This window comes from Plantactinospora sp. B24E8 (assembly GCF_039871735.1).
GTDB lineage: Bacteria > Actinomycetota > Actinomycetes > Mycobacteriales > Micromonosporaceae > Plantactinospora.
This window is the reverse complement of the sequence record NZ_JBDPMH010000008.1, coordinates 1-56402: the sequence shown is the minus strand read 5'-3', so window position 1 is coordinate 56402 and position 56402 is coordinate 1. Positions and strand designations below refer to the sequence as shown.

Sequence of the window (56402 nt, the reverse complement as noted above, 5' to 3'; positions counted from 1 at the left end):
GGCGGATAACCGGCCACCCGCACCAGATTGGTTGGCCAGTCAGACAAGCAAGATCCGACAAAGAGCCACGGCGAGCACACGCAGGGAGATATGTCAGTTACTTGCCGTGTATCAATCATCTCGACTTTACAACATCATCGTTAGTAAGACCTGAAAGGTGTTCTCGTACCACCGCAATCGATAAGGTCTGGCGCTGTGCCGGCTGCGGTTTGCCGGCCTGAGACGTCGGAGGGCGGTTTTTCGCAGGGTCGCGCGCCATTACCGACGCCCCTCTCACCGCCCCTTTCACGTCTTGTCGTGACGCCCTATCCCTCAGGAGCACGCGTGATCCGTCCAAAGTCCCCGATGCGGCGCGCCATCGCCATCGCCGCCGGCGCACTGATCGGTGCCGCCGGCGTCATGGCGTTCGCTGCCCCGGCGAGTGCCCACCACCCCGAGATCTACGGCAAGTACTGCCTGGTCAAGGGAAGCAACAACTACGAGTTCACCTGGACGGTCTACAACAGCGAAACGATCCCGGGCACCATTACCAAGGTGCTGCCCGGAGCCGTCGGCGCGATCCAGGTCGGTGCCACCCTCCCGGCGAAGGGTGACCCCAGCGCCCCGCTCAGCGGCACCGAAACCCGCACCGCGGCCAACAGCCAGGCGCTCGCCAAGAACCTGACGGTCGAGGCGCAGTGGAAGCGCGACAAGCGGATCATCACCGAAGAGCGCACGGTGAAGGCGGTCGACAAGGGCTTCTGCAAGAAGACCCCGCCGACCACCCCGCCGACGACCGCCCCGCCGACGACCCCGCCGGCCACGGAGCCGCCGACCACGCCGCCGACGACCGCCCCGCCGACGACCCCGCCGGCCACCCAGACCCCGGAGCCGACCCCGTCGGCGACGCCCGAGCCGGTGGAGCCGGTCGGCACCTACGAGTTCACCTGTGACGAGGTGATCATCACGGTGGAGAACCCGACCGACGAGACGGTCAGCATCGTCCTCACCCCCAACGAGGGTGAGGCTCAGACCCTCACCGTCGAGCCGGGCAAGACCGGCAGCGTCACCTTCCCGGCTAAGGAAGGCCTGGTCATCACCCCGAGCGGTGACGGCATCGACGGCGACCCGCTCGCCTACGAGAAGCCCGAGGACTGCACGCCGGGTGGTGGCGGTGGCGAGGGTGACCTGCCGCTGACCGGTGCCGCCGCCGGTGGCATCGCGGCTGGCGCCGTGCTGCTGCTCGGTGCCGGTGTGGTGCTCTACATCGTGGCCCGTCGTCGCCGGGTGACCTTCACCGCCTGATCGGCAACAGTCACGACAACTGAACAAAGCGTCTGAGGGCGCGTCGACCGAAACGGTCGGCGCGCCCTCAGCGTTCGTACCGGCAATCGCAGCCGGAGACGCCGCAGGGATTGCACCGGAACAGGTGGCGACAGGTTTGTTTACGTCGGTTCGAAGCGCAGGATCCGACAGGTCTCACTGCTTCTGTAGGGTCGCCGTGAACAACAGGGTCCCTGGCGGTACCCACAGCCCGTCGTCGCTTCCGGACCGGATCTCGACCTTTAGCGCGGACTGCTCGGTCCGATGAAGCCAGACGGTGAGATCGCTTGGGCAGCCGACCGGCTCCCCAGGATGGTCCTTTGCGCCGACAAAACGGCTGTGTTCGACGTACAGCTCCAGTGCGTCGTCGCCAGCTCGCTTGAGGACCCAGGACGATTCGCACAGCGCACTCTCACCCGCGCTGGACCGGCTGGTCACCACCGGCGCGTCCACCTGTCCGCGGCGGATCGTCAGGGTCAGCTGGTACTCCGACCGCACGCAGGCAAAATGGCAGGTTTCGGTGCCGGTCCACTCGCCGAAATAGTCGCCGGGCACGTCGTTGCAGCCAGGCGGGCGGTGACCGGTCAAGTCACAGACCAGGTCCAGTGGTTCCGGGACCACCCAGGCCCCGACAGCCACCAGCAACGCCACGGCGCCACCGGCGACCGCCCCGATCCGCTGCCAGTTCAGCCCCCGCCGGCGGCCATCGGTTGGTTGGGCTTGGTTTTGGTCGTCGGACATAACGCCACCAGCCCTTCCAGAGGCACGACCGTACCGACGTCGAGCCACAAGGCCTAGACAGAGATCTATCTTAGGAGCTTTCCGCAACCGGCGGGTACCCCCGACCGCGCCGCCGCCGGTCACCCGGAGGCCGGAACCGCAGCTCGCCACAGCCTTCGGCTTCAGCCCTTTTCGAGGTATTCGGCACGATCCTCGTCGACCAGTGCGGCCACCGAGGCGGCCAGCGCCGGATGGCGGTCCAGCTCCGGGTCCTCGCCGACCAGGGCGAGCGCCTCGACCCGGGCGTCCCGGATCAGCTCGGCGTCACGCAGCAACGACAACAGCCGCAGGTGTGAGCGGCGCCCGGACTGGGTCGCCCCGAGCACGTCACCCTCCCGCCGCTGCTCCAGGTCGAGTTCGGCGAGCCGGAAGCCGTCGGTGGTGGAGGCGACCGCGTCCAGACGTTCCCGGGCGGGCGTACCCTCGACCGCCTCGGTGACCAGCAGGCAGAGGCCGGCCGCCGAACCCCGGCCCACCCGGCCACGCAACTGGTGCAGCTGCGAGACGCCGAACCGGTCCGCGTCGAGCACGATCATCACGGTGGCGTTCGGTACGTCGACCCCGACCTCGATCACCGTGGTCGCCACCAGCACGTCGAGCTGCCCTGCGGCGAAGGTCCGCATCACGGTGTCCTTCTCGTCGGCCGGCAGCCGCCCGTGCAGCACCCCGATCCGCAGCCCGTGCAGCGGCCCGTCCGCGAGCAGCGGAGCGATCTCGGTCACCGCCAGCGGTGGGCGCCGGCCGTCCTCACCCGGTTCCCCGGAGCCGGCCACCTCCTCGGCGGTCGCCGCCTGGTCGCCGATCCGGGGACAGACGACGTACGCCTGGTGGCCGGCCGCGACCTCCTCGCGCAGCCGGCGCCAGGCCCGGTCCAGGAAGGCCGGCTTCTCCGCCACCGGTACGACGTGCGAGGCGATCGGCGAGCGCCCCCGGGGCAACTGCGACAGGGTGGAGATCTCCAGGTCGCCGTAGACGGTCATCGCGACCGTACGCGGAATCGGGGTCGCGGTCATCACCAGCGTGTGCGGCGGCTGCTCGGCCTTGGCCCGCAACGCGTCCCGCTGCTCGACCCCGAACCGGTGCTGCTCGTCGACGACGACCAGACCGAGGTCGGCGAAGTCGACCCCCTCGTAGAGCAGGGCGTGGGTGCCGACGACGATGCCGGCCTCGCCGGCGGCGACCGTCTCCAGGGTCCGGCGGCGGGTCGCCGCGCCGAGTGAGCCGGTGACCAGGGCGAGCCGGGTGCCGTTCGGGTCGCCGTCGAGTTCGCCGGCCCGGCCGAGCGGGCCAAGCAGGTCGAGCATGCCCCGGTAGTGCTGCGCGGCCAGCACCTCGGTCGGGGCGAGCAACGCCGCCTGCCCGCCCGCGTCGACCACCTGGAGCATCGCCCGCAGCGCGCAGACCGTCTTGCCGGAACCGACCTCGCCCTGGAGCAGCCGGTGCATCGGATGCGGGGTGCCGAGGTCGGCGGCGATCTCCTCACCGACCTCCCGCTGCCCGGCGGTCAGCTCGTACGGCAGCCGGCTGTCGAAGGCGGCGAGCAGCCCGTCGTCCCGGCGGGGGCGGGGGCGGGCGGGCCAGTCCGCCGCCCGGCGCTTCCGTTGTGCCAGGGTCAGCTGTACGGCGAACGCCTCGTCCCACTTCAGCCGGCGCCGGGCCCGGAACAGCTCCTCCTTCGTCGCCGGCCGGTGGATGTCCCGGAGGGCGGCACCGAGCCCGATCAGGTTGCGGGTGGCCCGGACCGTCGCCGGCAGCGGGTCCTCCGGCGCCTCGACGGTGTCCAGCACCACCCGGACACACCGGGCGAGCACCCAGGTCGGTACCGCCGCGGCGGCCGGGTAGACCGGGATCAGCGCACCGGCGAACTCCTCGATCTCGTCACCGGTGACCGGGCCGGCGGCGCTCTCCGCAGCCCGGCCCGCCCCGCCCTCCCCACCGGCGCCGTCGGCACCGTCGGCGGAAGACGGATCGGCGAGCAGGACGTACTCCGGGCCGTTGAGCTGGCGTTTGCCCCGGAACTCGGTGACCTTGCCGGCGAACAGTCCCCACCGGCCGGGTCGCAGGTCACGCTCCCGCCACGCCTGGTTGCCGAAGAAGGTGAGGGTGAGCAGCCCGCCGGAGTCGTCGCCGACGGTCACCTCCAGCAGGTTGCCGCGGCGTTGCCGCATCGGACGTACCGTCGTCTTGCGCACCTGGCCGAGGACGGTGACCTGCTCGCCGACCTCCAGGGAACGGATGTCGGTGTGCTGGCCACGCTCGTCGTACCGGCGCGGGAAGTGGTAGAGCAGGTCACCGGCGGTGTGCAGGTCGAGGTGGCTGGCCAGGGCCTTCGCCGTCTTGTCGCCGATCAGCTTCCGCAGCGGGGTGTCCACCCCGACCGGATCCGTCGCCCCTGTCATCCCGCCCCTCCCACGCCGCACCCGTCCCGAACCACGCTGTGCCGAACCACGCTGTACCCGACTGCGCCGTCACTCGACCCCCACCAGCAAGGGGTAGAACGGTTGACCGCCCGAGTAGTGGTGCACCTCGACGAACGGCCACCGCTGGGCCAGGTGGGCCCGGAGCACGTCGGCCAGGTCGGTCGGCGCGTCCGCGCCGAGCAGCAGGGTCACCAGCTCGCCGCCGCCGCCGAGCATCCGGTCGAGCAGCCCCGCGCAGGTCGACACCAGCTCGGCACCGATCACGTGCACCTCGCCGTCCACCAGCCCGAGCACGTCGCCCGGCTGGCACCGTCCGGCGACGGTCAGCGCCTCCCGGCCGGCGTGGCAGACCTCGCCGTACCGGCAGGCGCCGGCGGCCTCGGCCATCGCGATCACGTCGTCGTCGAACCGCCGGGCCGGGTCCCGGACCGCCAGGGCGGCGAGCGCCTGCACCGGGGAGCGGGTCGGCACCACGCTGACCCGTACCCCAGGTCCGGCCGCGCCCGCCTCGGCCTCCTCGGCGGCGAGTCCCGCCACCGCCTGGGTGTTCGGGTCGTTCGGCAGCACCACCACCTGCCGGGCACCGGTGCGCCGGATCGCGTCCAGCAGATCCCCGGCGGACGGGTTCCCGTCGACCACGGTGACGCCCTCGGCGGCGAGGATCGCGGCCAGGCCGGGGCCGGACGCCACCACCACGGCCGCCCGCTCGGGACGGCCGGCCGGCACCGGCGGCACGGGCTCCGGCCCGGCCGGTTGGTCCGCGAACCGGGTCACCCGGATCTGGTACGGCCGGCCGGCCACCACGCCCGCCTCGATCGCCGCCCCGACGTCGTTGACGTGCACGTGCACGTTCCAGGTGGCGGTCTCCCCCGGCCCGGCCCCGTCGCCGACCACCACCAGTGAGTCGCCGAGCCGGTCCAGCTCCGTGCGGAGCCGGTCCACCGCCGCCGGTTCGGCGTCGAGCAGGTACTGCACCTCGTAGCCGAAGTCCGCCGAGCCGGTCTCCCGGACGGTCGGGGCGGGCGGACCCGGCCGGGGCGCCCGGCCGGGGGTCGCCGGCTCGTCGGCCGGTGCCACGGACGGGTCACCGGTGATCACCTCGACGAGGGCGTGCAGCAGCAGGCAGAGGCCGCGTCCGCCGGCGTCGACGACGCCGGCGGAGGCCAGCGCCGGCAACTGCTCCGGGGTACGCGCCAACGCCTGGTCGGCGGCGGTGGCGGCAGCCCGGGCCACCACCGGCAGGTCGTCGGTGTCCGCCCGCTCGGCACCGGTCGCCGCCGCGGCCGCGACGGTGAGCAGCGTCCCCTCCACCGGTCGGGCCACCGCCGCGTACGCCGCCGCGCTGGCCGTCCGCAGTGCCGCCGCGAGGGCCCGTCCCCGGACCACCGGCACGTCACAGAGCGCGTCGGCGAGGCCGCGTAGCAACTGCGAGACGATCACGCCGGAGTTGCCCCGGGCGCCGAGCAGGGCGCCCCGCGCCAGCCGCCGCAGCACCCGGCCGTGTGCCGACCCGGTGGCGCCGGACGCGGCGGGCGGAGCAGCGGGGTCCGCCTCGGTGTGCAGGGCCTCCTCGGCGGCGGCCAGGGTGAGCACCAGGTTGGTGCCGGTGTCGCCGTCCGGCACCGGGTAGACGTTCAGTTCGTTGATCTCGTGCTGGTGGCGCCGGAGCACGGCCAGTCCACCCGCGCACCACCGACGCAGGGCGGCGGCGTCGAGGGTCTGCAGCACGGCGAGAAGCCTACTGGCGACCACCGACCACGCGCCCGGGCTGCCGTACGATCAATCCACCGGTTCCCGCCGGTCGGAGCCGATTGGCCGGGTGGCCCGGGCATCGGGTAACCTGACCAGGTTGCCTGGCAGCGCCCTGTCGGCAGCCCTACGTACGATCAATTTCCAGGAGTATCCCGTGGCTAGCGTGTGCGACATCTGTGGCAAGGGGCCTGGCTTCGGCCACAACGTGTCCCACTCGCACCGGCGGACCAACCGCCGCTGGAACCCCAACATCCAGTCGGTGCGTACCCCGGCCGGTGGCGGCACGACCCGCAAGCTCCAGGTCTGCACCTCGTGCATCAAGGCCGGCAAGGTCGCCCGCGCCTGAGCACGCCGTGACGCAGTGAAAGCCGCCGGGGCGGGTACCCGGCGGCTTTCCGCATGTCCCGATCTCCGCATGCCCCGATCTCCGGCTGTCGCGGCGGCGGAAGACCGGTCAGAGCCAGCGGCCGAAGGAGAGCACGCCCGGTTCGTCGCGGTAGTAGCCGAAGTCCGGAATCCGTTCGAATCCGCTGCTCTGGTAGAGCGCGACCGCCTCGGGCTGCCGGTCGCCGCACTCCAGCACCAGCCGCCGGCGACCGTGCTTGCGCGCGGACTCCTCGATCCCGGCCAGCACGGCGCGGGCGACTCCCCGGCCACGGGCGACCGGGGAGACGTACATCCGCTTCAGTTCGGCGACCTCGCCGGTGTCGCCGTGTGAGCGCCAACCGGCGCAGCCGACCGGTTCCCCGTCCAGGTACGCCACCAGGAACGTCCCGTTCGGCGGCGCGAACTCGGCCGGTGCGACCGGGGTCTCGTCACCACTGCCGCCGTACCGGGCGGCCAGGTCGGCCAGGGTGGCGGCGACCAGGCGCTGCGCCGCAGGGGAATCGTATGGTTCGTCCCGAATTTCCAGGTCACTCACGCGCACCAGGGTAGGGCCGGCGTCCCTTCTCCGGCGCGATCATGTGACGAAGACCCCGTCGGGGCGGCCGGGGCCCGGCAGCACGCCGGCGCCGGCCTCGGGGCTCCGCGGCAGCGCCGGCCCGGACTCAGCGGAAGTGGTCCCAGCCGGCCGGCCCCTTGTACGGCCGCCCGTCCACGGTCACCCCGACCCCGTGCACCACGTGCCCGACCCGGCGCCAGCCGGACGGCAGCGGCAGATCCTCCGGGAACGTCGCGGCGATGGCGTGGTCGTCGCCGCCGCCGAGCACCCAGGAGTACGGGTCGACCCCGAGCGCGTGGGCCGCGTCCCGCATCTGGGAAGGGATCTCGAACGCCGAGCCGAGCAGGTCGATCCCGACCCGGCTGGCCGCCGCGATGTGCCCCAGGTCGGCGATCAGCCCGTCCGAAACGTCGATCATGGCGGTGGCGCCGAGCCGGGCCGCCTGCGGACCCGCCCCGTACGGGACCTCCGGCCGCCGGTACGCCTCGACCAGCACCTTCGGGGTGCGGAACCCCCGGGACAGTACGGTGTACCCGGCCGCGGCGTACCCGAGTCGGCCGGCGAGCGCGACGATGTCCCCGGCCCGGGCCCCGCTGCGGACCACCGGAGCCCGACCACCCAGGTCACCGAGGGCGGTGACCGCGATGGTGAGAGTCGGGCTCGCCGACATGTCGCCGCCGACCACACTCGCCCCCACCTTGGCCGCCTCCGCCGCCAGGCCGTCGGCCAACTCCTCCGCCCACTGCGCCTCCAGGTCCGGCGGCATGCAGAGGGCGACCAGCAGCGCGGTCGGCACGGCGCCCATCGCGGCGATGTCGGCCAGGTTCGCCGCCGCCGCCCGGTGGCCGACGTCCACCGCGCTCGCCCAGTCACGCCGGAAGTGCCGCCCGTCGACCAGGACGTCGGTCGAGGCGACCACCCGGGCGTCCGGGGCGTGCACCACGGCCGCGTCGTCACCCGGTCCGAGCAGGGTCGCCGCCCCGGTCCCCAGCCGTGCCGTCACCCGGGCGATCAGCCCGAACTCACCGGCCCGCGTGACGCTCACCCAGACCTCCCGTCGTACCCGTCGAGCCGGCCGATTCGATCGCTCATCGTGTCCCCTCCGACCACCCATCGAGATCCGACCTGCTCCGTACGGTATTTTCACGGTCGAGCCGATCGGCGGCGGACGGGAGGCGGATCGTGGTCCAGGCGTACATCCTCATCCAGACTGAGGTCGGAAAGGCACGTGACGTGGCCGCACGCATCGCGGATATTCCGGGGGTCGTCCGCGTCGACGCGGTCACCGGACCGTACGACGTGGTGGTACTCAGCGAGGCGCACACCGTGGACGAGTTGGGCAAGATGATAGTCAGCAAGGTGCAACTGGTGCCGGGCATCACCCGTACCGTGACCTGTTCCGTGGTGCGGCTGTAGATGGCCGGCATCACCAGGCCCGACAAGTCGGACACGACAGGCAGGTCGGGCACCGACCGGGAGTCGACCACCGGGGACACCACGGCGTCCACCGGCACCGGGGACACCACCCGGGAGTCGACCACCTCGGCCAGGGCCGACACGCCGACCGGGTCGCCCGCTCCGGGCCCCGGTGACCGGGGGACCACCCGCCAGGCGGCACTCTGGGCGACGGTCGTCGCGCTGCCCCTGACGCTGATCGTCGGCGTACTCGTCTTCGGCCAGCTCCGGCCGGACCCGGCGGCGACCACCCCGACCGCCACCCCGACGGCCGCCCGGCCACAGTCCACCGCCCCGGTGCAGATGGCCGCACCGGCCCTGGCCGAACGGCCGGCCACCGTCTGCCGGGCGCTGCTCTCCCAACTGCCGGCCACGCTGCGCGGCCTCGACCAGCGACCGGTCACCGCCGGAGCCGAGCAGAACGCCGCGTACGGCGACCCGGCGGTCACCCTGGCCTGCGGCGCGCAGACTCCGACCGTCCCGCCGGACGTCGAACTCTTCGTGGTGAACGGCGTCTGCTGGCTGCCCGAGCAGGCCACCGGCAGCCTCGCACTGACCACCGTGGACCGCGAGGTGCCGGTACGGCTCACCGTGCCGACCGGCCAGCCCCAGACGGTGGAGTGGGCGGCACCGGTCTCCGAGTCGATCGTCGCCTCGGTGCCGTCGCTGCCGGAGGCGCCGGGCGGCTGCGGCTGAGCGCCGCGCCTGCCGGCCAACTGAACCCCGCGCCTGCCGGCCGACCGCACGCCGCGCCCGCTGGCCGGCTGGCGCGGGACGCCGCGGGTGCCGGCCGGCCGCCGCTGATCCTCGTCGCGCCGGGTCACCGTCAGCGCAGGCCGGTGCCCCGGCGCAACGCGGTCCGGATCAGTCGACTGACCAGCTTCGGGTACTCCAGGCCGCTCGCCGCCCACATCTGCGGGAACATCGACCTCGGGGTGAAGCCGGGCATGGTGTTGATCTCGTTGAGGTAGACGTCCAGTTCCGGGGTGACGAAGAAGTCGGCCCGGGCCAGGCCGGCGCAGTCCAGCGCGGTGAAGGTACGGCAGGCGTACTCCTGGATCTGGCGGGTGACCCGCTCCGGCAGGTCGGCCGGAATGTCGTACTCGCAGTCGTCGTCGAGATACTTGGCCTCGAAGTCGTAGAAGTCGTGCTCGGCGACCCGGACCTCGGCCAGCACCGAGGCCTCGGGACCGCCGCCGGCCTCCGCCTCCAGCACCCCGCACTCCACCTCACGACCGACGATCGCCGCCTCGACCAGCACCTTCGGGTCGATCTGCCGGGCGGCGGCGACCGCCGCCTCCAGGTCGGCCCAGTCGGAGACCTTGCTCACGCCGACCGACGAACCGGCCCGGGACGGCTTGACGAAAACCGGCAGCCCGAGCCGCTCCTTGTCCTCCTCGGTCAGGCTGACCCCGCTGCGCAGCACGACGTACGGGCCGACCGGGATCCCCTCGGCGGCCGCGAGCTTCTTGGTGAACTCCTTGTCCATCGCCGCCGCCGAGGCGAAGACGTTCGCCCCCACGTACGGGATGCCGGCCATTTCCAGCAGCCCCTGGATGGTGCCGTCCTCGCCGTAGGCGCCGTGCAGGGCGGGGAAGACCACGTCGACGTCGGCGAGCGCCTGCGCCCCCTCGGTCGGGTCCAGCACCATCAGCCCGTTGCCGGTCGGGTCGGCCGGCAGTACGACCGCGGATCCGGCAGCGGCGGTGACCTCCGGCAGTCGACGGTCCGCGATCGCGAAGACGCTCGGATCGCCGTCGGTCAGCACCCACTGGCCGGCCCGGGTGATGCCGACCGGAACCACCTCGTACTCGTCCGGGTCGAGGGCGCCGAGAATGCCTCCCGCGCTGACACAGGAGATGGCGTGTTCCGTGCTGCGACCGCCGAAGACGACGGCCACGCGGGTCTTGCCTGGGGTGGTCACTTCGGTCACCTTTCCTTCGCGTCACCGTTCGTTCGCGGCACCGTACCTCCCGCGTCCCGGCCGCGCCCGGCCACCGGCGCGACGGGGAGGAACCGCCGCCCGGGCACCGCCTGCGCCTTTCCGGGTGACCCTACTCTGCGTGGCCACCGTCCGGGTCCACACCCCTTTTCAGCAATGGGAAACCTCGACGGGGTAAGCATCCCGGATACGGTCGGTGACAGCGGGATCGCGGTGACGGCAGTGGCTGACGAGGGGTCGGGTGGCGAGGCGTCGCCAGTGTGGCGGTCGACGTCTAGGCTGCACGTCTTGTGAGTTCCGATTCGGTCATCACCAGTCTCACCACCGCCGTCGAGGCGAATCCGGACGACGTACCGCTGCGGCTGCACCTGGCCGGGCTGCTGCTGGACGGGGGCCGGTCCGGCGAGGCGATCGCGCACATCGGGCAGGCGCTCGCCCGGAACCCCTCGGACCAGGAGGCGCAGCGGCTGATGCAGCGGGCGCTCGGGGTACCGCCGGCCGACCCGGCACCCGCCACCACCCCGGCGCCCGACGCGGCGGACGCCGCCTCCTCCGGCACGCCGGCGACCTCGGGGCCGGGGCAGCCGGCCGGGCCGCCGTCGGCGCCCTCCACCGGGCCGTCGGCGGACGATCCGCTCGCCGCCTACGAGCAGGAACTCGCGGACGTCGTACCGCCGCGGTTCGCTGCCGGGGACGAGCCGGAGCCGGTGGCCGGCGAGGCGGACCGGATGTTCGACGTGGAGACCTCCACGATCCGGCTCGCCGACGTCGGTGGGATGACCGACGTCAAGGAACGGCTCGAGCTCGCCTTCCTCGGCCCGCTGCGCAACCCGGAGTTGCGCAAGCTGTACGGCAAGAGCCTGCGCGGCGGTCTGATGCTGTACGGGCCGCCGGGCTGCGGCAAGACCTTCCTGGCCCGGGCGATCGCCGGCGAGATGGGGGCGAAGTTCATCTCGCTCTCCATCGTGGACGTGCTGGACATGTGGATCGGCAACTCGGAGCGGAATCTGCACGAGCTGTTCGAGGCCGCCCGGCGCAGCGCGCCGTGTGTGCTCTTCCTCGACGAGGTCGACGCGCTCGGGCACAAGCGTTCCAAGGTCACGTCGAGCAACATGCGGACCATCGGCAACCAGCTGCTGGCCGAACTCGACGGCGTGGAGGGCAACAACGAGGGGGTCTTCGTCCTCGCCGCGACCAACACGCCGTGGGACGTCGACCCGGCGCTGCGCCGGCCCGGCCGGCTGGACCGGGTGGTGCTGGTGCTGCCGCCGGACGCCCCGGCCCGGACCTCGATCCTGCAGTACCACCTGCGGGAGCGCCCGATCGCCAACATCGACCTGCCGCGGATCGTGAAGAGCACGGAGGACTTCTCCGGCGCCGACCTGGCCCACCTCTGCGAGTCCGCGGCCGAGTACGCGATGGCCGACTCGATCCGCCGGGGCGAGGTACGCATGATCGAGCAGCGCGACTTCGACCGGGCGTTGAAGGAGATCCGTCCGTCGACGAAGCCGTGGTTCGCCACCGCCCGCAACGTGGCGATGTTCGCCAACGAGGGTGGCGCGTACGACGACCTGGTGGCGTACCTGAAGCGGCGGAAGCTGCTCTGATGGCCGACGGGGCGGGTGGCGGGGCCGGGACCGGTGCGGCGGGGACGGGCACCGCCGGAAGCGGCCGGACGGCCCTGCTCCACCGGGCCTTGCAGCTAACCCAGGTCGATCGGGTCGAGGCGGCGTACCGGCTGGTCGCGGAGGCGCTGCGGGAGGACCCGGAGGACAGTGACGCCCTTCAGGTGCTCGCCCACTGCCACCAGCTGGAGGCCCGCTGGTCCGAGATGCTGACCGCGCTCGACCTGGCCGCTGCACGCACTCCGGACAACCCTCGGGTCCACGGCAACCGGTCTGTCGCGCTGCGCGAACTGGGCCGCATCCCCGAGGCGGTGGCCGCCGCCGAACAGGGCCGCAGGCTCGCCCCGGACGACGCCGACTACGAGCTCATCCGGGCCGAGGCGCTGCTGTGCCAGCGCGGCACCCGGGCCGTACTCGCCGCGCTGGCCGCCACCGGGCGGGCCCGGGATCTCGACCCGGAGAGTGTCTGGGCGCAGGTGACCGAGGGCAGGGTGCAGCACCGGATGGCCGAGTTCGGGCGGGCCCGGACGGCGTACCTGGAGGCCCTACGCCTCGCTCCCGACAACCCGCAGGCGCTGTACGGCCTGGCGAAGCTCGACGCCGAGCGGGGGCGGTGGGCACGCGGCACTCCGTTTCTGGGCGGGGTGCTCCAGGCGGTACCGAACGCCCCGGGCGCGTCACGAACCGCGGCGGTCGGCGCCCGGCAGACGCTCTGGCTGCTCACCGACCTCGGTTGCGTGCTGCTCCTGCTCGCGAACCTCGTCGTGGTGACGATTGCGGAACTGCTCCCGTCCGGACTCCTCGCGACGGCCCTCGGGATGACGGTGACTGTCACGGCCGGTGCCGGCGTCGCCGTACTGCTCCGCCGGCAACTGGCCAGGCTGCCCGCACCAATCCGCGCCCCGCTCCGGGCGGACCGCTACCGGCCCGGCGTCGTCGCGGCCCCGCTGCGGCTCGCGGCGCTGGTCGTCGGAGCGTCGCTGATCAGCCTCGGCGGGTATCTGCCCGAGGAGGTCGAGGAGGTCGGCTCGATCCTCTTCACGGTGATGCTGACGACCCTGCTGCTCCGCTGGTGGAGCCGGCCCGTCCGCGAGTTCCTCTGGTTGGTACGTCGGTGCTGGTTCCGGTTGCACCGCCGTTCGTCGAGGCCCGGCTGGTTCCGGTTGCACCGCCGTTCGTCGAGGCCCGGCTGATTCCGGTTGCACCGCCGTTCGTCGAGCCCCGGCGCCGCAGGTCCCTCCTCACACCTCGGCCCGGCGGCGGCCGACGGCGAGCACCTTGACCCGTTGTCGGCCCGCCCGGACCATGCCGAGCGCGGCGAAGGCGGCGGCGATCCGGTCCGCCGCCTCGCGGCTGGTCGCGCCGACCACCTGACGCCGCCGCTCGGGTTCGATCCGCTCGTCCCGACCCTCCTTTGTCAGCGGCCGTACATCGGTGAGGACAACGAGGTAGCGGGTCATCAGGACAGTCCCAGCCACCGGTCGGGGTGACGGCTGTCGCCTCCGTCCCGGCGACACCCCGTGGACCCGTCAGCCCACACGTCAGCCCACACGTCAGCCCACACGGCGGGCTGCTTCCGGCTCGGCGGTCGTGCCGGCCAGTCCACCTCCGCGGTCCCGGCAGACGTAGGCCAGGTCGGCGTGGATCCACGCCCCGTCGTTGTCCCGGAGCACCGGTCGGGCGCACCAGCGACATCGGGAGATCCGGGGCCAGCAGGGGGTCGCGGTCATCTGTCGCCTCCAGGTCCGCAGCTGGCGGAAGGAACACGGCGATCGGGTACGGGAAGGTCCGATCGCCGTGCGCCTCATTCCCCTTCGGTCACCCACAGCCACCGTCGACACGACCACCGGCAGTGAGGACGTGACAACAGATTGCCAGTTGTGAACGCGTGAATGCAACTCTCATGGGTCTTCTCTCATGCACGCATTCCCGTCTCCATATGACAGGATCGATGCATGGCTCCGAAGTCATTCCGCGCCCGCCGACTCGGCATCGCTCTGCGCCATGCCCGCGAGGCGACCGGGCTCACCCTCGAGCAGGCAGCTGACGAGATCAACAGCACCCGCAGCACGCTCTCCCGTTACGAGAACGCGCAGACCATGGTCAGTCCCGCCTCGGTACGCGCACTGCTGACCCTCTACCGGCGACCGGAGAGCGAGATCGAGGACATGGTCCAACTCGCGAAGGAGGCCCGCAAACCGGGCTGGTGGGTCTCCTACTCGTACATCCTGGACCGCCGGACGATCGACTTCATCGCCGTCGAGGCCGAGGCGACGGCGATCGCCAACTTCGAGCCGTCCGTGGTGCCGGGCCTGCTCCAGACCCCGGAGTACATCCGCGCGATCATGCGCGGAGGCCCGCACACCCTCGGCGACGACGAGGTCGAGCAGCGGGTGCAGATCCGGCTCGGCCGACAACAACGTCTCAAGGAGTCCGACCCGCCGATCTACGACGCCATCGTCGACGAGGGCGCGCTGCTGCGTCCGGTCGGCGGGGAGCCGGTGATGGCCGCGCAACTCCACGCCCTGCTCAAAACCTCGGAACTGCCGAACGTGACCATCCAGGTCGTCCCGCTGAGGGCCGGCTACCACCGGGGCACCCGCGGTTCACTGCACATCCTCGAGTTCGCCGACCCGGAGGACCCGATCCTCGCCTCGGTCGAGACCGTCGCCGGTCAGCTGATCCTCGACCGGCCGTACGACCTGCGGACCTGCGCCAAGATCATGGAACACCTACGGGCCGTCGCGCTGAGCCCGGCGGAGAGCCGCGACACCATCAACCGCCTCCTGAAAGGACTGTGAGATGTCACCGGAGACGACCGCGCTGCTGGCCCGGGCCAGCTGGCGCAAGAGCACCCGCAGCGGCGACCAGGGCGCCTGTGTCGAGTTCGCCCTGCTCGCCCACGACGGCACCGCCCGCACCATCGCGATCCGCGACTCCAAGGACACCGCCGGCCCGGTGCTGCTCTTCGCACCGACCGCCTGGACCGCATTCACCACCGCGCTGCCCGCCTCCCCCATTCTCCCCTGACCGAAGGGAGGTTGGCGGTCCCGAGCCGCGTCCCCCGGCAACGCTCGGCCCGCCCAGCCACGGTGCCCCACGTCCCCTGCTCCGCCGGTCCGGGTCGGCGGACAGGGGGCGTGGCGGGTCCGCAGCGGCGACGCCGTACGCCGCCACCGCTACCGTTGCTCAGCATGACGACCAGCGCGCTGCACCGAGCCCTCACCGAGCAGGGCGACCCGGTGCTCCGGCCGCTTCCCGCCCCCGCCGCCGAACTGCTGCTGGCCTGTGCCGCCCCACCCCGACTCGCCGCCCACCTGCGTGCCGTACACGACGTCGCCGCCCAACTGCTCGACTGGCTCGCCGAACGGTATCCCCGGCTGGCCGTGAACCCGGTCGCGGTGCTGTTCGGGGCCGCCACCCACGACATCGGCAAGATCGAGCATCCGGCCGAACTCTCCGGCCCGGGCAGCCGGCACGAGTCCGCCGGGCACCGGCTCCTGCTCTCGTACGGCGTCGGCGAGGAGTTCGCCCGGTTCGCCGGGAGCCACGCGAACTGGGACCATCCCGAGGCGAGCACCGAGGAACTCCTGGTCAGCCTCGCCGACAAGATCTGGAAGGGCGCCCGGGTGCCGGACCTCGAACAGCTGGTCGTGGAGCGGCTCGCCGCCGCCGGCGACGAACAGCCGTGGCAGGCGTTCCTCGCCCTCGACGACGTGGTCGGCCGGATCGCCGAGGGCGCCGACGCCCGACTCGCCTTCCAGGCCCGCTACCCGACCGTGGCCGGCTGACCGTGCACAGCGACGAGTTCGAGGCCCGGCAGCGGGCCCGGGAGTACTTCCACGGGCTGACCGTGCCACCGGCGCGCTGCTCACCGAACTCGGCGGCCGGTACGCGTACACCGAGAGCGACGAGATCTCCGTACTGCTCGATCCCGGGTTCCACCTCTTCGGACGCGGTGTGGAGAAGCTCGTCTCCATCTCGGCCGGCATCGCCAGCGCGACGTTCACCCGGGCGTGCGGCGAGGCGGCGCACTTCGACTCCCGCCTGTGGCTCGGCACCGGCGTCACCGACGTGGTGGACTACTTCTCCTGGCGGCAGTCGGACGCGGCCCGGTGCGCGCTGAACGGTTGGTGCTACTGGACCCTGCGGCACGGCGGGCACACCGCCACCCAGGCGAGCCGTGCCCTGGCCGGGACCAACACCTCGGACAAGAACGAGCTGCTGTTCCGGCACGGGATCAACTTCGCCGGGTTGCCGACCTGACAGCGTCGCGGCATCGGGCTGCGCTGGGAGTCGTACCCGCACACCGGCCGGGATCCGGTGCACGGTCTCGAGGTGACCAGCACCCCTCGCCGGCTCGTCGTCGACCGCGAACTACCGATGAAGGGCGACTACCGCGACCTGGTCGAACGGATCGCGACCGGCCAGGACTGAGCGGGCCGCCGCGCGCCCGCCGCCGGGCTCCGCCACCGCTCCAACCGGGGTACGGGCCGGCAGGTCGGCCACGGCCAGCCGACGCAGTTGTCCGACGAGGACGGCGAGCAGCGCCAGTTCGGTGACGACCAGGATCCGTTCGACCAGGCCCATCATCACCCGCTCGCCGGGGAAGGCGACGTAGTAGAGCCCCGCCAGACCGAGCACGCTCACCGCCGCCAGCAGCCGCAACCGGCGTACGGTGGGGTGCCAGCGCGGGTCGGCGGCGAGCCGCCGTGCGGCCAGGAACGCGGCGACGGGCAGGGCGACGAAGGCGGCGACCGAGACGTACCGGTGTACGTATCCCCGGGTGGTCAGTTCGAGCGTGCCGATCGGGTCGGTCGGCACCAGCGCCGAGGCGACCAGTCCCAGGCACCAGACCAGCAGCAGGCCCTCGACGAGCCGCCCCGCGCCGACCCGGGCCGCCCGCAGCGCCAGCGGTACGGCGAGCGAGCTGGCCCCGAGGACGAAGATGGCCAGGTTCATCGGCCATCCGTTGTTCGAGACGGCGTAGTCGCTGATGGTCAGCGACAACGGACTCATCCCGGGGTCGGGGGCGAGGTGGGCGACGACCCCGAGGAACGCGGTCAGGCCCAGCCCGCCGGCGGCGACCAGGGTGAACGGGCGGGTGGTGGGCGACGAGCGTGCGGAGGGGAAGGCCATGCGACCAGCCTGGTCGCGTACCGGGGACAGGGAATCCGGCGTGATCCCCGACCCCTCCCCCAGTTCCGGCACCCTGAGCCGGCTCAGGGTGGGGCTACCTCCACCGGCCGTGCTCCGGCTGACCCCGCCGGCCGCCGGTCTCGCCGCGCTACCGGCGGGCGGCGCGGCGTCGCCGGCCGCCGACCAGTTCGACGCCGAGGGTGCCCAGCAGAACCACGTTCGCCACGAGCATGACGTTCAACGGTGACAGCAGCGGCATCGCCGGCCCGATCGCGACCAGGACGACGATCGCGATCGCCCGGGGCCAGAGGAACCGACCGGTCACCAGGTGATCGAAGAGGCAGCTGCCGAGGAGGAAGAGCGCGGGGCCGCCGAAGATGACAAGAACCCAGGAGACCCGCGAGTAGTTGTACGGGCGGTCGGCCGCGAGGGTGGTACCGGTGGACATCAGCAACACCCCGCTCACCATCACCAGGTGGGTGTACGAGGTGTAGATGCTCGGCCGTACCCGGTCCACCGGACCGCCCCCGTCCGGCCCGATCAGGCGCCGTACCCGCAAGAGGTAGAGCAGGAACAGCAGCACCGCGCCGCCGAACCCCGCCGCGCCGGTGGCCACCACGACGCCGGCGAAGTCCCGGGCCTGAAGTCCGGTGCCGGCGGTGAGCACCAGCTCGCCGAGCGCGACGACGAAGATCTGCCGGTGCCGTTCGGAGAGGTGCTCCCGGGTGAAGACCCGGCTGGCGAGTTCCGTGCGGCCGAGTCTCGGGGTGGGCCACCCGAGCCGGGCCGAGCCGAGGTCGATCGCCACCGCGACCGCCCAGAACACCAGCCGGGCGGTCCCGTCCACGAAGACCCCGGCGACCCAGAGCGGGGCGGTGACCAGGAACCAGAAGAAGACCCGGGCGCTCCGGGCCTGGACGTCCCGGTTGACCCGGGTGCCGGGGACGAGCACCGCGTCCCGGACGACGTGGATGGCGAAGTACGCCGCGACGAAGAGATAGCCCTGCGCGCCGAAGGCGTGCGGCACGGCGATCGCCATCACCAGGGCGCCGAACATGACCGCCAGCGTCGTGGCCTGGATGATCGCCAACCGGGGGTCGAAGATGTCGGTGAGCCAGGCGGTCAGCACCCAGACCCACCAGGCGGCGGAGAGCAGCACCGCGGTCTGGAGCAGGTTGCGGGCGCTGAGGTCGTCGGCCAGCCCGACGGCGAGCCGGGAGAGCATGAAGATGTAGACCAGGTCGAAGAAGAGTTCGAGGAAGGCCGGAACCTGGGGCTCGCCGGGCTTACGGAGGATCCGGGGCAACTCGGCGGTCGTCACGGCTTCGGCCTCCTGCGTACCTGTCTCCTGAACGGTACAAAACGGGGCCGGGTTCGGCGGCCAAACGCCGGTGCGTCCCCCTGCCGACCTCCTACCCTCGGAGTGAACGAGGCGTGCGGAGCGTCGTACCGGTGCTCGCGTGGCGCGTGGGCGGGGCGCGGCCCACCTCCCGCCCGGCCGCGCCGGCTCTCCCGTGGGTGCGCGGATCGAGATGGGCTGACCAATGGCGGCGGACAAGGGCGGCGGATCGGCGGACCCACACGAGGCGCAGAACCGGCCCGCGTTCCTGGAACTCTTCTTCGACCTGGCGTTCGTCTTCGTGCTGACCGCGCTGGCGGAGAAGTTGTTCGCTCAGTTGAGCTGGTCGGGCGCCGGTCAGACCCTGGTGCTGCTGCTCGCGTTCACGTTGCTCTGGGCGCAGACCTCGTGGGCGGGTGACCTGGTGGGTCCGACGATCCTCCTGCCGCGGGTCCTCTGGGTCATGGTGGGCGTGCTGGTGATGGGCGCCATGGCGGGCGAGGCGTACGGGTCGCGGGGCCTGCAGTTCGCGCTCACGTACGTGGCGATCCACCTCGGCACGGGTCTCTACATGCTGCTCTTCGCCCCTCCCACGCTGCGGACCCGAAACCTCCGGATCCTGTTCTGGTTCGCCCTCACCGGGGTGGGCTGGCTCGTCGGAGGAGTCGAGACGGGCACCACCCGTGAGGTGCTGTGGGCGGCGGCGATCGTGCTGGAGTACGTCGGGACGATTCTCGACTGGCCCGCGCCCGGGTCCTGGCGCCCGCTCCCCGGGCGCGACCAGCGGATCGTCGGTGAGCGGGTCGCCGAGCGCTACCGGCAGTTCGTCATCATCGCGCTCGGCGTGTCGATCCTGGTCACCGGCAACGCCTACGCCCGGACCCCCGAGCACACCATCGGGCACGCCGAGGCACTCGTCGCGGTCTTCCTGATCAAGGTGCTGATATGGCGGATCTACAGCTACCGCGCGGGTGAGATGATGGCCACCACCATCGCCGGCTCCGCCGACCCGGCCCAACTCAACAAGATCACCGCCTTCCTGCACCTGGTCATGGTGGCCGGCATCGTCGGCATGGCCACCACCAGTCGGCTTGTCATCGATCGTCCCTTCGGCGACACCCCGACCGCCTGGGCCGCGGTCATCATCGGCGGCCCGGCCGTGTTCCTGATCGGCCGCGTCGCGCTCGCGTACGTCGTGTTCACCCAGATCAACTGGTCCCTGGTCGGCGCGCTGGTGCTGCTCGGCGGCCTGGCACCGGCCACTGCCCTGCTGCCTCCGGTCACGGTGGCCATCGTCGTCGTGGTCATCCTGCTCGGCATGGGGATGGCGAGCGCGATCGAGTACCGGCAGGCGCCCGTGCCAACCCCACATGGCGGTAGAGCACGAAGCAGAGGCGACACGGAGACATCGCGGTCCGCCGACGGCCCGCCGCACGGCGACCGCGGCCGGCCGTAGGTGGTGATCGGTACGCGGCGGAGTCGGCCGGAGTGCTAGCCCGCGTCGCCCCGGCCGTTCACGAACGTCAGAGCGGCGATGGCGGAGCCGCGCGCACCGGCCATGTCGAGGTCCGGCACCAGCGCGAACCGGGCCCGTTCCTCCTGCTCGGTACGGAGCGTGGTGTGTGCCCGGACGGTGGCCAGGAACCACTCCCGGAACTCCGGTGACGCCTCCACCACCCCACCGCCGACGAAGTAGGCGTCCGGGTCGGTGAAGTTGGCCACGATGGTGAAGAGCCGGCCAAGCGCCATCGCCTGCTGCTCGAAGATCCGTACTGCCATCGGGTCGCCGTCCACACCGTACGAGCGGACCTGCCTGGCCGCCTCGACCGGGTCCAGGTCACCGAGCGGATGCCCGACGAACCGGGTCAGCCAGTACGGCAGCAGGTTGCGTCGGATCCCGGTGAGCGAGGCGACGCTCTCCGCGTCCCCGACGAACCCGCAGTTGCACAGCGGCACCGGCTGCCCCTCGGCGAGCAGGCCGAAGAGCGGGATGTGCACGTGGCCGAGTTCGCCGGCCATTCCGGCCGCGCCGGTCACCACCTGTCCGCGTTCGACCACGCCGCCGCCGAGCCCGGTACCGACGATGGCGGAGACCGAGGAGCGGTGCATCGCCTCGTCCTGGAAGTAGGTGTGGTGGGCGTAGAGCGCGGCCGCGTTGCCGTCGTTGTGGTAGACCACCGGCAGGTCGAGCCGGCGTTCCAGGGCGCCCCGGATGTCGTAACCACGCCAGCCGGGCTGGGAGAAGTTTGTCGACCCCCGCGAGGAGATCACCCCGGTGGCGCTGGCCGGGCCCGGGGTGTCGAGGCCGACCGCCCGGACCCGGTCGCGGGGGGTGCCGGTGCGGGCGAGAACCTGCGCCAGCGCGTCGGCGAGCGCCTCGACCGCCGCCTCCGGCCCCTTCAGCACCTGGCACGGGGTTTCGACCAGGGTGTCGACCAGGAACCGCCCGTTGAGGTCGAGCACGGTCGCGTTGTTGCTGTTACCGCCGTTGTCGAGTCCGACGACGACCGGTATGTCCGAGTTCGCCATTGTCCTGCCTCCCCGGTACGACGGTCGGCACGAGCCGGAACCGGACCCGACAACCACCGTCGAGCCGGATTTCCTTACCCTTCCGCACCTCGGGGAATCCCGCATCCACCCATCGCGCAGGACCGCCTCAGCCCAGCTGCTCCCAGCACCGCGCCCGGCTCACTTCCCAGCGGCGACGTCCAGCGCCGTCGTCAGGTCGGCGACCAGGTCGGCGGTGTCCTCGATGCCGCAGGAGAGGCGTACGAAGCCGGCGGAGACGTCGTCCCCCCACTGCGCCCGCCGGTCGGCGGTGGTGTGCAGCCCGCCGAAGGAGGTCGCGGCGAAGACGAGTTCGCTGGCGGCGAGGAAGCGGGCCACCCGGTCGGCGCTGCCGAGGTCGAACGAGACGAGCCCCGGGAAACGTCGCATCTGCCGGCTCGCCACCGCGAACGCCGGGTCGTCCGGAAGCCCCGGCCACCGTAGACCGGAGACGTCGGAACGGGCCGCCAACGCGGCCGCGACCGCCGCCGCGTTGGCGCTCTGCCGGGCCAGCCTCAGGTCCAGGGTGGCCAGCGAGCGGTGGGCCAGCCAGGCGTCGAAGGCGCCCGGCACCGACCCGGTGGTGGTCCGCCAGCCCCGGATCGGCTCCAGCAACTCGGCGGAACGACTGGCGACGTAACCGAGGAGCAGGTCGGAGTGGCCGGTGAGCGCTTTGGTGCCGGAGGCGACGACCAGGTCGGCCCCGAGGTCCAGCGGTCGCTGTCCGAGCGGGGTGGCGGTGGTGTTGTCGACCGCCAGCAGCGCGCCGGCCGCGTGTGCCCGCTCCGCCAACCCGGCCACGTCGCAGACGTCCAGGCCCGGGTTGGCCGGCGTCTCGACCACGACCAGCCGTACGCCGTCGAACGCCGGATACGGTCCGGCGGTGGGTACGAACCGGACGTTCACCCCGAGTCCGGCCAGGGTCTCGCTGGCGAACGCCCGTACCGGGAAGTAGCCGTCGGTGGGGAGCAGCACGGTGTCCCCGGGGCGGAGCAGCGGCAGCAGCACCGCCGTGATCGCCGCCTGCCCGGTGGCGAAGGCGAGCGCGTCACCGCCCTCCAGCTCGCCGATGGCGCTCTCCAGCCGCCGCCGGGTCGGATTGTCCGGTCGGCCGTACCCGTTCGGGGTCGCCTCCGGGCCGCGCACCGGATCCAGGTGGTACGGGGCGGCGAAAACCGGGCCGGGCAGGAAGGGCTCACCGGGCGTCGGCTCCGGCAGCCCGGCGTGGACGGACCGGGTACCGTCGCCGAACTTCGACTCGTCGGACATCGTGCTCCTCGGATACTGCGGGGCTACTCGGGCCGGGGCTTGCGGCTCATCAGCACCGCCATCGCGGCGCGGGGGTCGGCGCCCTCGTGACAGATCCGCTCGACCTGCTCGGTGATCGGCATCTCCACGCCGTGCGCCCGGGACAGGTCGCGGATGGCGAGGCAGCTCTTCACGCCCTCGGCGGTCTGCCGGGTCGCCCGCTGGGCCTGCTCCAGGGTCTCGCCGCGGCCCAGGTGTGCACCGAAGGTCCGGTTCCGGGACAGCGGCGAGGTGCAGGTGGCGACCAGGTCACCCATCCCGGCCAGGCCGGCGAAGGTGAGCGGGTCGGCGCCGAGCGCTACCCCGAGCCGGGCGGTCTCGGCCAGCCCCCGGGTGATCAGGGTGGCCTTGGTGTTGTCGCCCAGGCCCATCCCGGCGGCGATCCCGGCGGCCAGTGCGATCACGTTCTTCACCGCCCCGCCCAGCTCGCAGCCGATCACGTCGTCGTTCGTGTACGGCCGCAGGTAGGGCGTACTGATCGCCGACTGCACCAGCGTCGCCCGGTCCATGTCGGTGCAGGCCACCACGGTCGCGGCGATCTGCCCGTCGGCGATCTCCGGAGCCAGGTTCGGTCCGGTGACCACCACCACCCGGTCGGCCGCGACCCCGGCGGTCTCCACGATCACCTCGCTCATCCGCTTGGTGGTGCCCAGCTCGATCCCCTTCATCAGGGAGACCAGGGTGGAGTCGGGGGCGAGGTGACCGGCCCAGTCGGCGAGGTTGCCGCGCAGGGTCTGTGACGGCACGGCCAGCACCACGAGGTCGGCACCGGAGAGCGCCCCGGCGGCGTCGGCGGTGGCCCGTACCGTCGCCGGCAGCCGCAGGTTCGGCAGGTAGTCGGGGTTCGTCCGGGTGCGGTCGAGCGCCTCGGCGACCTCCGGTCGGCGGGCCCAGATCACCACCTCCCGGCCGGCGTCGGCGAGCACCTTCGCGAACGCCGTACCCCAGGAACCGGCGCCGAGCACCACCGCGTGCGTCATGTTCTCTCCTCGCTGCGCCCGCCGGCGTCCCGGCCCCTCGTCCCGTCCCGCCCGATCGACCGGATCACGACCTCTGCCCGCCGCGCTTCGCCGGGGCCGACCAGAGCGGCGGCGGGGTCTCGTCGCGGATCTCCGCGAGCATGTCACGCAGCCGGAGCATGATGGTCTCGGTCATCTCGTCCAGGACCGCCCGGCTCGGCGCCGCACCGGCCCACCGGCTCAGGTCGACCGGTGGCCCGGCCACCACGGTCACCGGGATCCGGGGCCGGAGGCCGACCTTCTTGGTACGCGGGTCGAAGATGTCCTGCGGCCCCCACATCGCCACCGGGACCACCGGGGCACCGGTGGCCAGCGCCAGCCGGGCCGCTCCGGTCTTGCCGCGCATCGGCCACATGTCGGGTTGCCGGGTGGTGGTGCCCTCCGGGTAGATCACCACCGCGCCACCGTCCCGGATCGCCCGTTCCAGGGTCTCCAGTGACCGGGCCGCGTCGACGGTGCCCCGTTCCACCGGGATCTGCCGGCACCAGAGCAGAATCCGGCCGACGACCGGGACCCGGAACACGCTCGCCTTGCCCAGGTACTGCGGCCAGCGTCCGGAGTCGTAGATGAAGTGCGCGGAGACCAGGGGGTCGGCGTGCGAGAGATGGTTCGGGACGATGATCACCCCGCCGGAGGCCGGTACGTTCTCCATGCCCCGCCAGTCCCGGCGCGTCCAGACCTTCATCACCGGCTTCACCACGGAGACGGCGAACCGTCGCCAGAATCCCAGCCTGCGCCGCGCCACTCTGCCTCCTCGTACTTCCCGCCCCGGCCCGGCCGGTGCTCGCCGACCGGCCGGCGCCTCACCGCCCGCAGCGAAATCATGCCTGCTCGTCCGGGGTACTACCAGCGAGGGGTGCGCCGGGGGCGGCGACGCCACACGCCGCCGCCCCCGGACGGCTGGCAGGATTGCCGTGTGCCTGACCCCAACTGGACCGTGGTGGTCCCGGTCAAGCGCCTGACCGGGGCCAAGAGCCGGCTGCGGGGGGCGCTGACCGGGGTACGCCACGAGGCGCTCGCCCTGGCTCTGGCGACGGACACCGTGCACGCCGTACTCGACTGCCCGGTGGTGGCCGAGGTGCTGGTGGTGACCGGCGACCCCGAGGCGCGCCGGGTGCTGGCCCGGCTCGGGGCCCGGATCGTGCCGGAGCCGACGGTCGCCGGCCTGAACCCCGCGTTCGTGCACGGGGCCGGCCGGTCGGGCACCGGATGGGTGGCCGCGTTGACCGCGGACCTGCCGGCCCTGCGTCCGGCCGAGCTGGCCGAGGCGCTGCGGGCCGCCGCGGAACCGATCGGTGACGCCCTCCCCCCGGACGCCGGTCCCGACCACGGTCCGGTACGACGATTCGTCGCCGACGCCCCCGGCACCGGCACGGTGCTGCTCACCGCGCCGCCCACCGTCGCACTGGATCCCCGGTTCGGCCCGGGCTCGGCGGCCGCGCACGCCGCCTCGGGGGCCCGTCCACTCACCGCTGGTTGGCCGACGTTGCGTCGGGACGTCGACACCCCGGCGGACCTCGTCGCCGCGACCGTGCTCGGCCTGGGCCCGCACACCGCCGCGCTGACCCGACGCCACGCACCGGCCGCGACCTGACGGCCACCCGTCGACACCGCCCCGGTCCCTCCGGGAGCGGACCGGGGGCCCGGGCCGGTGTACGGTGCTGGACATGCAGGGCACGGTGGCCGACTACGATCCGCGGACCCGGACCGGCACGCTGCTGCTCGACGACGGCAGCAGGGTCGCCTTCCCGGCCGAGGCGTTCGACGCCTCCGGGTTACGGCTGCTCCGCCTCGGTCAACGGGTACGTCTCGAACACGACGCGGCCGGCGCGCTGGTACGGATAACGTTGCCCACCTTCCAGTGATCCGGTCCGGGCAAGTTCATTTTCCGTTCACCCGACCCGGGGAATGATGAGGGTGTGAGCAGCCCTTCGTCCCGCCGCCCCGCGTCCCCCCGCAGCACCCGGTCCCGTGCCCCGAAGCGTTCCGCCCCGCCCACCCCGACCAGCGACGACGCCGGGACGGCGGCCGACGCGGATCGCACGGCGGATTCGGAACGGCTGCCGGAGACGGTCTCCGAGGGACCCGTCGGGTCGCCCCGGGCTCCGCTCACCGAACCGGGCCGCAACCCGCTGGCGGAACGACCCGGGATCTCCGCCGCCGCACCCGGCAGCGCCGCCCCGGACACCGGCATCCCCTCCCGCACCCGCGACGGCCGGGTCGGTGACAGCCGGACCGGCGACAGCCGGACCACGGAGCCGCTGCCGGCGGACCGGTTCCTCAACCGGGAACTCTCCTGGCTGGACTTCAACGCCCGGGTGCTCGCCCTGGCCGAGGACCCCGCCACCCCGCTGCTGGAACGGGCCAAGTTCCTGGCCATCTTCGCGAACAACCTCGACGAGTTCTACATGGTCCGGGTCGCCGGGCTGAAACGCCGGCTGCAGGCCGGGCTGCCGGTCCGGGGCGGCGACCAGATGCCGCTCACCACCCAGCTGGAACTCGTCTCCGAGACCGCCGCCCAACTGGTCGCCCGCCACGCCGCCTGCTTCGTCGACGAGGTGGCGCCGAAGCTCGCCGGCGAGAACATCGAACTGCTGCACTGGGACGAACTGCCGGAGCCGGAACGGCACCGGCTCAGTGCCTACTTCCGGGACCAGATCTTCCCGGTGCTGACCCCGCTGGCGGTGGACCCGGCACACCCGTTCCCGTACATCTCCAGCCGGTCGCTGAACCTGGCCGTGGTGGTCCGGGACTCCGACGCCGGCTCGGAGCTGTTCGCCCGGGTCAAGGTGCCGAACAACGTACCCCGGTTCGTCCGGGTGGTCCGGGACGCGCCCGGTGCCCGGTTCCTGCCGGTGGAGGAGCTGATCGCCGCCCACCTCGACCAGCTCTTCTCCGGCATGCAGGTGGTCGAGTGCCACCTGTTCCGGGTGACCCGTAACGCCGAGGTCGAGGTCGACGAGGACCGCGACGAGGACCTGCTGCAGGCCCTGGAACGGGAACTGGCCCGCCGCCGGTTCGGCCCCCCGGTACGCCTGGAGGTCGCCGCCTCGGCCTCCGACCACGTCCTGGAGCTGCTGACCCGGGAACTCGACATGGACAGCCAGGACGTGCTGCGGGTGCCCGGGTTGCTCGACCTGACCGCGCTCTGGCAGGTCTACAACGAGTGCGACCGGCCCGACCTGAAGGATCCGCCGTTCGTACCGGCGACCCACCCCCGGCTGGTCGAGGGCGAGGTGCCGCGCAGCGTCTTCGCCACCCTGCGCGACGGCGACATCCTGGTGCACCATCCGTACCACTCGTTCGCCACCAGCGTGCAGCGGTTCATCGAGCAGGCCGCCGCCGACCCGAACGTGCTGGCCATCAAGCAGACCCTCTACCGCACCAGCGGCGACTCGCCGATCGTGGACGCGCTGATCGACGCCGCCGCCGCCGGCAAGCAGGTGGTGGTCCTGGTGGAGATCAAGGCACGGTTCGACGAGGTGGCCAACATCGGCTGGGCACGGATGCTGGAACGGGCCGGCTGCCACGTCGTGTACGGCCTGGTCGGTCTGAAGACCCACTGCAAGACCGCGCTTGTGGTCCGGCAGGAGGGCAACCAGATCCGCCGCTACTGCCACATCGGCACCGGCAACTACCACCCGAAGACCGCCCGGCTCTACGAGGACTTCGGCATGCTCACCGCCGACCCGGAGGTCGGTGCCGACCTCACCGACCTGTTCAACGTCCTCACCGGCTACAGCCGGCAGACGTCGTACCGCCGGTTGCTGGTGGCGCCGCAGGGGATCCGGCGTGGGCTGATCGAGCGGATCGAACGGGAGATGACGCACGCCCGGCAGGGCCGACCGGCACTGGTGCAGTTCAAGGTCAACTCTCTGGTCGACGAGGCGATCGTCGACGCGCTCTACCGGGCCTCCCAGGCCGGGGTGCACGTCGACCTGCTGATCCGTGGGATGTGCACCCTGCGGCCCGGCGTTCCGGGGCTGTCCGAGAACATCCGGGTGCGGTCGATCCTGGGCCGGTTCCTCGAGCACTCCCGGGTGTTCCGGTTCGGCCACGGCGGGACGGCCGGGGCCGACGGGCGGGGACGGCTGGACGGCGTCGAGTTCTGGATCGGCTCGGCCGACCTGATGCACCGCAACCTCGACCGTCGGGTGGAGGCACTGGTGCAGGTGACCGACCCGACCGCCCGGGCGGAACTCGACGACCTGCTGACGACTTCGATGGGCGACGAGGTCGAGGCGTTCGAACTGGCCCCGGACGGCTGCTGGAGTCGACGTACCGGCGGTTCGGGGGAGCCGCTGGTGCACCTGCAGGAGGCGCTGCTGGGCCGGTTCGCCGGGACCGCGAAGTGACCGCCGGCCCGTCCGGGACGCCCCGGGCCGACCGGCCGGTGGCACACCGGAGGACGCGCGGTACGGCCACGCCGTCCGGACCGCGGCACCGACGCGTGGACCGGTCCCGGGACTAGGCTGGCGCGATGGTCGAGGAGGAGCGCAAGTACGACGTACCACCGGAGTTCGTGCTGCCCGACCTCGCCGACCTCGCCCCACCCGGTGGGCGGGTGGTGGAGCTCCCCCCGGTGACGCTCACCGCGACGTACCTCGACACCGCCGACCTCCGGCTGGCCCGGGCCGGTGCGTCGTTCCGGCACCGCCGGGGCGACGACCTGCCGTGGACGGTCAAGCTGCCGACCGACGCCCCGGGTGTGCGCCACGAGATCTCCCGGGCCGGCCGGGCGAAGCACCCGCCGGACGACCTGGTCGCCCTGCTCACCGCTGTCACCCGCGGCGCCGGACTGCGACCGGCGACGGTGGTCCGCACGGTGCGCCGGATCCACGAGGTACGCGACGACGCCGACCGGCTGCTGGCCGAGGTGGCCGACGACGCGGTGTCGGTGCTGGACGGCAAGCGGATCCGGTCGACCTTCCGCGAGATCGAGGTCGAACGGAAGGCCGGCGACCGGAAGCTGCTCGACCGGTTGGCGACCGCGCTGACCGGGGCGGGAGCCCGGACCGGGGAGTTCGTCCCCAAACACGTCCGGGCGCTCGGCGCGGCCGCCGGCGCCGCCCCCGACCTGGTCCCCCCGGGGGACCTGCCCGACCGGCCGACCGCCGGCGAGGTGGTCGTCGCCGCGGTGCGCCGCTCCGCGGGCCGGATCCTCGCCCACGATCCGCTGGTCCGGCTCCGCGCCCCGGTCGGCCGCGACGACACCGCCGTACACCAGATGCGGGTCGGCTGCCGGCGGCTCCGCAGTGACCTGCGGACGTTCGGGCCACTGGTCCGCAGGGAGTGGGCCCGGCCGGTCCGCGACGAACTGCGCTGGCTCGCCGGCGTGCTCGGCCAGGCCCGCGACGTCGAGGTGCTGCGGAAACGGTTGCGCCGGACCGCGGCGGCCGACCCGGTCAGTCCGCTCGACACGGCCGTGGTGGACCGGATCGACCGGGTCCTCGCCGACCGGCACGAGACCGCGCTGGCCGCCGTGGACGAGGCGCTCCGCTCGCCGCGTTACCTGGCGCTGGTCGAGACGCTGCTGGACGCGACGCGTGAGCCGCAGCTGACCGCCCGGGCGGAACGCCCGGCCGCCCGGGTGCTGCCCCGGCTGGTGGCCCGGCCGTGGCACCGGCTCACCGACGGCGACGACACCGTCGACGCCGCCGGGGACCTGGACCCGGCGGCACCGGACGAACGGTGGCACGCGGTGCGGATCAACGGCAAACGGGCCCGGTACGCCCTGGACGCGGTCGCCCCGGTGCTCGGCGGCGACGCGGCGAAACTGGCCCGGGCGCTGGCGAAGGTGCAGGAACTGCTCGGCGAGCACCAGGACGCGGCGGTCGCCGCCGAGACCTGGCTGTCGATCGCGGCGTCGGATCCGGGCGACCACCAACTGGCGGTGACCGCCGGGCGGCTCGTCGAACGGGAACGGGCGAGCGTACGCGCCGCCCGGGCCGCCTTCCCACGAGCGTGGCGCCGGACGGTGCGCGGACGTCGGACGGCGTGGTTACGGTGACGGCGAACGGGGCTGCGGCGAACGGGGCGGCGGCGGGCGGAGCGGCGGGACGGCCGGTCCGGGCGGCCGGTGGGGTGGTCTGGCGGCACTCCGGCGACCGGGTCGAGGTGGCGGTGGTGCACCGTCCCCGGTACGACGACTGGTCGCTGCCGAAGGGCAAGCTGGATCCGGGTGAACACCCGTTGACCGCGGCGGTACGCGAGGTCGCCGAGGAGTCCGACGTCCGGGCGGTGCCGCAGGTACGCCTTCCCCCGGTGCGGTACCTGATGCGCGACGGCGTACCGAAGGTGGTCGAGTTCTGGTCGATGCGGGCCGCCGGTGCCGGTGGTTTCCAGCCGGACACCGAGGTCGACGACGTACGGTGGCTGCCGCTCGACGAGGCGCTCGGACGGGTCAGCTATCCGCACGACGCCCGGGTGCTGCGGGATTTCGCCGCGCTGCCACCGGTGACGGCGGTGCTGGGGCTGGTCCGGCACGCCCACGCCGGTCAGCGTGGCACCTGGTCGGGGCCGGATGACGCCCGCCCGTTGGACGACGACGGCTGGGGTCAGGCCCGGTCGCTGGCCGGGCTGCTCGCCCTGATCCGCCCGGTACGTCTGCTCGCCGCCGGACCCCGGCGCTGTGTGCAGACGTTGCAGCCGCTCGCCGAGCTGCTCGACCAGCCGGTCGAGGTCGACTCCGCCTTCACCGAGCCGTTGCCCGGTCAGGATCCGGTGGAGAACGCCCTGGTCGCCGCCGGACGCCTGCTGGACCTGGCGGCCGCCGGCGCCCCGACCGTGGTCTGCAGTCAGGGCAAGGTGATTTCGCCCGCGCTCGTGCGGCTGAGCGCCCGGAACGGGCCCCGGTTCGCGGACGTGGACGCCGGGAACGGCTTCCGGACCGCCAAGGGTGCGGCTTGGCTGCTCGCCTTCAGTGGCGACCGACTGGTCGCGCTCAGCCACCTGGACGGCTCCGACCTCCAGCCGGCGGCACGCTGACCCGACGCGGGCCCGGCGGATCCCGTCGCGGATCCGCCGGTCCGGGCCCGGACAGCGTTGAGGGCGCCTCCGGTACGAACGGAGAGCGCCCTCAGCGGTGTGGTGTCAGCGCTTGGCGGCCTTCTTGGCCGGGGCCTTCTTGGCCGTGGTGGCCTTCTTGGTCGCCGTCGCGCGGGTGGACGTGCTCTTGGCCGCGGCCGACTTCTTCGCCGCCGTCGCCTTGGCCGTGGTCGCCTTGGCCGTGGTCGCCTTGGCCGTGGTGGCCTTCTTGGTCGCCGTGGCCTTCTTCGCCGGAGCCGTCTTCTTGGCCGTGGCGGCCTTGGCCGGCGCCGTCTTCTTGGTCGCCGCCTTCTTGGCCGGCGCCGCCTTCGTGGTGGTGGCCGTGGTCGTGGCGGTCTTCTTCGCCGCGACCGTGTTCTTCGGGGCCTTACCGCTGGCGACCATCTCCTTGAACCCGGCCCCCGGCCGGAAGGCCGGAACGGATGTCTTCTTCACCTTCACCGACTCGCCGGTGCGAGGGTTGCGGGCTGTTCGGGCACCGCGTACGCGCTTTTCGAACACCCCGAACCCGGTGATGGCCACCCGATCCCCCTTGGTGACCGCCGCCTGGACCTCCGCGAGGACCGCGTCGAGCGCCGACGTCGCCGTCTTCCGGTCTCCCAGACGAGCGGCGAGAGCCTCGATGAGCTCGGCCTTGTTCACGACTTCCCTCCCAATGTGCAACTGGACTCAACGCGAGCCATTCTGCGCGCACGGTATGCCCTGTGCCACCGGGACACAAACATCTGCTGGAAAAAACCCATTGTGTCGCAACGGATTCGCCCCCGTCGGCGAACCGACGGGGGCGAAAACGACTGTACGGGCTGGCGTTCTGGCTATGCCACCACGGGCCGGAAGGGTGATCTTTGTCCCTCGTACGCGGTGATCTCCGCCTCATGGCGGAGGGTCAGTCCAATGTCGTCCAAGCCCTCCATGAGGCGCCACCGACTGAAGTCGTCGAGCGGGAACGACCAGGTGTGCCCGCCGGCCCGGACCTCCCGGGCGGTCAGGTCGACATCGATGGAGGCGGTCGCGTCGGACTCCGCCAACTCCCACAGAGTCTCGACGGCCTTCAATTCGAGCTCAACCGGGAGGAGCCCTTCCTTGAGGGCGTTGCCCCGGAAGATGTCACCGAAGCCGGGGGCGATGACGACCCGGAACCCCCAGTCCCGCAGGGCCCACACCGCGTGCTCCCGAGACGACCCCGTACCGAACTCCGGACCGGCGACAAGAATCGACGCCCCAGAATATGAAGAATCGTTGAGAACGAATGTCGGGTCTTCTCGCCAGGCGCTGAAGAGGCCGTCGGCGAAGCCGGTTCGGGTCACCCGCTTGAGGTACACGGCCGGAATGATCTGATCGGTATCCACGTTGGACCGGCGCAGCGGAACCGCCGTACCGGTGTGCACGGTGAACTTCTCCATGTCAGGTCAGCCCCTTCACAGGTCGGCGGGAGCGGCCAGTCGGCCGGCCACGGCGGTGGCGGCGGCGACCGGTGGCGAGACGAGATGGGTACGCCCACCCCGGCCCTGCCGGCCCTCGAAGTTTCGGTTGGAGGTGGAGGCCGAGCGCTGCCCCGGCTTGAGGGTGTCCGGGTTCATCCCGAGACACATGGAGCAGCCGGCGAACCGCCACTCCGCCCCGGCCTCGGTGAAGATCTTGTCGAGGCCCTCCTGCTCGGCCGCCTCGCGCACCGCGGCGGAACCGGGGACGACAAGCATCCGTACCCCGTCGGCCACCCTGTGCCCGCGCAGCACGTCGGCGGCGGACCGGAGGTCCTCCAGTCGGCCGTTGGTGCAGGAGCCGACGAAGACCACGTCCACCGGTACGTCCCGCAGCCGGGTGCCGGGCTTGAGGTCCATGTACTCCAGCGCGCGACGGGCGGCGGTCCGCTCCGCCTCGCTGACGAACTCCTCCGGGTCCGGTACGACCTCGCTGAGCGCCGCGCCCTGCCCGGGGTTGGTGCCCCAGGTGACGAACGGGGTGATCCGGCTGGCGTCGAGCAGCACCTCGGTGTCGAACGTCGCGCCCGGGTCGGTCGGCAGGGTGCGCCAGTACTCCACCGCCGCGTCCCAGTCCGCACCCTTGGGGGCGTACGGACGGTCCCTGAGGTAGGCGAAGGTGGTCTCGTCCGGCGCGATCATGCCGGCCTTGGCACCCCACTCGATGGACATGTTGGCGATGGTCATCCGCCCCTCCATGGAGAGTCGGCTGATCGCCTCGCCCCGGTACTCCACGATGTGGCCGCGTCCGCCGCCGGTGCCCACCTGGGCGATGAGTGCCAGGACCAGGTCCTTGGCGGTGACCCCGGGAGCCAGTTCGCCGGTGACCGTGACCGCCATCGTCTTCGGCCGGCTCTGCGGCAGGGTCTGGGTGGCGAGGACGTGCTCGACCTCGCTGGTCCCGATCCCGAACGCCAGCGCGCCGAACGCGCCGTGGGTGGCGGTGTGCGAGTCGCCGCAGACGATCGTCAGACCCGGCTGGGTGAGCCCGAGCTGGGGCCCGATCACGTGCACGATGCCCTGGTTGTCGTCGCCGAGCGGGTGCAGCTTGACGCCGAACTCGGCGCAGTTGCGGCGCAGCGTCTCGATCTGGGTCCGGGACGTCGGGTCGGCGATGGTGAGCAGGTCGCCGCGCCGGGACCGGAACGACGGGTCGTCGTACCCGGTCGGGGTGTTGTGGTCCTCGGTCGCGAGCGTGAGGTCGGGGCGGCGGACCGGGCGCCCGGCCATCCGCAGACCGTCGAAGGCCTGTGGGCTGGTGACCTCGTGCAGCAGGTGCAGGTCGATGTAGAGCAGATCCGGCTCACCGTCAGCGGATCGCACGACGTGAGCGTCCCAGACCTTCTCGGCCAAGGTCCTCGGCGAGGACGGCTCTGGAGTGACTCCCACCATCTGGACATCCTAAATTCTGGGAGGTAGGTTTCGGCTTGTGGGACACAGTATGAGCGGTGTCGGCGTTCTCGACAAGGCGGTGGTCATCCTCGCGGCCTGCGTCGATGGCGCCAGCCTGGCCGAACTCGTCGATCGCACCAAGCTTCCCCGGGCCACGGCACATCGCCTGGCCCAGGCCCTGGAGATCCACCGGATGCTGGTCCGGGACACCCAGGGGCGGTGGCGCCCCGGCCCTCGTCTGGGTGAGCTGGCGAACGCCGCCCCGGACGTACTGCTGACCGCGGCCGAGCCGCTGCTCTCCGCGCTCCGGGACGCCACCGGTGAGAGCGCCCAGCTCTATCTGCGCCGGGCGGACGAACGGATCTGCGTCGCCGCCGCCGAGCGGGCCAGTGGGTTGCGGGACACCGTGCCGGTCGGTTCGGTGCTGCCGATGACCGCCGGCTCGGCCGCGCAGATCCTGCTCGCCTGGGAGCCGCCGGAGGCGGTCATGCCACTGCTCCCCCGCTGCAAGTTCACCGGCCGCACCCTGGCCGAGGTACGCCGGCGTGGCTGGGCGCAGAGCGTCGCCGAGCGGGAGGCGGGTGTGGCGAGCGTCTCCGCCCCGATCCGGGACCGGACCGGCCGGGTCATCGCGGCGATCAGCATCTCCGGCCCGATCGAGCGTCTCGGCCGTCGCCCCGGCGACCGGCACGCCATGGCGGTGGTCCGGGCCGGGCAACGCCTCTCCGGTCTGTGAGCCGTACCCTCCGGCCGGGGCGGTGGTGAGCCATGGCCGCCGGCCGGGGCGGTGGTGAGCCATGGCCGCCGGCCGGGGCGGTGGTGAGCCATGGCCGCCGGCCGGGGCGGTGGTGAGCCATGGCCGCCGGCCGGAGGCGGTGGTCCGGGCCGGGCGACCGCCACCCACTCCCGCCGCTACCGGCCGGTGAGTACCTCGCCGGCCGGTGACCGGCCTGGCGCGGGTGTGCCGGTCTGGCGATGACGTTTGCTGCGTGGCCCGGCCCGGCCTGGCCGGCCGTGGCGTGTGCCGACCTGTGCTGGCCCGACCTGGCCGGAAGTCTTCCGTTTCGCCGGTCGGTCCCGCCTCGGTGTGCCATGCTCAGGCGGTAACCGCAGCGAGTGAGAGAACCGCCCCGACTGCGCCCCGGGCCGGCGCAGCCTCGGCGCGGTGACCGGCGGAGGTGACCGGCGGAGGTGACCGGTCGGACAGGAACCCTGCCGGCCCGGCGGAACGTCCGCCGAGACGGCAAACGGCCCGCGTCACCGTTGGTGACGCGGGCCGCTGTCTGTAGCCCCGACCGGATTCGAACCGGCGCTACCGCCTTGAGAGGGCGGCGTCCTAGGCCGCTAGACGACGGGGCCAGGAACTTCCCTTTGTTGCCTTCATCGACCTCTCGGTCGACCGCGCTGAACCCTACCAGATCCAGCCCTTGTTGACCTTGGCGGCCAACGGAGCTGAACTCTACCAGATCCAGCAGCCGACACCCTTTCGGGCATCGGAAGCTGGGGTACCAGGACTCGAACCTAGACTAACTGAACCAGAATCAGTTGGGCTGCCAATTACCCCATACCCCATCGGTGCTTGTCGCACCGGAAGAGAACTTTACCGGACCCGGTGGTGGAGACCAAATCAGGTGGGTGCCGGGGCGGAAAGCCCCGCTCCGGCACCACAACTCAGTCCAGCGCGACCACCGGATTCGACAGTTCGCCAACCCCTTCGACACGCACCGTGACGGTATCCCCCGCGACGATCGGACTAACCCCCGCCGGCGTTCCGGTCAGCACCACGTCACCCGGAAGCAGCGTCATCACGTGTGAGATGTAGGACACCAGGGTCGGAACGTCGAAGACCATGTCCTTGGTCCGCCCGAGCTGGCGTACCTCCATCTCGTCGGCGTTGCGACCCACCTCACAGCGGACCTCCAGGTCGCTGACGTCGATCCCGGTGGTGATCCACGGCCCGATCGGGCAGAACGAGTCGAAGCCCTTGGCCCGGGTCCACTGCCCGTCCGACCGCTGCAGGTCCCGCGCGGTCACGTCGTTGGCGCAGGTGTAGCCGAAAATCGCCTGCGCGGCCTGGTTCCGGTCAGCCCGCCGGGCACCGGGAGGGCCGATCACGACGGCCAGCTCGGCCTCGTGCTCGACCCGCTTCGACTGCAACGGCAACCGGATCGCGTCCCGGGGGCCGATCACCGAGGTGGACGGCTTGAGGAAGAGCAGCGGCTCGGCCGGCACCTCGGCCCCGTGCTCCGCGGCGTGTTCCACGTAGTTGCGGCCGACGCAGACCACCTTGCTGGGCAGGATCGGCGAGAGCAGCCGGACGTCCGCCAGCGCCCACCGACCACCGGTGAACCGGATCTGACCGAACGGATGACCGTCGATCTCGGCCACCGTCAAACCTTCCGGGCCGGCGTCCGGGTCACCCTCGACGACGCCGAACGACATTCCTTTTCCATGAGCGAAACGAGCGATACGCACCCGGCCAATCTATCCGCCGGCGGCGCACGATACCGCAGGTGGCGTCCCCGGTCAGCGATTCGTTCCTTCCCCACCGTCCCGCGCGACGGCCCGCCTAGCGTCGGAAGCGGGAGAAATGGGAGGAGTCCTCGTGATGCCTGCATCGACCCCACTCCGCACCGCCGGAGCGGTGCTCGCCGGTTGCCTGTTCGCCACCGCCACGCCCGGCGCACCCGCGCTCGCCGACACCCCACCGATCAGCGTCGCGATGGCCAGCTCCGGAACGGGTGCGCCACGCTACGAGATCCGGGTGACCAACGAAACGGACGGCACCGTCAAGACCACCGTGCGGCAGGACCTGCCGCCGGGCACCGTCCCGGCCAGTGTCAGCGAGGGCGGACAGGCCGGCCCACCCGGCCCGGGCCGGACCGGGACCGAGGTCGTCTGGCAGGTGCAGCTCGGCGCCCGGGCCGTGGCGACGCTGAACACCACCCTCGCCAGGCCGCCCGGCAACACCGCCGTCAGCGCCCCCGCCTGCGCGTTCGTCGCCAACGGCAACCTGCCGTACGACTGCGCCACCGCCACCTGGCGCCCAGACGGCGCCGCTGCGGGCGGCTCCGGTGGTGGCGGGGTCGCGGCCGAATCGGCCGACTCCGGCCCCTGGTGGGGCGGCGCCACCGTGTGGGGCGGCGGACTCGGCCTGCTCCTGCTGCTCAGCGTGGCCGCCGCGGTGTTCTGGGCCCGCCGGCTCCGCCGCCGCCGCGCCGCCGCGGACGTCAACCGCGACGTACCGGACGACACCGGCAGCGGCCGCGCCACCACCCGGGACAGTCGGATCATCCGCCGGGTGGGACGACCGATCGCCCGGGCCACCGCCCGGGTACGGGGCGACGCGAAGATCCCGGCCCCGGCCGAGGTGCTGGCCACGACCGGCCACCGGAGCGGCCCGTCCCCAAGCTCGGACGCTCCGTCCCCGGGCTCGGACACCACGTCCCCGGGCTCGGACGCCACGGACCGGGACGACGTGCTCCGGAAAGACGCGGCAGCCCCGGCGGAACGGGGGAGCGGCGCCGGTCAGGAGGGTGGGCTGGTGGGAATCGCCGGTGGTGCCCGGTACGTCGGCCGGGCGGCGATCCCGCCCCGTACCCCGGTGCCCGGTTTCGACGACGAGCCGGCGACGGACGAGCCCGACGACACGGTGGCGACGGATCAGCGGCCCGAGGAGGAGCCGGTCGAGGCGCCGAGCCGGGTGACGGCACGGGCACCGCGACCGCGTACGTCGCCGCCGATCAAGGGCGTACGACGACAACGACCGCCCGCCTGGACCGCGGTCGGGATCGCCGCCCTGGCCGCCGTCGCCCTGGCCACCGTCACCGCCTGGACCGGTTCCAGCCAGGTGAGCGCGATCAGTGGCGACCGACAGCCGTCCAGCGGGGCATGGGTGGGCCGGACGGTGGCCGGACCGCTGGGCACCAGCCTGCGGGAGAGCGCCTTCGAGTTCACCGTGTACCGGTTGGGCTGCCCGTCCGGCGCGCAGGGGTGTGAGGCGGTCATCGGGGTGCGCAACGTCACGGACAGGAGCCAGCGCTGGCACGCCCAACTCCAGCGGGCGTACCTGCCCGGCGGCGACTGGGTCGGCGCGGACGTACCCGCCACCCGGATCGCCAACGCCGGCCGGGACCCGTTCGCCGAACCGCTGCCCGCCGGGGAACGTCTGATCGTGCCGGTGGTCTTCGCCCCGACCGGGACGACCACACCCGACCGGATCGAACTGCGCAGCGCGGTCTTCTCGGCCGGGGTCAGCGTCAACGTGCCCCGGTAGTGACAGACCGGGCGCCGGCACCGTGGTCGGCCGGCTCGTCCCACCCGCCGCCCTAGGATCGGCACATGCCTTCGGTCACCCGGCGCCGTGCGCCCGACCCTGCCCGCCACGCCCTGGTCGAGGCACAGATCCTCGCCGCCACGGAGCGCCTGCTCGCCCAGGGCACGAGCTTCACCGACCTGGGAGTACAGCGGATCGCGACCGAGGCGGGAGTGGCCCGGTCGACCTTCTACACCCACTTCCGGGACAAGTCCGAGTTGCTGATGCGGCTTGCCAACACCATGCGGACCACCGCGTTCGACGTCGCCGGCGAATGGAACCCGACGGCCGGCGCACAAGGCCTGGCTGAGGTCTTCGGCGAGATCGTCGGGATCTACCGCGAGTACGCGCCGGTGCTCACCGCGCTCAACGAGGTGGCGTCGTACGACCCGACGGTGCGGGAGTTCTGGGCCGCCGCGCTCAACCGGTTCGTCGAGAACACCGTCCGGCTGCTGACCGCCGACCAGGAGTCCGGCACCGTCCCCGCCGACCTCGACGCGGAGCACGCCGCCCGGATCATCGTGCTCGGCGGCGACCGGGCCATCTCCGAACACGTCGCGGCGACCGGCCCCGACACCAGCGGCGACCCGGCCTTCGCCCGCGAACTCGCGCTGATCTGGTGGCACGGCGCCTACCGCCGCCCCGCCTAGCGCACGACGCCCCCGCCGGCCGGGAAAACCGGACACCGCCGGGCCGGGAGAGCCGGATCCCCACCGGCCGGGATGGCCGGAAGCCGGTCGTACCCTTGACCGGTGACCAGCGCCCTCGCCCACGGCACGCCCGCCGTGCTCGACGCGGCCGACTGGCAGGCCCGGCGGGCCGCCCACGAACGACGCGTCGACGAGTGGCTCACCCCGCACCTGGCCCGCCGCCGGGCCGGAGTCCGACACCCCGTCGAGGACTTCCTCTTCACCTACTACTCGCACCGGCCGGCCCAACTGCGCCGCTGGCACCCGGGCGCCGGGGTGCTGCTGCGCGACGCCGACCCGGCGGAGTTCGGCGCCGACTACACCGCCGGACCCGCCGGGCTGACCCTCGACACCGGGGCGGTACGCGCCCGGCGGGCCGAGTCGGTCGAGTGGATCCGTACCCTGCTGACCCGGACCGCCCAGCGGCCCGGGCACTTCGGCTGCTTCGGGATGCACGAGTGGGCGATGGTCTACCGGCAGACCCAGGAGGAGGTACGGCACAACGCCTGGCCGCTGCGGCTGGACCCGGACCGGACCGCCGAGGTGGTGGAGAACGCCCGGATCCGGTGCAGCCACTTCGACGCGTACCGGTTCTTCACCGCACCGGCCCGGCCGCTGAACCTGCTCGTCCCGACCCGGGAAACCCAGCACGCCTTCGAGCAGCCCGGCTGTTTGCACGCGAACATGGATCTCTACAAATGGTCCTACAAACTCTCGCCCCTGATTCCGTCGGAGCTCGTCGCCGACTGCTTCGAGTTGGCGAGACAGATCCGCACCCTCGACATGCGGGCCTCGCCGTACGACCTCGCCGATCTCGGCTATCCGCCGGTACGGATCGAGACCCCGGAAGGCCGGGCCGAGTACGCCGCCGCGCAGCGCGGCTTCGCCGAGCGGGCCGCCCTGCTGCGTACCCGCCTGCTCAGCGCCCTCGGCTGACCGGGCAAGCCCTGCCCGACCACCCGAACTACCCTGGCCCGATGGATCTCGGGACGGCGCAGGACCTCTGGGACCCGGAGCCGGGCTGGCTGAACACCGCGAGCTACGGGCTGCCGCCCCGGCCGGCCTGGGACGCCTTACAGAACGCGCTCGACGACTGGCGGGCCGGCCGTACCTCGTGGGAGGGCTGGGACGCCTCGACCCGGCGGTCCCGGGCCGCCTTCGCCGCCCTGCTCCGGGTGGCGGCGACCGACGTCACCGTCGGTGCCACCGTCTCCCAGCTGCTCGCCCCGGTCGCGGCGGCCCTGCCGGCCGGTGCCACCGTCCTGGTGCCGGAGGTCGAGTTCACCTCGAACCTCTTCCCCTGGCTGGCCCAGACCGGACGCGGGGTACGGGTCCGAACCGTCCCCCTCGACGACCTCGCCGACGCGGTCGACAGGCGCACCGACCTGGTGGCGTTCAGCCTGGTGCAGTCCGCCGACGGCCGGATCGCCCGGTACGCGGACGTCCTGGCCGCCGCCGAGGCGCACGACGCGCTGGTGGTGGTCGACGCCACCCAGGCCTGTGGCTGGTTGCCGTTCGAGGCGGGCCGGGCCGACGTGGTCGCGGTCGGGGCGTACAAGTGGTTGATGGCACCGCGCGGCGCCGCCTTCGGCTACCTCTCCGCCCGGATCCGCGAGCGGATGGTCCCGCACGCCGCCAACTGGTACGCCGGGCAGGACCCGCACGCCGCGTACTACGGGCCGCCGCTGCGGCTCGCCGACGACGCCCGCCGGTTCGACCTCTCCCCCGCCTGGTTCTGTTTCGTCGGCGCGGCACCGGCGATGGAACTGCTCGTCGAGATCGGCCTGCCGGCGGTGTACGAGCACAACGTACGACTGGCGAACCGGTTCCGCACCGGGCTCGGCCAGCCGCCCGGCGACAGTGCGATCGTCACCGTCGACGTGCCGGACGCGGCGGAGCGGCTGGCCGCCGCCGGAGTCCGGGCGGCGGTCCGGGCCGGTCGGGTCCGCGCCTCGTTCCACCTCTACAGCACCGAACACGACGTCGACCTGGCGCTGACCGCCCTGAGCTGAGGGCGCCCGGGGTCAGTCGGCGTCCCCGCGACGCATCTGCTTGATCTGTCCCCGACGTTTCTTGTCGGCCAGCCGCCGTTCCTTCGCGCCCCGGCTCGGCTTGGTCGCCCGCCGGGGCGGCGGCGGTGGCGCGATCGCGTCGGCCAGCAGGGCGGCCATCCGGGCCTGGGCCGCCTCCCGGTTGCGCAGTTGGGCCCGGTGCTCCGAGGCGGTGACGGTCAGCACGCCGTCGACCAGCCGGTCGCCGAGCCGCTCCACCGCCCGGGTCCGCAGCCGCTCCGGCAGCACCGCCGACCGGGCCACGTCGAAGGAGAGCTCGGCCCGGGAGTCGGTGGTGTTCACGCCCTGCCCGCCCGGCCCGCTGGACCGGGAGAACCGCCAGTTCAGCTCGGCGTCCGGGATGACGAGGCCCGGTCGGATGGTCACAACCATGTGGTCACCGTACGGCGTTCAGCCGCCCTTGCCGATGATGGTGTCCGCGGTGTGCTGCACCTGCTCGATCGGGATGGCGAACCCGATCCCGATCGACCCGCTGCCGTCGATGGTGGCGATCGCGGTGTTCACCCCGACCACCTCGCCACGGGCGTTGACCAACGGTCCGCCGGAGTTGCCGGGATTGATCGAGGCGTCGGTCTGCACCGCCGTGTGCCGGTTGTTGCCGAGCCGGACCTCACGGTCTAGGGCGCTGACGATCCCGGCGGTGACCGTGCCGTTCAGCCCGAGCGGGGAGCCGACCGCCAACACCGGCTCGCCGACCCGGGTGGTGCCCGGTTTGGCCAGCACCAGTGCGGTCAGGTTGGCGGCTGGTGGCACCCGGAGCACCGCGATGTCGCTGCGGGAGTCCCGGCCGACGAGTCGGGCCGGGAACTGCCGTCCGTCCGAGGTCTCCACCATCACCGCGCCGCCGCTCTCCCCGCCGCCACCCCGGGCCACGATGTGGTCGTTGGTGACGACGTGGTGCAGGTCGTCGAGGGCGAAGCCGGATCCGCCGGCGGACTTCCCGCCGCCGGCCACCATCACCGACACCACGCCCGGGACCACCTGCGCGGCGGCGGCGACCAGGTCGGCCGGTACGGCAGCCTGGGCCTTCGTCTGCTCGCCCGGCAGTTCCCGGCTGGCGACGTAGCCGCCGGCGAGCCCGCCGGAGACGATGGCGAGGGCGACCACGGTGAGCGCGGCGAGCAGCCAGCGCCGCCGATTCGGCGGCCTGGTCGGGTCGAACGACCCCTCGGGTACGCCGCCGGGCCGCCCGTTCGGGCCGAGATCCGGTGAGATGAACCATGGGCCGCGGGGTTCACCGAGCCCGGTCTGCACTGCCATGACTCACTCCTCGTCAGCTCGCTCCTCGTCGGGTCAGGCAACTCGACAGCTCGTCGGATCCACCGGATGCGCCGGCGGTGGTCACGGCAACCGGGAGAACCAGAGCATCGAGCCGCCCGCGGCCGCCAGGGCGAACAGCAGCCCGATGCCGATGAACCGGGCGGAGATGTCCTGCTTCTCGGTCCGGTAGCCGACCGAGGTGCCGATGTCCTCGTAGACGGCCCGCAACTCCTCGCTACTGCCCGCCTCGTGGTACCCGCCCTTGGTCTGCTCGGCGACGGCCCGCAGGGTCTGGCCGTCGACCGGCACCCGGATCGGCCGACCGCCCCGGGCCACGTACCCCGACGGGGTGCCGAACGAGATGGTGTGCACCGGTACGCCGTCCTGCACCGCCTCGTCCGCCGCGCTCATCGGATCCCGCCCGGAGGTGTTCGCTCCGTCGGAGAGCAGCACGATCCGGGCCGGCGGCGGGTCCTGCGCCCCCGGTACGTCGAACGTCCGGATCGCCTCCAACGAGGCGCCGATCGCCTCGCCGATCGCGGTCCCCTGCACCCCGGTGCTCCCCTCGGCGAGCCGCCGGATCCCGGCGTGCAGCGTCGAACGGTCGGTTCCCGGCGGCACCAGCACCGCCGCGCTGCCGGCGAAGGCGACCAGCCCGACGTTGAACTCGTCGGGGAGACTGTCGACGAACCGGTGGGCCGCCCCCTTCGCCGCCGCCAGCCGGTCCGGGTCCACGTCGGTGGCGAGCATCGAGGTGGAGACGTCGACCGCCACCATCACGGTGGCCCGTTCCCTCGGCACCCGTACGTCGGCCTGCGGTCGGGCGAAGCCGACGACGAGCAGCCCCAGCATGACCAGGAAGAGTCCCGCCGGCAGGTGGCGTCGCCAGTTCGGCCGGTCCGGAGCGACCCGGTCCAGCAACCGCAGGTTGGTGAACCGTACGGCGTACCGGCTGCGACGCCGCTGGAGGAAGACGTACCAGATGCCGAGCCCCAGCACCCCGAGGAGCAGCAGTAGCCGCTCCGGCGACTCCCAGCTCATGCCTCCCCCTTCGACCAGCCGACTCGCTCGCTCACGTCATCTCCTCGCTCCGCTCGCTCATGCCGCTCCCCTCGGCGCCGCCGGACGGGCCGGGGCCCGGGGCGCGCCGGCGAGTCGACGCTGGAGGTGGACGTGGCGGACGATGTCCGCGGTCCAGTCCCGGTCGGTACGCAGCGGCAGGTGGGCGGCGCCGCTGCGGCGCAACGCGTGCCGGACCAGGTCGGACTGCCGGGCGGCGGCCTCGGCGAACCGTCGGCGGAGCCGCCGGTCGGAGGTGGCGACCTCCCGGCGGCGCCCGGTCTCCGGGTCGACCAGGGTGATCACACCGACGTCCGGAAGCTCCAGTTCGCGCGGGTCGACGACCTCGACCGCGAGCACCTGGTGCCGGGCGGCGAGGCGGCGGATCGGCACCTCCCAGGCCGGCGTACCGGTGCTGTCGTCCGGCAGGCCGTCGAGGAAGTCGGAGACGACCACCACCAGGCCCCGCTTCGGAGCGGCCCGGTGCAGGGCGGTGACCGCCTCGGCGAGCGGCTGCGGGTAACCGCCGGCCTCGCCGCGCGGGGCGGCGAGCAGCGTGCCGAGCAGGCCGAGTAGGTGCGCCCGGCCGCTGCGGGCCGGCACCCGCCGCAGCCCGGTCCCGTCCAGCAGGTACGCGCCGAGTCGGTTGCCGATCCCGGCGGTCAGGAAGCCGACCGCCGCGACCGCCGCGACGGCGAGTTCGCGCTTCTCCAGCTCGGCGGTGCCGAAGTCCATGCTCGGCGTCGAGTCGACCAGCAGCCAGGTGGAGAGTTCCCGGTCGGCGTCGACCTCCTTGACGTGCGGCAGTGTGGTCCGGGCGGTCACCGCCCAGTCCATCCGACGTACCTCGTCCTCACCCGGGCGGTACTCCCGGCTGCCGGCGAACTCGCTGCCCGGACCGGGCAGCAACCCCAGGTACTGGCCGTGCAGCAGCCCGTCGAGCCGGCGGGTGACCAGCAGTTCCAGCCGGCGCAGGCGCTGTTCGGGCGCCAACTGTCGCAGCGTCGGCTCCCCCGGGCCCGGCCAGCTCCGACCGTCGGCCGGGGGTGCGGGTGCCGTACGCCGACCGGCGCGGTGGAGTCGGCGGATCACGCGACCGCCAGGTTGGCCCGGTGCGGCTCGCCCCGGCTCGGCGCGATCCGGGGTGGGGGCACGGCGTCGACGAGTCGACGTACCACGAAGTCGGCGGGCACCCCGTCGGCGACCGCGTCGAAGGAGAGGACCAGTCGGTGCGAGATGACGTCCGGGGCCAGTTCCCGTACGTCGTCGGGGAGCACGTAGTCCCGGCCGCGGAGCAGGGCCTGGGCCCGGGCGGCGGCGACCAGTCCGAGGGTGGCCCGGGGACTCGCCCCGTACGCCAGGTACGGCGCCACGTCCGGCACGCCGAACCGGGCGGGATCCCGGGTGGCGAGGATCAGCCGGACGACGTACTCGGCGAGGGCGTGGTGGACGAAGACCCCGGCGGCCCGCTCCTGCAACGCCCGCAGCCGGTCCGGGTCGAGGACCTGACGGGCCCGGGGCCGCTCCGCACTCATCCGGTAGAGGATGGCGAGTTCGTCGACGTCGTTCGGATAGTCGACCAGCACCTTCATCAGGAACCGGTCACGTTGCGCCTCGGGAAGCTGGTAGACCCCCTCCGACTCGATCGGGTTCTGGGTGGCCAGCACGAGGAACGGTTCCGGGACCGGATAGCTGCGCCCGCCGATGGAGACCTGCCGCTCGGCCATCGCCTCCAGCAGCGCGGACTGTACCTTCGCCGGCGCCCGGTTGATCTCGTCGGCGAGGACCAGGTTCGCCATCACGGGCCCGAGTTCGACGTCGAAGCTCTCCGAGGACGCCCGGTAGATCCGGGTGCCGACGATGTCCGACGGCACCAGGTCCGGAGTGAACTGGATCCGGGAGAAGCTGCCGCCGACGGTGGTGGCGAGGGTCTGCGCGGCGAGGGTCTTGGCCACTCCCGGTACGCCCTCCAGCAGGCAGTGCCCGTCGGCGAGCAACGCGGTGAAGAGCCGCTCGACCAGCCGGTCCTGTCCGACGATGACGCGTTTGACCTCGAAGAGCGCCTGCTCCAACTCCGGTCCGGCCGACTCGTTCTCGACCGGCCTGGGGCGGCTGGTCACGGTGTCTGACATGTCCGTCACGGTGCGGGCTTCCCGGCCTCGTTCCCGACAAACCTGGCCGGTCCCCCGGGTGCCGGTCCATCCCGGCACAGAGCTACCGGGTCACCTCGACCGTCCCAATAGAATCGGGTACGGCAAAACCGTCACCGGGGTCGGGGACGGTCGAAACGGGGAGGCGCCGGTGCGGATCCGACGATCGCTGGCGGCACTGCTGGTCGCGGCACTGGTCGGCGGAATCGGCACGACGGCGGTCGACGCGGCGGTGTTCGGCGTGGCCGGGGACGGCCGGTTCGGCACCCCCGCCGCGGCGGCCCCGGACAACAGTCCCGCGCCGCACTACGCGGGGGTACGGATCGTCCGGGCGGTTCCCGGCCAGCCGAGCACCCCCCGGTTCTCCCTGCCGCCCGGTTACACCCTGGTCGCCGGAGCCCGGCACCAGGTGGCGAGCCGCGCCGAGTTCACCGCCTTCGTCAAGGGGCCGCGGGCCGAACACGGCGTCCCGGTCACGGTCCACTGGCCCGACGTGTACGTCGGTTCGGTCGTCGCCACCGACACCCGACTTCCGGTACGCCGCTTCACCGACGATCCGCACCGGGTGGGTTTCCTGCTCCCGGTCGTCTCGTCGTCCCCGGACGCCAACCAGGCGACGATCCAGGTGTGGAGTGTGCTCAGCCGTTCGACGGCGAGCGGACTGCACTGGCGGGTCGAACACAACGACCCGGACCGGGCGGCCGGGCCCTGGGCCGACGTGCCGTGGCCGGCGCCACAGGCCGCCGCGGTGGTCAACTGGATGGTCGCCGCCGAGGCGGTGTTGCGGGATTCGGGGCTGATCGCCGAGGCCCGCCGCCGGGGACACTTCTTCTCCCTGATGGGCTTCGAGACCAACAACCCGCTGCACCCGGACAATCCACCGCACTGGCACCTGGCCTACTACCCCGGGCGGGACCGGTCCGCGCCCCGGGCACACGTACCGCACCTCTGGGTCGACGAGCGGGGTCGCACCTTCTACAACGGCATGGACGTCCAGGGGCAGGGCCGACAGGCGTTCCGGGCGGGCGAGCCGGCCCGGATCCGCGACGCCGCCGGCAACCCGGTCCTCACCCTCACCATCCGGGCGGACGGCGGGCTGGACCTGGTCGCCCCGAACGGTCCGCGTTACTCGATCGTCGCCCCGGACGGGCACTTCGGCGACGGCGTCGACGTCCTGCGCGACGGTACGCCGTGGCGTTCGTTCGCCACCCGGGACGACGTCAAGCTCGGCGTACTGGTGGTGCAGGTCCGCCGGACCGGCTCGACCGCGCCCCACCGGACGACCATCCACCGCTACGACGCGCTGACCGGGGTGCTCGCCCGGTCCTGACCGCCCGCCGTCGGGCCGGGCCGAGCCGCCCGCCGTCGACCCGAGCCGACCCGGGCCGCCCGCCGTCGGGCCGACTCGGGCCGAGCCGGCCGCCGTCCGCGTACGGCTTCTCCACAGGTCCTCCACAGTCGACGGCTAGCCTGCCGACATGAGCGTGGATCTCGCGATCGACCCCGGTCCCGAACCGTCGACCCGTCCCGGGCGCCCCGGCGGCCGGTGGCTGACCGGACTGTGCTGGCTGTTCGTCGTACCGACGCTCGGCTGGGTGGTGGTCCGGGTCGGCGGGCTGGACCGGGGACCCCTGGTGCAGCTGCTGGCCTTCACCCCGTACGTGGCGGCGTGGACGTTGCCGCTGCTCGGGCTGACCCTCGCCGTGCGGCGCTGGTGGGCGGCGGGCGTCGCGGCACTCTGTGCGATCGTGCTGCTGGGCCTGGTCGCGCCCCGGGCGCTGGCCGACGGGGCACCGGCCGCCGACGGGCCACGGCTGCGGGTGCTGACCGCGAACCTGCTGGCCGGAGCCGCCGCGCCGGAACCGCTGGTCGACCTGGTCCGGACCCACCGGGTCGACGTGCTGGCGCTGCAGGAGTTCACCCCGGGCGCGGAGGCGGCGCTGGACCGGCTCGGCCTGGCCGACCTGCTGCCGCACCGGCAGGTCAATCCCGAGGTGGGCACGACCGGTTCGGCGCTCTACTCGCGGCTTCCGCTGGCCGATGTCGGGACGCGGCACAACCACGGCGGCTTCACCCAGGCGTACGGCACAGTCCGGCCGGACGGCGGGCCACCGGTGCTGGTCGAGTCGGTCCACCCGATGGCGCCCTTCGCGCTGCGCACCATTGTGTTGTGGCGCACCGACCTGGCGGCGCAGCCGCCGGCGACGCCGGACGGGCCGCTGCGGATCCTGGCCGGGGACTTCAACGCCACGCTCGACCACCAGCCGCTGCGGACACTGCTCGACACCGGGTACGTCGACGCCGCCGCCACGGTCGGGTCCGGGCTCATCGGCACCTGGGGCCCGTACGACGGCGACCTGATCCCGCCGGTGACCATCGACCACGTGCTGGTGGACCGGCGGATCGGGGTACGACGGGTGGCCGTCTTCCCGCTGCCCGGCTCGGACCACCGCCCGGTGCTGGCCGAGTTGACCCTTCCCGCGCCTGGCGGCCGGTGAGGGGCGCCCGACGGCCCGGAAGGGGCTCTTCCGGGCCGTCGGCCACCGCTCCGGCGACACGATAGGGCCTCTTCCCTGCGGCCGCCGGCCTCCGCGTCGTGGCGGACGCGGAGGCCGGCGGTGGTCAAACCAGGGTCAGGGAAGGAACACCGCGAGGTGGAAGCTCCGGTTCGCCGGCTGGTTGGCGGCGTTCCAGGTCTGCACGAAGACCCCCTGGGCCAGGTTGGTCCGGCCGACCACGGAGATCAGGCCGGAGGGCGAGACCCCGACGCTGCCGGTCAGCCCGATGGTGGCGACGAACGCGCCGGTGTCCACCGGCGTGTTGAAGACCACCTGGTACTGCCCCAGGCCGACCAGGGTGACCGAGACGGCCTGGCTGCCGCGGACCAGACCGCCGTTGGCGCTGACCACCGCGAAGAGCTGCGCGCTCGACGCCTGGGTGCCGGCCTTCGCCGCCGCGGCCTTCGCCGCGTCGATGTCGGCCTGGGTGACCGGTGGCTGCTGGACCACCTTGCCGTTGACCCGGACGGCGGACGGATCGACGCCGCCGCCCGGTGCGGCGACCGCGATGCTGCCGCCCACGAGGGTCAGCGCAAGTGCTCCGACGACGAGCAGGATGGACTTGCGCCCGAACTTCTTGGCCATGACGTCATCTCTTTCCTTGTGACCGAAATGGTGATGGTCTTGCCTGCGACGGCGTTGTCCTGTGACCGCTCCGGCACGCTCACGCCCAGTCCGGTCGAAATTGACAGCAGCTTTTCCCCCGTGATTCGACAGGGTTTGGCCACGTTGTCTTCCGTCGGACTGGCGAGCACTGAGTTGAATGATCGGTGCAGGGATAGGGCCGCTGGAGAACGTACGATCGGCGCCGACCGTCATCACATTTACCAGCGGTTACTACTCAGAGTGGCCACTCAACAACCATGAGGGAACATAGCATTCAGCAAACCCGCAGGTCAATAGCGGTATCACCCGGTCGAGGGGCCCGAGAAACCGATGACAACAGGCGACGGACAAGCGTCGAAAATGCGAATCTCGGTTCGGATCTCACTTTTCGTTCGCGTTCCCGAGCGGTACGGGAAAACGGCCCCGTTCACCGGCCGAAAACCGGGAACGGGGCCGTCCACAGGGCCGCCTGCCGCCTACACCTCCGCGACCGTCCGGGCGACACCGTAGGTGAGGGCGTCGACCAGGGCGTGCCAGCTCGCCTCCACCACGTTCGGGTGTACGCCGACGGTGGTCCAGTCCCGGCCCCCGTTGTCGGCCGTCTCCACCAGGACCCGGGTGATCGCCCCGGTGCCGTGGCTCCCCTCCAGGATCCGCACCTTGTAGTCGGCGAGCTCGAACCCGCGCAGTTCCGGATAGTGCCGGAGCAGCGCCACCCGCAGCGCCTCGTCCAGGGCGTTGACCGGGCCGTTCCCCTCCGCCGTGGCGATCACCCGCTCGCCGCGTACCCGGAGTTTGACGGTCGCCTCCGAGACCACCGCGCCGTCCTCCCGGTGCTCGACCAGCACCCGGTACGACTCCAGCGCGAACGGCCGGACCGGGCCCTGCCCGGGCAGCTCGCTACGGACCAGCAGTTCGAACGAGGCGTCAGCGGCCTCGAACGACCAACCACCGGCCTCCAGTTCCTTCACCCGCTTCGTCACCCGGGCGGCGGCGTCGGGATGGCCGGCCAGATCCAGTCCCAGCTCGCGGCTCTTCAGCTCGATGCTGGCCCGGCCGGCCATCTCCGTCACCAGGATCCGCATGTCGTTCCCCACCACCGCGGGGTCCACGTGGTTGTAGAGCAGCGGATCCACCTTGATCGCACTCGCGTGCAGCCCCGCCTTGTGGGCGAAGGCGGCGGCCCCGACGTAGGCCTGGTGGGTGTCGGGGGCGATGTTCGCGATCTCTGCGATGGCGTGCGAGACGCGCACCATCTGTTCCAGGCAGCCGTCCGGTAGGACAGGCAGCCCGAGCTTGAGTTGCAGGTTGCCGACCACCGCGAAGAGGTCGGCGTTGCCGGGCCGTTCGCCGTAGCCGTTGGCGGTGCCCTGGAAGTGGCGTACCCCGGCCTCGACCGCGGCGATCGTGTTGGCCACCGCGCAGCCGGTGTCGTTCTGGGTGTGGATGCCGAGCCGGGCCGGTGGGACGCCGAGCCGCTCGGTCAGGTCGCCGATCGCCGCCGTCACCTGGGACGGCAGCATCCCGCCGTTGGTGTCGCAGAGGACCACGACCTCCGCGCCGGCCTCCAGCGCCGTCTCGACCACCGCCGAGGTGTACGACGGATCATGGCGGAACCCGTCGAAGAAGTGCTCACAGTCGATGAAGACCCGGCGTCCCTCGGCGGCGAAGTGCTTCACGCTGTCCCGGACCATCGCCAGGTTCTCCCCGGCGGTGGTCCGCAACGCCCGTTCGACGTGCCGGAGGTCGGACTTGGCGACCAGGCAGACCGCCGGGGTCTCGGCGTCGAGCAGTGCGCGTACCTGCGGATCGGCGGCGACGTCGAGGCCGGCCTTACGGGTCGCGCCGAAGGCGACCAGGATGGCGTGCTTCAGGTCGAGTTCGGTACGGGCCCGCCGGAAGAACTCGGTGTCCTTCGGCATCGCCCCCGGCCAGCCGCCCTCGATGAAGCCGACTCCGAACTCGTCGAGCAGCCGGGCCACCGCCAGCTTGTCGACGACCGAGTAGCTGATCCCCTCACGCTGCGCCCCGTCCCGCAGCGTCGTGTCGTAGACCTGGTACGTCATCTGATTCCCTTCGGATGTGGCGCAGCCCCTGCTCCGTCGCCCCCGGCGCGAACCCGCCTCCGGTCCGGCGGGCACCGTTGCGCCCGGCGGACCGTGTTCGGCCCGACAAACAAAATGACCCCCCGCGGATGCGGGAGGTCTGCGCGCTCGGCGGAGAAGGATGCCGGCGCGCTAGCTGCCAATAATGAGTGCGGAGCAGGTCACGCAACGTACTCTGCCACCTTGTCGAGTATCTGGGAGGGAAAATCCACATGCCGGGACCGACCGTGGTGTCGGAACCGGTGGTGTGTCGATCAAGCCGACTGGGTACGACCTTCCGGGACAGGGAGAACAACCTCGAACAGTCGAGAAGAGGAGTGACTGCCCATGGACAGGCTCGATCCTCAGTCGACCCCGCAGCAGTACCCGACCGAGCAGCCCCCGCAGCAGTACCCGACCGAGCAGCGGTACGCGACGGATCCGTTGGCGCCCGACCCGGGCGGAGCGGTCCTGGGCGGCGCGCCGTCGGGCGAGTTCGACCCGTGGCGTTACCGGGACGATGCCGGGGTGACCGGCGCCGACCTGGTCGGCTACAAGGTCGAGGCGACCGACGGCGGCATCGGCAAGATCGACAGCGCCAGCCACGAGGTGGATGCCAGCTACCTCGTCGTCGACACCGGCCCGTGGATCTTCGGCAAGAAGGTCATGCTGCCGGCCGGCGTGGTGAACCACGTCGACCACGACGACCGGAAGGTGTACGTCGACCGGAGCAAGGACCAGATCAAGGCCGCTCCGGAGTTCGACGACACCGGTCACGAGGACCCGACGTACCGGGACAAGATCGGTAGCTACTACGGCGGCACGTACGGCGCCACCGGCTGGACGATCCCGCCGGGCCGCGCGCTCTGACGGTACGAAGCAGCGGGGCCCTGCCGGTCCGTTCTCCGGATCGGCAGGGCCCCTTGCCGACCGCGCTAGGGTGATCGGCGTGGACGTGGCACCGGCACCACCTACGGCTTCCTTCAGCACGCTCTTCAACTTCCGGGACGTCGGTGGTGTCCCCGGGGACGACGGTCGTACGGTCCACCGAGGGCGGTTGTACCGCTCCGACTCGCTCCACCGGCTGGACGACCTCGACCGTACGGCGTTCCGCGCCCTCGGTGTCCGTACCGTGCTCGACCTGCGACGCCCCTCCGAGGTGCACCGCGACGGTCGGGTGCCGGACCATCCGGGCCTGGTCTACCGGCACATCCACCCCGAGCACGCGCTCTGGGAGGAGACCGCGTACGTCGAGGAACTCGGGCTGGCCCGCTACCTGGCCGACCGGTACCGGGACCTGGCCGAGACCGGAGCCGCCGGGCTGGCCGACGCGGTCGGGGTGATCGCCGACGCCGACGCCGCCCCGGTGCTGGTGCACTGCGTGGCTGGCAAGGACCGCACCGGCGTGGTCTGCGCCCTGACCCTCTCCCTGCTCGGGGTGGCCGACGAGCAGATCGCGGCGGACTACGCGCTCAGCGCCGAGGCCTCGGCCCGGTTCAGCAGGTGGGTCGCCACCACGCTGCCCGAGGGGACCCCGGTGCCGGCACCGTTCCTGGCCTGCCCGGCCGAGGCCATCCAGATCTTCCTCACCGAACTACGCGAACGGCACGGCTCGGTCGCGCGGTATCTGACCGGCGCCGGCCTCGCCCCGGAGCGGATCGACGCGCTCCGCGCCCACCTGCTCAGCTGACCTCTCGCCCACCCACGACAGGCGCGCGCCACAAACCGGTGACCCGCCGTGGCTGAACGACCACCCCGCCGCAGGCCGGTGGCCCGCCGTCCGGTCGTCGGGCCGGACCGCGGGCCACCGGGAGTCGGCGCCGGTCAGGCGATGTGGTGGATCCAGCCGTTGACGTCCTCGGCCCGCCCACGCTGGATGTCCAGCAGCTGCTGGCGCAGGCCCATGGTGACCTCGCCCGGGTTGCCGTCGGCCATGGTGAACTCGCCGTCCGGGAACCGCACCTGGCCGATCGGGGTGATCACGGCGGCGGTGCCGCAGGCGAAAACCTCCCGGAGCCGTCCGCTGGCCGCGTCGGCCCGCCACTCGTCGAACGCCACCGGCCGCTCGACCACGGCCCGTCCCTGCTGCTGCGCCAGGGTGATCAGGGCGTCCCGGGTGATGCCGGGCAGGATCGTGCCGCCGAGCGGCGGTGTGACAAGCGTGCCGTCGTCGTAGACGAAGAAGATGTTCATGCCGCCCAGCTCGTCGACGTACCGCCGCTGGACGGCGTCGAGGAAGACGACCTGCTCACAGCCGTGTTCGGCCCCCTCGGCCTGGGCAGCCAGCGACGCGGCGTAGTTACCGCCGCACTTCGCCGCGCCGGTGCCGCCCGGCGCCGCCCGGGTGTACGTCGGCGACACCCAGACCGCCACCGGCTTCACCCCGCCGGAGAAGTACGACCCGACCGGCGAGGCGATCACCGCGTAGAGGTACTCCCGGGCCGGGCGCACCCCGAGGAAGACCTCGTTGGCGAACATGAACGGCCGCAGGTAGAGGCTGCCCTCGTCGGAGGTGGGCAGCCAGGCCCGGTCGATCTCGATCAGGTGCCGCAGCGAGTCGAGGAACGCCTGCTCCGGCAGGGCCGGCATGGCCATCCGGCGGGCCGACTCGGCGAACCGGGCGGCGTTGGCGTCCGGCCGGAACATCGTCACCCCGCCGTCGACGGCGTGGTACGCCTTTAACCCCTCGAAGATCTCCTGGGCGTAGTGCAGTACCGCGCTCGCCGGGTCCATCGGGATCGGCGCCCGCGCCTCCACCCGGGCGTCGTACCAGCCCTTTCCGTCGGCGTACCGGATCGTGACCATGTGGTCGGTGAAGACCCGGCCGAATCCCGGATTGGCCATGAGCGCCTCGCGCTCGGCGGCGGCTACCGGCTGAGGATTCGGACGGATCTCGAAGTCGAGCTTGTCACCACCGCTCATCGCGTTGACCTCCAAGGAAGGAATCCGGGCACCCGGGCTGGCGTGCCGGAGTGGAATTGTGCCTGAAACTTACCCCGAACGGTCGTTCACCTCGACCCTCTGGTCGTCCGGCCACCCCGCACCAGGCGCACGTTCACCCAGATCCGTCAGCGAACGGCGGTTTGCGGTGCCGGCCGAGGGCCGTCGACACCCGCCGGCTCGGGCCGGACGACGGGTACGCCGGCTCGGCCCGGACGTGGGTGACGGGTCAGGCCGACGCGTGCGCGGCGAGCCGGTCTCCGATGTCGGCGGTACGCCGCGGCGTGCCCGGGGTACGGGACGCCAGTTCGGCGGCGACCGCCTCGGTTACTCGACGGGCCTCCTCGGGGTGGCCGAGGTGGTCGAGGAGCAGCGCGGCGGAGAGCACCGCCGCGGCCGGGTCGGCCACGCCCTGGCCGGCGATGTCCGGGGCGGAGCCGTGCACCGGCTCGAACATCGACGGGCGGGTCCGTTCCGGGTTGATGCTGCCGCTGGCGGCCAGACCGATCCCGCCGGTGACCGCGGCGGCGATGTCGGTGAGGATGTCGCCGAACAGGTTGTCGGTGACCACCACGTCGTACCGCTGGGGCTGGGTGACCAGGAACATCGCGGCGGCGTCGACGTGCTGGTACTCGGTCTCGATGTCCGGGTGCTCGGCGGCGACCGCGGCGAACGTCCGGGACCAGAGCGAACCGGCGTTGGCCAGCACGTTCGTCTTGTGCACCAGGGTGACCTTGCGGCGTTCCCGGCGGGCGGCGCGGGCGAAGGCGTCCCGGATCACCCGCTCGACGCCGTGCCGGGTGTTCAGGCTCTCCTCGGTGGCGACCTCGGCGGGGGTGTCCCGGTGCAGGGTGCCGCCGGCGCCGGCGTAGAGCCCCTCGGTGCCCTCCCGGACCACCACCAGGTCGATCTCACCCGGCTTCACGCTCGCCAGCGGGCCGGTGGTGCCCGGCCAGAGTCGGGCGGGCCGGAGGTTGACGTACTGGTCGAAGTCGAAGCGGAGCTTGAGCAGCAGGCCGCGCTCCAGGACGCCCGGCGGCACCGTGGGGTCGCCGACCGCGCCGAGCAGGATCGCGTCGTGCTCCGCGAGTTCGGCGAGTACGGAGTCGGGCAGCACCTCGCCGGTCCGGTGGTAACGCGCCGCGCCGAGGTCGTACTCGGTGGCCTCGACGCCGGGCAGCACCGCGTCGATCACCTTGCGGGCCTGCGCGACCACCTCCGGCCCGATGCCGTCACCAGCCACCACCGCGATCCGGGCCACCGCCACTGTCCAGCTCCTTCGCTGCCTCGTACGTGTCTAGGGAACGTTAAGGTACCGTCCCGGCTCCCGGTACGACGCTCTCACATTCTGAGAATTCCTGCGCACAGGACCTTCTCAGGAAGCACTCATGGGGCAACCATCTTCGCTGCCTATGGTGAGCCGCAGGGGCCCGGCGGGGCCGGTCGACGCAGGACCGCCAGGGGGCCGGCCGAGCTGGTATCCAGGGGGGAAGATGCGGTTCCAGGGGGCGAACATGCGGGTCCCGGGCGGTGGTGGACGCGGCCGTGACCAACGCCGCCGTAACGGTCTTCCGGCCCCGCTCGGCGGGCGCGGCCGGCCGGACCTACGGCTCGGGGTCGGCCGACGCCATGAACGACCCGGCGCGACGCTGACCGACCGGGTGGTGGCCCGGCACACCGTGCAGACCTCGATCGGTGAGTACACGATGATCCTGAACGGCGCCGGTGTGGTCGACCGGCGGGAGATCAGTGACGCACTCCAGGACGCGGTCGCCGAACTGCGGGCGATCGACCTCACCTACAGTCCGGCCCGGCCGGCGAGCCTGGTCTCCCGGCTCCGCCGGGGTGAGGTCTCCGCCGAGGCGTACCCGCCGTTGGCCGACATCGTGGCGCGCTGCGCGGCGATGCGGGCCGCGACCGACGGCTGGTTCGACGCCTGGGCGGTCCCCGGCGGCTTCGACCCCGGTGGGCTGCTGGGCGGCTGGGCGGTCGAACGGGCGGCGGCCCGGTTGCGCGCCGCCGGTGTCGGGAACTACGCCGTGGTCAGCGGAGCCGACCTCACGGTACGGGGACACGCGCCGCACGGCGGACCGTGGCGGATCGCGGTGCACCACCCGACCGACGGCGCCCGCCCACCGATGCTGCTGGAACTCACCTCGGGTGCGGTCGGCACCTCCGGCGTCGCCGGCCGGCGTGACCACGTGGTCGACCCGCACACGGGTGAGCCGGCGAACCGTCTGGCCGCGGCGACCGTGACCGGCCCCGACCTGACCGTCGCCGACGGGTACGCCACCGCACTCTACGCCGCCGGCCAGGCCGGACTCGACTGGTTTCCGACCCGCGACGGCTACCGGGTGCTCTTCGCCGCCCCACGCTGACCGTCCACCGTCCACCGTCCACCCGGGACCGACGGGCACCGGATGCCCCGCGACCGGGTGAATCATGCGCGCGACCGGACGCCGGTCGCACCGGCCGACGATTGCCCGGACGCCGGTCGCACCGGCTGATGGTCGCCCCGGCGGACGCGATCGGCCCCCGCGGTCTCGGCAACGATCGCGGGGGCCGATCAGCGACGAGTGCGCGTGGCTCGCGCACACGGGGGTGCTGGCTACCCGGCCGGCGCGACGCCTCATCACCCGAAGACGAGTCCACGCCCAGGAACTCGCCGGGTATCCGCGTCAATACGCTATCGACCGGACGTGAGTCCCCGCAAGAGCCACCGTTCCGCGTGTCGGCCGGGTATGCGGCAACGACCCGACACCGGGATGGCACGCTGTACCACCGTGACTTTTGATCTGAGCGTTTGGGCCCTCCGGCACGGCGCCTCGGCGGCGGACGTCCGGGCGGCCCACAACCGGTGCCGGCAGGGCGTCCACGTGGCCGGCGCCCCGGAGCCAAGGATCTTGTCGTTCTACCGCGCGGTGACCGCCGGCTATCCGGACCGGCCGGGCCCCCGGACGCCCTGGGCGGTGACGCCGCTGCACGTCGCCCCGGACCACGTGGAGATGAACCTCGACGAGTCCTGCCCGGACCAGGTCCTGCTCGACATCGAACGGCTGGCCGGTGAGCACGGGCTGCTGCTGCTCGACCCGCAGGACGGATCCGTCTACCCGCCGCCGACCAGGGTGACCCGCTGACGTCGGACGCCCACCGCCGCCGTGCGGCCCGCGGCCTCCCA

54 protein-coding genes and 2 tRNA genes are annotated in these 56402 nt (G+C 72.5%); 27 read left to right on the top strand and 29 right to left on the bottom strand.

The genetic code is table 11. The features are described 5' to 3' along the window. Nucleotides 1-324 precede the first annotated feature (324 nt). On the top strand, nucleotides 325-1284 hold the full coding sequence (locus ABGB21_RS14945) for a cell wall anchor protein (protein WP_347678199.1): 960 nt from the start codon (nucleotides 325-327) through the stop codon (nucleotides 1282-1284). Nucleotides 1285-1458: 174 nt separating this feature from the next. On the opposite strand, the gene ABGB21_RS14940 is transcribed toward ABGB21_RS14945, so the two are convergent. The 3 genes from ABGB21_RS14940 to ABGB21_RS14930 all read right to left on the bottom strand — a co-directional run bounded on the left by ABGB21_RS14940 (nucleotide 1459) and on the right by ABGB21_RS14930 (nucleotide 6230). Next, entirely contained in the window at nucleotides 1459-2043 is a 585-nt protein-coding gene (locus tag ABGB21_RS14940; RefSeq protein WP_347678197.1) for a hypothetical protein, read from the bottom strand. Nucleotides 2044-2204: 161 nt separating this feature from the next. After that, on the bottom strand, nucleotides 2205-4481 hold the full coding sequence (recG, locus tag ABGB21_RS14935; RefSeq protein WP_347653800.1) for an ATP-dependent DNA helicase RecG: 2277 nt from the start codon (nucleotides 4479-4481) through the stop codon (nucleotides 2205-2207). 69 nt (nucleotides 4482-4550) lie between these two features. Continuing rightward, nucleotides 4551-6230, bottom strand: coding sequence for a DAK2 domain-containing protein (locus tag ABGB21_RS14930; RefSeq protein WP_347653799.1), 1680 nt, complete (start codon nucleotides 6228-6230; stop codon nucleotides 4551-4553). 178 nt (nucleotides 6231-6408) lie between these two features. Between ABGB21_RS14930 and rpmB the strand changes: the two genes are divergently transcribed. Next, a complete protein-coding gene (rpmB, locus tag ABGB21_RS14925; protein WP_123555573.1) occupies nucleotides 6409-6600 on the top strand; it encodes a 50S ribosomal protein L28 in 192 nt (63 codons plus the stop codon). Between the two features lie 108 nt (nucleotides 6601-6708). Here the strand turns inward: rpmB and ABGB21_RS14920 are convergent, their stop codons facing one another. Both ABGB21_RS14920 and ABGB21_RS14915 read right to left on the bottom strand, forming a co-directional pair. Further along, nucleotides 6709-7176, bottom strand: coding sequence for a GNAT family N-acetyltransferase (locus ABGB21_RS14920; RefSeq protein WP_347653798.1), 468 nt, complete (start codon nucleotides 7174-7176; stop codon nucleotides 6709-6711). Nucleotides 7177-7303: 127 nt separating this feature from the next. Continuing rightward, on the bottom strand, nucleotides 7304-8242 hold the full coding sequence (locus ABGB21_RS14915) for a thiamine-phosphate kinase (protein ID WP_347653797.1): 939 nt from the start codon (nucleotides 8240-8242) through the stop codon (nucleotides 7304-7306). 137 nt (nucleotides 8243-8379) lie between these two features. On the opposite strand from ABGB21_RS14915, the gene ABGB21_RS14910 reads away from it, so the two are divergent. After that, nucleotides 8380-8613 carry an Lrp/AsnC ligand binding domain-containing protein gene (locus ABGB21_RS14910; protein WP_347653796.1) on the top strand — a complete coding sequence of 78 codons (234 nt, stop codon included), beginning with the start codon at nucleotides 8380-8382 and terminating at the stop codon, nucleotides 8611-8613. Next, a complete protein-coding gene (locus ABGB21_RS14905) occupies nucleotides 8614-9348 on the top strand; it encodes a DUF3515 domain-containing protein (RefSeq protein WP_347653795.1) in 735 nt (244 codons plus the stop codon). It abuts the gene before it with no gap. Between the two features lie 130 nt (nucleotides 9349-9478). Here the strand turns inward: ABGB21_RS14905 and ABGB21_RS14900 are convergent, their stop codons facing one another. Further along, complete coding sequence (locus ABGB21_RS14900) at nucleotides 9479-10576, bottom strand: D-alanine--D-alanine ligase family protein (RefSeq protein WP_347653794.1); 1098 nt, start codon at nucleotides 10574-10576, stop codon at nucleotides 9479-9481. A gap of 308 nt (nucleotides 10577-10884) precedes the next feature. On the opposite strand from ABGB21_RS14900, the gene ABGB21_RS14895 reads away from it, so the two are divergent. Beyond that, the gene (locus ABGB21_RS14895) at nucleotides 10885-12201 is read left to right on the top strand and encodes an ATP-binding protein (RefSeq protein ID WP_347678195.1); all 1317 of its coding nucleotides are present in this window, start codon (nucleotides 10885-10887) and stop codon (nucleotides 12199-12201) included. Then, nucleotides 12201-13412 carry a tetratricopeptide repeat protein gene (locus ABGB21_RS14890; RefSeq protein WP_347653792.1) on the top strand — a complete coding sequence of 404 codons (1212 nt, stop codon included), beginning with the start codon at nucleotides 12201-12203 and terminating at the stop codon, nucleotides 13410-13412. Before ABGB21_RS14895 ends, ABGB21_RS14890 begins: the two co-directional genes overlap by 1 nt. A gap of 48 nt (nucleotides 13413-13460) precedes the next feature. Here the strand turns inward: ABGB21_RS14890 and ABGB21_RS14885 are convergent, their stop codons facing one another. Both ABGB21_RS14885 and ABGB21_RS14880 read right to left on the bottom strand, forming a co-directional pair. Further along, nucleotides 13461-13679, bottom strand: coding sequence for a hypothetical protein (locus ABGB21_RS14885; protein ID WP_347653791.1), 219 nt, complete (start codon nucleotides 13677-13679; stop codon nucleotides 13461-13463). A 93-nt stretch (nucleotides 13680-13772) separates the two neighbouring features. After that, a complete protein-coding gene (locus ABGB21_RS14880; protein WP_347653790.1) occupies nucleotides 13773-13949 on the bottom strand; it encodes a hypothetical protein in 177 nt (58 codons plus the stop codon). 225 nt (nucleotides 13950-14174) lie between these two features. Here ABGB21_RS14880 and ABGB21_RS14875 point away from each other — a divergent pair, with 225 nt between their 5' ends. The 4 genes from ABGB21_RS14875 to ABGB21_RS14860 all read left to right on the top strand — a co-directional run bounded on the left by ABGB21_RS14875 (nucleotide 14175) and on the right by ABGB21_RS14860 (nucleotide 16485). Beyond that, nucleotides 14175-15020, top strand: a complete 846-nt coding sequence (locus tag ABGB21_RS14875; protein WP_347653789.1) for a helix-turn-helix transcriptional regulator — start codon at nucleotides 14175-14177, stop codon at nucleotides 15018-15020. Nucleotide 15021: 1 nt separating this feature from the next. Then, nucleotides 15022-15249, top strand: a complete 228-nt coding sequence (locus ABGB21_RS14870) for a DUF397 domain-containing protein (protein WP_347653788.1) — start codon at nucleotides 15022-15024, stop codon at nucleotides 15247-15249. Between the two features lie 164 nt (nucleotides 15250-15413). Further along, nucleotides 15414-16010, top strand: coding sequence for an HD domain-containing protein (locus ABGB21_RS14865; RefSeq protein ID WP_347678193.1), 597 nt, complete (start codon nucleotides 15414-15416; stop codon nucleotides 16008-16010). Between the two features lie 76 nt (nucleotides 16011-16086). Further along, nucleotides 16087-16485 carry a tRNA(His) guanylyltransferase Thg1 family protein gene (locus ABGB21_RS14860; RefSeq protein ID WP_347678342.1) on the top strand — a complete coding sequence of 133 codons (399 nt, stop codon included), beginning with the start codon at nucleotides 16087-16089 and terminating at the stop codon, nucleotides 16483-16485. 111 nt (nucleotides 16486-16596) lie between these two features. Here the strand turns inward: ABGB21_RS14860 and ABGB21_RS14855 are convergent, their stop codons facing one another. Next, entirely contained in the window at nucleotides 16597-17358 is a 762-nt protein-coding gene (locus ABGB21_RS14855) for a DUF998 domain-containing protein (RefSeq protein ID WP_347678191.1), read from the bottom strand. A 148-nt stretch (nucleotides 17359-17506) separates the two neighbouring features. Beyond that, on the bottom strand, nucleotides 17507-18679 hold the full coding sequence (locus tag ABGB21_RS14850; RefSeq protein ID WP_347678189.1) for a low temperature requirement protein A: 1173 nt from the start codon (nucleotides 18677-18679) through the stop codon (nucleotides 17507-17509). 223 nt (nucleotides 18680-18902) lie between these two features. Here ABGB21_RS14850 and ABGB21_RS14845 point away from each other — a divergent pair, with 223 nt between their 5' ends. After that, nucleotides 18903-20153 (top strand): low temperature requirement protein A, encoded by a 1251-nt coding sequence (locus ABGB21_RS14845; protein ID WP_347653784.1) that lies wholly within the window; start codon nucleotides 18903-18905, stop codon nucleotides 20151-20153. 35 nt (nucleotides 20154-20188) lie between these two features. Here ABGB21_RS14845 and ABGB21_RS14840 read toward each other — a convergent pair whose 3' ends face one another. The 4 genes from ABGB21_RS14840 to ABGB21_RS14825 all read right to left on the bottom strand — a co-directional run bounded on the left by ABGB21_RS14840 (nucleotide 20189) and on the right by ABGB21_RS14825 (nucleotide 24316). Then, nucleotides 20189-21226: an ROK family protein gene (locus ABGB21_RS14840; RefSeq protein WP_347653783.1), complete on the bottom strand. Its 1038-nt coding sequence runs from the start codon at nucleotides 21224-21226 to the stop codon at nucleotides 20189-20191. A 159-nt stretch (nucleotides 21227-21385) separates the two neighbouring features. Continuing rightward, a complete protein-coding gene (locus ABGB21_RS14835) occupies nucleotides 21386-22513 on the bottom strand; it encodes a cystathionine gamma-lyase (protein ID WP_347653782.1) in 1128 nt (375 codons plus the stop codon). Nucleotides 22514-22536: 23 nt separating this feature from the next. Next, entirely contained in the window at nucleotides 22537-23532 is a 996-nt protein-coding gene (locus ABGB21_RS14830) for an NAD(P)H-dependent glycerol-3-phosphate dehydrogenase (RefSeq protein ID WP_347653781.1), read from the bottom strand. A 64-nt stretch (nucleotides 23533-23596) separates the two neighbouring features. Then, on the bottom strand, nucleotides 23597-24316 hold the full coding sequence (locus ABGB21_RS14825) for a lysophospholipid acyltransferase family protein (protein ID WP_347678187.1): 720 nt from the start codon (nucleotides 24314-24316) through the stop codon (nucleotides 23597-23599). A gap of 171 nt (nucleotides 24317-24487) precedes the next feature. Here ABGB21_RS14825 and ABGB21_RS14820 point away from each other — a divergent pair, with 171 nt between their 5' ends. The 5 genes from ABGB21_RS14820 to ABGB21_RS14800 all read left to right on the top strand — a co-directional run bounded on the left by ABGB21_RS14820 (nucleotide 24488) and on the right by ABGB21_RS14800 (nucleotide 30558). Next, a complete protein-coding gene (locus tag ABGB21_RS14820; RefSeq protein ID WP_347653779.1) occupies nucleotides 24488-25165 on the top strand; it encodes an NTP transferase domain-containing protein in 678 nt (225 codons plus the stop codon). 73 nt (nucleotides 25166-25238) lie between these two features. Continuing rightward, nucleotides 25239-25436: a cold-shock protein gene (locus ABGB21_RS14815; RefSeq protein WP_347653778.1), complete on the top strand. Its 198-nt coding sequence runs from the start codon at nucleotides 25239-25241 to the stop codon at nucleotides 25434-25436. 267 nt (nucleotides 25437-25703) lie between these two features. Continuing rightward, entirely contained in the window at nucleotides 25704-27926 is a 2223-nt protein-coding gene (locus ABGB21_RS14810; RefSeq protein WP_347678340.1) for an RNA degradosome polyphosphate kinase, read from the top strand. 125 nt (nucleotides 27927-28051) lie between these two features. Then, complete coding sequence (locus ABGB21_RS14805) at nucleotides 28052-29581, top strand: CYTH and CHAD domain-containing protein (RefSeq protein WP_347653777.1); 1530 nt, start codon at nucleotides 28052-28054, stop codon at nucleotides 29579-29581. Beyond that, nucleotides 29578-30558: a bifunctional NUDIX hydrolase/histidine phosphatase family protein gene (locus tag ABGB21_RS14800; RefSeq protein WP_347653776.1), complete on the top strand. Its 981-nt coding sequence runs from the start codon at nucleotides 29578-29580 to the stop codon at nucleotides 30556-30558. The genes ABGB21_RS14805 and ABGB21_RS14800 overlap by 4 nt, the downstream gene beginning before the upstream one ends. A 105-nt stretch (nucleotides 30559-30663) precedes the next feature. On the opposite strand, the gene ABGB21_RS14795 is transcribed toward ABGB21_RS14800, so the two are convergent. The 3 genes from ABGB21_RS14795 to leuC all read right to left on the bottom strand — a co-directional run bounded on the left by ABGB21_RS14795 (nucleotide 30664) and on the right by leuC (nucleotide 33491). Next, on the bottom strand, nucleotides 30664-31260 hold the full coding sequence (locus tag ABGB21_RS14795) for an HU family DNA-binding protein (RefSeq protein WP_347653775.1): 597 nt from the start codon (nucleotides 31258-31260) through the stop codon (nucleotides 30664-30666). Between the two features lie 173 nt (nucleotides 31261-31433). After that, the gene (gene leuD / locus ABGB21_RS14790) at nucleotides 31434-32021 is read right to left on the bottom strand and encodes a 3-isopropylmalate dehydratase small subunit (RefSeq protein ID WP_347653774.1); all 588 of its coding nucleotides are present in this window, start codon (nucleotides 32019-32021) and stop codon (nucleotides 31434-31436) included. A gap of 15 nt (nucleotides 32022-32036) precedes the next feature. After that, entirely contained in the window at nucleotides 32037-33491 is a 1455-nt protein-coding gene (gene leuC, locus ABGB21_RS14785) for a 3-isopropylmalate dehydratase large subunit (protein WP_347653773.1), read from the bottom strand. 49 nt (nucleotides 33492-33540) lie between these two features. On the opposite strand from leuC, the gene ABGB21_RS14780 reads away from it, so the two are divergent. Continuing rightward, entirely contained in the window at nucleotides 33541-34227 is a 687-nt protein-coding gene (locus ABGB21_RS14780; protein ID WP_347653772.1) for an IclR family transcriptional regulator, read from the top strand. A 550-nt stretch (nucleotides 34228-34777) separates the two neighbouring features. Here the strand turns inward: ABGB21_RS14780 and ABGB21_RS14775 are convergent. The 3 genes from ABGB21_RS14775 to ABGB21_RS14765 all read right to left on the bottom strand — a co-directional run bounded on the left by ABGB21_RS14775 (nucleotide 34778) and on the right by ABGB21_RS14765 (nucleotide 35966). Then, nucleotides 34778-34850 (bottom strand) — tRNA-Glu (locus ABGB21_RS14775). 141 nt (nucleotides 34851-34991) lie between these two features. Further along, nucleotides 34992-35063 (bottom strand) — tRNA-Gln (locus tag ABGB21_RS14770). Between the two features lie 99 nt (nucleotides 35064-35162). After that, complete coding sequence (locus ABGB21_RS14765; RefSeq protein WP_347653771.1) at nucleotides 35163-35966, bottom strand: fumarylacetoacetate hydrolase family protein; 804 nt, start codon at nucleotides 35964-35966, stop codon at nucleotides 35163-35165. 133 nt (nucleotides 35967-36099) lie between these two features. On the opposite strand from ABGB21_RS14765, the gene ABGB21_RS14760 reads away from it, so the two are divergent. The 4 genes from ABGB21_RS14760 to ABGB21_RS14745 all read left to right on the top strand — a co-directional run bounded on the left by ABGB21_RS14760 (nucleotide 36100) and on the right by ABGB21_RS14745 (nucleotide 40507). Beyond that, nucleotides 36100-37767 carry a hypothetical protein gene (locus ABGB21_RS14760; RefSeq protein WP_347678184.1) on the top strand — a complete coding sequence of 556 codons (1668 nt, stop codon included), beginning with the start codon at nucleotides 36100-36102 and terminating at the stop codon, nucleotides 37765-37767. A gap of 65 nt (nucleotides 37768-37832) precedes the next feature. Further along, on the top strand, nucleotides 37833-38456 hold the full coding sequence (locus ABGB21_RS14755; protein WP_347678182.1) for a TetR/AcrR family transcriptional regulator: 624 nt from the start codon (nucleotides 37833-37835) through the stop codon (nucleotides 38454-38456). 102 nt (nucleotides 38457-38558) lie between these two features. Next, complete coding sequence (locus ABGB21_RS14750; protein WP_347653768.1) at nucleotides 38559-39431, top strand: 3-methyladenine DNA glycosylase; 873 nt, start codon at nucleotides 38559-38561, stop codon at nucleotides 39429-39431. Nucleotides 39432-39472: 41 nt separating this feature from the next. Further along, on the top strand, nucleotides 39473-40507 hold the full coding sequence (locus ABGB21_RS14745) for an aminotransferase class V-fold PLP-dependent enzyme (RefSeq protein ID WP_347678180.1): 1035 nt from the start codon (nucleotides 39473-39475) through the stop codon (nucleotides 40505-40507). A gap of 12 nt (nucleotides 40508-40519) precedes the next feature. Here the strand turns inward: ABGB21_RS14745 and arfB are convergent, their stop codons facing one another. The 5 genes from arfB to ABGB21_RS14720 form a co-directional block, all read right to left on the bottom strand. Then, nucleotides 40520-40939, bottom strand: a complete 420-nt coding sequence (arfB, locus tag ABGB21_RS14740) for an alternative ribosome rescue aminoacyl-tRNA hydrolase ArfB (protein ID WP_347653766.1) — start codon at nucleotides 40937-40939, stop codon at nucleotides 40520-40522. Between the two features lie 18 nt (nucleotides 40940-40957). Beyond that, the gene (locus tag ABGB21_RS14735; RefSeq protein WP_347653765.1) at nucleotides 40958-41827 is read right to left on the bottom strand and encodes a trypsin-like peptidase domain-containing protein; all 870 of its coding nucleotides are present in this window, start codon (nucleotides 41825-41827) and stop codon (nucleotides 40958-40960) included. Between the two features lie 81 nt (nucleotides 41828-41908). After that, nucleotides 41909-42868 (bottom strand): VWA domain-containing protein, encoded by a 960-nt coding sequence (locus ABGB21_RS14730; RefSeq protein ID WP_347653764.1) that lies wholly within the window; start codon nucleotides 42866-42868, stop codon nucleotides 41909-41911. Between the two features lie 57 nt (nucleotides 42869-42925). Beyond that, on the bottom strand, nucleotides 42926-43888 hold the full coding sequence (locus tag ABGB21_RS14725; protein WP_347653906.1) for a DUF58 domain-containing protein: 963 nt from the start codon (nucleotides 43886-43888) through the stop codon (nucleotides 42926-42928). Between the two features lie 86 nt (nucleotides 43889-43974). Next, complete coding sequence (locus ABGB21_RS14720) at nucleotides 43975-45027, bottom strand: AAA family ATPase (RefSeq protein ID WP_347653763.1); 1053 nt, start codon at nucleotides 45025-45027, stop codon at nucleotides 43975-43977. Nucleotides 45028-45187: 160 nt separating this feature from the next. On the opposite strand from ABGB21_RS14720, the gene ABGB21_RS14715 reads away from it, so the two are divergent. Both ABGB21_RS14715 and ABGB21_RS14710 read left to right on the top strand, forming a co-directional pair. Beyond that, nucleotides 45188-46366, top strand: a complete 1179-nt coding sequence (locus tag ABGB21_RS14715; RefSeq protein WP_347653762.1) for a hypothetical protein — start codon at nucleotides 45188-45190, stop codon at nucleotides 46364-46366. Between the two features lie 148 nt (nucleotides 46367-46514). Next, entirely contained in the window at nucleotides 46515-47534 is a 1020-nt protein-coding gene (locus ABGB21_RS14710) for an endonuclease/exonuclease/phosphatase family protein (RefSeq protein ID WP_347653761.1), read from the top strand. Between the two features lie 135 nt (nucleotides 47535-47669). Here the strand turns inward: ABGB21_RS14710 and ABGB21_RS14705 are convergent, their stop codons facing one another. Next, nucleotides 47670-48179 carry a hypothetical protein gene (locus ABGB21_RS14705; protein WP_347653760.1) on the bottom strand — a complete coding sequence of 170 codons (510 nt, stop codon included), beginning with the start codon at nucleotides 48177-48179 and terminating at the stop codon, nucleotides 47670-47672. A 497-nt stretch (nucleotides 48180-48676) separates the two neighbouring features. After that, complete coding sequence (cimA, locus tag ABGB21_RS14700; protein ID WP_347653759.1) at nucleotides 48677-50266, bottom strand: citramalate synthase; 1590 nt, start codon at nucleotides 50264-50266, stop codon at nucleotides 48677-48679. A 462-nt stretch (nucleotides 50267-50728) separates the two neighbouring features. On the opposite strand from cimA, the gene ABGB21_RS14695 reads away from it, so the two are divergent. Then, nucleotides 50729-51154 carry a PRC-barrel domain-containing protein gene (locus tag ABGB21_RS14695; protein ID WP_347653905.1) on the top strand — a complete coding sequence of 142 codons (426 nt, stop codon included), beginning with the start codon at nucleotides 50729-50731 and terminating at the stop codon, nucleotides 51152-51154. Nucleotides 51155-51233: 79 nt separating this feature from the next. After that, the gene (locus ABGB21_RS14690) at nucleotides 51234-51974 is read left to right on the top strand and encodes a tyrosine-protein phosphatase (protein WP_347653758.1); all 741 of its coding nucleotides are present in this window, start codon (nucleotides 51234-51236) and stop codon (nucleotides 51972-51974) included. Nucleotides 51975-52108: 134 nt separating this feature from the next. On the opposite strand, the gene ABGB21_RS14685 is transcribed toward ABGB21_RS14690, so the two are convergent. Further along, a complete protein-coding gene (locus ABGB21_RS14685) occupies nucleotides 52109-53206 on the bottom strand; it encodes a branched-chain amino acid aminotransferase (RefSeq protein ID WP_347653757.1) in 1098 nt (365 codons plus the stop codon). Nucleotides 53207-53453: 247 nt separating this feature from the next. Then, on the bottom strand, nucleotides 53454-54485 hold the full coding sequence (locus tag ABGB21_RS14680) for a 3-isopropylmalate dehydrogenase (RefSeq protein ID WP_347653904.1): 1032 nt from the start codon (nucleotides 54483-54485) through the stop codon (nucleotides 53454-53456). Nucleotides 54486-54738: 253 nt separating this feature from the next. Here ABGB21_RS14680 and ABGB21_RS14675 point away from each other — a divergent pair, with 253 nt between their 5' ends. Both ABGB21_RS14675 and ABGB21_RS14670 read left to right on the top strand, forming a co-directional pair. Further along, complete coding sequence (locus ABGB21_RS14675) at nucleotides 54739-55602, top strand: FAD:protein FMN transferase (protein WP_347653903.1); 864 nt, start codon at nucleotides 54739-54741, stop codon at nucleotides 55600-55602. Between the two features lie 405 nt (nucleotides 55603-56007). Continuing rightward, on the top strand, nucleotides 56008-56361 hold the full coding sequence (locus ABGB21_RS14670) for a hypothetical protein (protein ID WP_347653756.1): 354 nt from the start codon (nucleotides 56008-56010) through the stop codon (nucleotides 56359-56361). The last annotated feature ends 41 nt before the right edge of the window (nucleotides 56362-56402 follow it).

Excerpts from the sequence above, each read along its gene's own strand:
- ABGB21_RS14940 (WP_347678197.1), bottom strand. The coding sequence starts at position 2,043 with ATGTCCGACGACCAAAACCAAGCCCAACCAACCGATGGCCGCCGGCGG.
- recG (WP_347653800.1), bottom strand. The coding sequence starts at position 4,481 with ATGACAGGGGCGACGGATCCGGTCGGGGTGGACACCCCGCTGCGGAAG.
- ABGB21_RS14905 (WP_347653795.1), top strand. The coding sequence starts at position 8,614 with ATGGCCGGCATCACCAGGCCCGACAAGTCGGACACGACAGGCAGGTCG.
- ABGB21_RS14890 (WP_347653792.1), top strand. The coding sequence starts at position 12,201 with ATGGCCGACGGGGCGGGTGGCGGGGCCGGGACCGGTGCGGCGGGGACG.
- ABGB21_RS14885 (WP_347653791.1), bottom strand. The coding sequence starts at position 13,679 with ATGACCCGCTACCTCGTTGTCCTCACCGATGTACGGCCGCTGACAAAG.
- ABGB21_RS14880 (WP_347653790.1), bottom strand. The coding sequence starts at position 13,949 with ATGACCGCGACCCCCTGCTGGCCCCGGATCTCCCGATGTCGCTGGTGC.
- ABGB21_RS14875 (WP_347653789.1), top strand. The coding sequence starts at position 14,175 with ATGGCTCCGAAGTCATTCCGCGCCCGCCGACTCGGCATCGCTCTGCGC.
- ABGB21_RS14870 (WP_347653788.1), top strand. The coding sequence starts at position 15,022 with ATGTCACCGGAGACGACCGCGCTGCTGGCCCGGGCCAGCTGGCGCAAG.
- ABGB21_RS14865 (WP_347678193.1), top strand. The coding sequence starts at position 15,414 with ATGACGACCAGCGCGCTGCACCGAGCCCTCACCGAGCAGGGCGACCCG.
- ABGB21_RS14855 (WP_347678191.1), bottom strand. The coding sequence starts at position 17,358 with ATGGCCTTCCCCTCCGCACGCTCGTCGCCCACCACCCGCCCGTTCACC.
- ABGB21_RS14845 (WP_347653784.1), top strand. The coding sequence starts at position 18,903 with ATGGCGGCGGACAAGGGCGGCGGATCGGCGGACCCACACGAGGCGCAG.
- ABGB21_RS14840 (WP_347653783.1), bottom strand. The coding sequence starts at position 21,226 with ATGGCGAACTCGGACATACCGGTCGTCGTCGGACTCGACAACGGCGGT.
- ABGB21_RS14835 (WP_347653782.1), bottom strand. The coding sequence starts at position 22,513 with ATGTCCGACGAGTCGAAGTTCGGCGACGGTACCCGGTCCGTCCACGCC.
- ABGB21_RS14830 (WP_347653781.1), bottom strand. The coding sequence starts at position 23,532 with ATGACGCACGCGGTGGTGCTCGGCGCCGGTTCCTGGGGTACGGCGTTC.
- ABGB21_RS14815 (WP_347653778.1), top strand. The coding sequence starts at position 25,239 with ATGCAGGGCACGGTGGCCGACTACGATCCGCGGACCCGGACCGGCACG.
- ABGB21_RS14805 (WP_347653777.1), top strand. The coding sequence starts at position 28,052 with ATGGTCGAGGAGGAGCGCAAGTACGACGTACCACCGGAGTTCGTGCTG.
- leuD (WP_347653774.1), bottom strand. The coding sequence starts at position 32,021 with ATGGAGAAGTTCACCGTGCACACCGGTACGGCGGTTCCGCTGCGCCGG.
- leuC (WP_347653773.1), bottom strand. The coding sequence starts at position 33,491 with ATGGTGGGAGTCACTCCAGAGCCGTCCTCGCCGAGGACCTTGGCCGAG.
- ABGB21_RS14780 (WP_347653772.1), top strand. The coding sequence starts at position 33,541 with ATGAGCGGTGTCGGCGTTCTCGACAAGGCGGTGGTCATCCTCGCGGCC.
- ABGB21_RS14760 (WP_347678184.1), top strand. The coding sequence starts at position 36,100 with ATGCCTGCATCGACCCCACTCCGCACCGCCGGAGCGGTGCTCGCCGGT.
- ABGB21_RS14755 (WP_347678182.1), top strand. The coding sequence starts at position 37,833 with ATGCCTTCGGTCACCCGGCGCCGTGCGCCCGACCCTGCCCGCCACGCC.
- ABGB21_RS14745 (WP_347678180.1), top strand. The coding sequence starts at position 39,473 with ATGGATCTCGGGACGGCGCAGGACCTCTGGGACCCGGAGCCGGGCTGG.
- arfB (WP_347653766.1), bottom strand. The coding sequence starts at position 40,939 with ATGGTTGTGACCATCCGACCGGGCCTCGTCATCCCGGACGCCGAGCTG.
- ABGB21_RS14735 (WP_347653765.1), bottom strand. The coding sequence starts at position 41,827 with ATGGCAGTGCAGACCGGGCTCGGTGAACCCCGCGGCCCATGGTTCATC.
- ABGB21_RS14730 (WP_347653764.1), bottom strand. The coding sequence starts at position 42,868 with ATGAGCTGGGAGTCGCCGGAGCGGCTACTGCTGCTCCTCGGGGTGCTG.
- ABGB21_RS14710 (WP_347653761.1), top strand. The coding sequence starts at position 46,515 with ATGAGCGTGGATCTCGCGATCGACCCCGGTCCCGAACCGTCGACCCGT.
- ABGB21_RS14705 (WP_347653760.1), bottom strand. The coding sequence starts at position 48,179 with ATGGCCAAGAAGTTCGGGCGCAAGTCCATCCTGCTCGTCGTCGGAGCA.
- cimA (WP_347653759.1), bottom strand. The coding sequence starts at position 50,266 with ATGACGTACCAGGTCTACGACACGACGCTGCGGGACGGGGCGCAGCGT.
- ABGB21_RS14685 (WP_347653757.1), bottom strand. The coding sequence starts at position 53,206 with ATGAGCGGTGGTGACAAGCTCGACTTCGAGATCCGTCCGAATCCTCAG.
- ABGB21_RS14675 (WP_347653903.1), top strand. The coding sequence starts at position 54,739 with ATGCGGGTCCCGGGCGGTGGTGGACGCGGCCGTGACCAACGCCGCCGT.